58 protein-coding genes and 1 riboswitch (2 of these 59 running past the window's edge) are annotated in these 57671 nt (G+C 41.5%); of the genes, 11 read left to right on the top strand and 47 right to left on the bottom strand.

Annotated features, from left to right (window positions below; genetic code table 11):
* A protein-coding gene (locus LGO15_RS11680) for an ATP-binding protein (protein WP_226087881.1) crosses the window boundary here: on the top strand, positions 1–948 show its 3' portion. The gene continues 291 nt to the left of window position 1, outside the view; the window shows 948 of its 1239 coding nt (coding positions 292–1239); the start codon falls outside the window, past its left edge; the stop codon is at positions 946–948.
* A gap of 264 nt (positions 949–1212) precedes the next feature.
* The gene (locus LGO15_RS11675; protein ID WP_226087697.1) at positions 1213–2208 is read left to right on the top strand and encodes a DUF3231 family protein; all 996 of its coding nucleotides are present in this window, start codon (positions 1213–1215) and stop codon (positions 2206–2208) included.
* Between the two features lie 205 nt (positions 2209–2413).
* Here the strand turns inward: LGO15_RS11675 and LGO15_RS11670 are convergent, their stop codons facing one another.
* The 9 genes from LGO15_RS11670 to LGO15_RS11630 form a co-directional block, all read right to left on the bottom strand.
* The gene (locus LGO15_RS11670) at positions 2414–3553 is read right to left on the bottom strand and encodes a Ger(x)C family spore germination protein (protein ID WP_226087696.1); all 1140 of its coding nucleotides are present in this window, start codon (positions 3551–3553) and stop codon (positions 2414–2416) included.
* The gene (locus LGO15_RS11665; protein WP_226087695.1) at positions 3550–5010 is read right to left on the bottom strand and encodes a spore germination protein; all 1461 of its coding nucleotides are present in this window, start codon (positions 5008–5010) and stop codon (positions 3550–3552) included. The genes LGO15_RS11670 and LGO15_RS11665 overlap by 4 nt, the downstream gene beginning before the upstream one ends.
* The gene (locus LGO15_RS11660) at positions 5003–6085 is read right to left on the bottom strand and encodes a GerAB/ArcD/ProY family transporter (RefSeq protein ID WP_226087694.1); all 1083 of its coding nucleotides are present in this window, start codon (positions 6083–6085) and stop codon (positions 5003–5005) included. The genes LGO15_RS11665 and LGO15_RS11660 overlap by 8 nt, the downstream gene beginning before the upstream one ends.
* A 144-nt stretch (positions 6086–6229) precedes the next feature.
* Positions 6230–8422 carry a PAS domain-containing sensor histidine kinase gene (locus LGO15_RS11655; protein WP_226087693.1) on the bottom strand — a complete coding sequence of 731 codons (2193 nt, stop codon included), beginning with the start codon at positions 8420–8422 and terminating at the stop codon, positions 6230–6232.
* Between the two features lie 150 nt (positions 8423–8572).
* Positions 8573–9169 (bottom strand): class I SAM-dependent methyltransferase, encoded by a 597-nt coding sequence (locus tag LGO15_RS11650; protein ID WP_226087692.1) that lies wholly within the window; start codon positions 9167–9169, stop codon positions 8573–8575.
* 108 nt (positions 9170–9277) lie between these two features.
* On the bottom strand, positions 9278–11602 hold the full coding sequence (gene helD / locus LGO15_RS11645) for an RNA polymerase recycling motor HelD (RefSeq protein WP_226087691.1): 2325 nt from the start codon (positions 11600–11602) through the stop codon (positions 9278–9280).
* A 703-nt stretch (positions 11603–12305) separates the two neighbouring features.
* Positions 12306–12488 carry a hypothetical protein gene (locus LGO15_RS11640; protein ID WP_226087690.1) on the bottom strand — a complete coding sequence of 61 codons (183 nt, stop codon included), beginning with the start codon at positions 12486–12488 and terminating at the stop codon, positions 12306–12308.
* Between the two features lie 27 nt (positions 12489–12515).
* Complete coding sequence (locus LGO15_RS11635; RefSeq protein ID WP_226087689.1) at positions 12516–13703, bottom strand: DUF2812 domain-containing protein; 1188 nt, start codon at positions 13701–13703, stop codon at positions 12516–12518.
* On the bottom strand, positions 13696–14016 hold the full coding sequence (locus LGO15_RS11630; protein ID WP_226087688.1) for a PadR family transcriptional regulator: 321 nt from the start codon (positions 14014–14016) through the stop codon (positions 13696–13698). Before LGO15_RS11630 ends, LGO15_RS11635 begins: the two co-directional genes overlap by 8 nt.
* A gap of 389 nt (positions 14017–14405) precedes the next feature.
* On the opposite strand from LGO15_RS11630, the gene LGO15_RS11625 reads away from it, so the two are divergent.
* The gene (locus LGO15_RS11625; protein ID WP_226087687.1) at positions 14406–15254 is read left to right on the top strand and encodes an STAS domain-containing protein; all 849 of its coding nucleotides are present in this window, start codon (positions 14406–14408) and stop codon (positions 15252–15254) included.
* 257 nt (positions 15255–15511) lie between these two features.
* Here the strand turns inward: LGO15_RS11625 and LGO15_RS11620 are convergent, their stop codons facing one another.
* Positions 15512–15976, bottom strand: a complete 465-nt coding sequence (locus tag LGO15_RS11620) for a hypothetical protein (RefSeq protein ID WP_226087686.1) — start codon at positions 15974–15976, stop codon at positions 15512–15514.
* Positions 15973–16182, bottom strand: a complete 210-nt coding sequence (locus LGO15_RS11615) for a helix-turn-helix transcriptional regulator (protein ID WP_167830572.1) — start codon at positions 16180–16182, stop codon at positions 15973–15975. Before LGO15_RS11615 ends, LGO15_RS11620 begins: the two co-directional genes overlap by 4 nt.
* Positions 16183–16771: 589 nt before the next feature.
* On the opposite strand from LGO15_RS11615, the gene LGO15_RS11610 reads away from it, so the two are divergent.
* The gene (locus LGO15_RS11610; protein ID WP_226086611.1) at positions 16772–17998 is read left to right on the top strand and encodes an IS4 family transposase; all 1227 of its coding nucleotides are present in this window, start codon (positions 16772–16774) and stop codon (positions 17996–17998) included.
* A 300-nt stretch (positions 17999–18298) separates the two neighbouring features.
* Here the strand turns inward: LGO15_RS11610 and LGO15_RS11605 are convergent, their stop codons facing one another.
* The 7 genes from LGO15_RS11605 to LGO15_RS11580 all read right to left on the bottom strand — a co-directional run bounded on the left by LGO15_RS11605 (position 18299) and on the right by LGO15_RS11580 (position 21955).
* Entirely contained in the window at positions 18299–18697 is a 399-nt protein-coding gene (locus LGO15_RS11605; protein WP_167830571.1) for a cytidine deaminase, read from the bottom strand.
* Between the two features lie 277 nt (positions 18698–18974).
* The gene (locus tag LGO15_RS11600; RefSeq protein WP_226087685.1) at positions 18975–19541 is read right to left on the bottom strand and encodes a dihydrofolate reductase family protein; all 567 of its coding nucleotides are present in this window, start codon (positions 19539–19541) and stop codon (positions 18975–18977) included.
* Positions 19542–19608: 67 nt separating this feature from the next.
* Positions 19609–20049, bottom strand: a complete 441-nt coding sequence (locus LGO15_RS11595) for a MarR family winged helix-turn-helix transcriptional regulator (protein WP_226087684.1) — start codon at positions 20047–20049, stop codon at positions 19609–19611.
* Between the two features lie 21 nt (positions 20050–20070).
* Complete coding sequence (locus tag LGO15_RS11590) at positions 20071–20547, bottom strand: glutathione peroxidase (RefSeq protein ID WP_226087683.1); 477 nt, start codon at positions 20545–20547, stop codon at positions 20071–20073.
* A 155-nt stretch (positions 20548–20702) separates the two neighbouring features.
* The gene (locus LGO15_RS11585; RefSeq protein ID WP_318999838.1) at positions 20703–21239 is read right to left on the bottom strand and encodes a PP2C family serine/threonine-protein phosphatase; all 537 of its coding nucleotides are present in this window, start codon (positions 21237–21239) and stop codon (positions 20703–20705) included.
* A 19-nt stretch (positions 21240–21258) separates the two neighbouring features.
* Positions 21259–21510, bottom strand: coding sequence for a hypothetical protein (locus LGO15_RS24295; RefSeq protein WP_318999837.1), 252 nt, complete (start codon positions 21508–21510; stop codon positions 21259–21261).
* On the bottom strand, positions 21503–21955 hold the full coding sequence (locus tag LGO15_RS11580; protein ID WP_226087682.1) for an HIT family protein: 453 nt from the start codon (positions 21953–21955) through the stop codon (positions 21503–21505). Before LGO15_RS11580 ends, LGO15_RS24295 begins: the two co-directional genes overlap by 8 nt.
* A gap of 104 nt (positions 21956–22059) precedes the next feature.
* Here LGO15_RS11580 and LGO15_RS11575 point away from each other — a divergent pair, with 104 nt between their 5' ends.
* Entirely contained in the window at positions 22060–22599 is a 540-nt protein-coding gene (locus LGO15_RS11575) for an NUDIX hydrolase (RefSeq protein ID WP_226087681.1), read from the top strand.
* 64 nt (positions 22600–22663) lie between these two features.
* A complete protein-coding gene (locus tag LGO15_RS11570) occupies positions 22664–23536 on the top strand; it encodes an alpha/beta fold hydrolase (RefSeq protein WP_226087680.1) in 873 nt (290 codons plus the stop codon).
* A 51-nt stretch (positions 23537–23587) separates the two neighbouring features.
* On the opposite strand, the gene LGO15_RS11565 is transcribed toward LGO15_RS11570, so the two are convergent.
* From LGO15_RS11565 to LGO15_RS11495, 15 genes are all read right to left on the bottom strand, one after another.
* On the bottom strand, positions 23588–24121 hold the full coding sequence (locus tag LGO15_RS11565) for a GNAT family N-acetyltransferase (protein WP_226087679.1): 534 nt from the start codon (positions 24119–24121) through the stop codon (positions 23588–23590).
* 290 nt (positions 24122–24411) lie between these two features.
* Positions 24412–25026: a histidine phosphatase family protein gene (locus LGO15_RS11560; RefSeq protein ID WP_226087678.1), complete on the bottom strand. Its 615-nt coding sequence runs from the start codon at positions 25024–25026 to the stop codon at positions 24412–24414.
* Positions 25027–25029: 3 nt separating this feature from the next.
* Positions 25030–25749 carry an ATP-binding protein gene (locus tag LGO15_RS11555; protein ID WP_167830558.1) on the bottom strand — a complete coding sequence of 240 codons (720 nt, stop codon included), beginning with the start codon at positions 25747–25749 and terminating at the stop codon, positions 25030–25032.
* Between the two features lie 39 nt (positions 25750–25788).
* Positions 25789–26280: an ECF transporter S component gene (locus tag LGO15_RS11550; RefSeq protein WP_226087677.1), complete on the bottom strand. Its 492-nt coding sequence runs from the start codon at positions 26278–26280 to the stop codon at positions 25789–25791.
* Positions 26270–26866, bottom strand: a complete 597-nt coding sequence (locus LGO15_RS11545; protein WP_167830556.1) for a cob(I)yrinic acid a,c-diamide adenosyltransferase — start codon at positions 26864–26866, stop codon at positions 26270–26272. The genes LGO15_RS11550 and LGO15_RS11545 overlap by 11 nt, the downstream gene beginning before the upstream one ends.
* Before the next feature lie 12 nt (positions 26867–26878).
* Entirely contained in the window at positions 26879–27307 is a 429-nt protein-coding gene (locus LGO15_RS11540; RefSeq protein ID WP_226087676.1) for a bifunctional adenosylcobinamide kinase/adenosylcobinamide-phosphate guanylyltransferase, read from the bottom strand.
* Positions 27241–27870, bottom strand: a complete 630-nt coding sequence (locus tag LGO15_RS11535; RefSeq protein WP_226087675.1) for a histidine phosphatase family protein — start codon at positions 27868–27870, stop codon at positions 27241–27243. The genes LGO15_RS11540 and LGO15_RS11535 overlap by 67 nt, the downstream gene beginning before the upstream one ends.
* Entirely contained in the window at positions 27828–28613 is a 786-nt protein-coding gene (cobS, locus tag LGO15_RS11530) for an adenosylcobinamide-GDP ribazoletransferase (RefSeq protein WP_226087674.1), read from the bottom strand. The genes LGO15_RS11535 and cobS overlap by 43 nt, the downstream gene beginning before the upstream one ends.
* Positions 28600–30102, bottom strand: coding sequence for a cobyric acid synthase (locus LGO15_RS11525; protein WP_226087673.1), 1503 nt, complete (start codon positions 30100–30102; stop codon positions 28600–28602). Before LGO15_RS11525 ends, cobS begins: the two co-directional genes overlap by 14 nt.
* The gene (locus LGO15_RS11520) at positions 30099–30680 is read right to left on the bottom strand and encodes a bifunctional adenosylcobinamide kinase/adenosylcobinamide-phosphate guanylyltransferase (RefSeq protein WP_167830551.1); all 582 of its coding nucleotides are present in this window, start codon (positions 30678–30680) and stop codon (positions 30099–30101) included. Before LGO15_RS11520 ends, LGO15_RS11525 begins: the two co-directional genes overlap by 4 nt.
* Positions 30659–31735, bottom strand: coding sequence for a threonine-phosphate decarboxylase CobD (gene cobD, locus LGO15_RS11515; RefSeq protein ID WP_226087672.1), 1077 nt, complete (start codon positions 31733–31735; stop codon positions 30659–30661). The genes LGO15_RS11520 and cobD overlap by 22 nt, the downstream gene beginning before the upstream one ends.
* A complete protein-coding gene (gene cbiB, locus LGO15_RS11510) occupies positions 31692–32675 on the bottom strand; it encodes an adenosylcobinamide-phosphate synthase CbiB (protein ID WP_226087880.1) in 984 nt (327 codons plus the stop codon). The genes cobD and cbiB overlap by 44 nt, the downstream gene beginning before the upstream one ends.
* Positions 32672–33493, bottom strand: a complete 822-nt coding sequence (locus LGO15_RS11505) for an adenosylcobinamide amidohydrolase (RefSeq protein ID WP_226087671.1) — start codon at positions 33491–33493, stop codon at positions 32672–32674. The genes cbiB and LGO15_RS11505 overlap by 4 nt, the downstream gene beginning before the upstream one ends.
* Positions 33459–34430, bottom strand: a complete 972-nt coding sequence (locus LGO15_RS11500) for an ABC transporter substrate-binding protein (RefSeq protein WP_226087670.1) — start codon at positions 34428–34430, stop codon at positions 33459–33461. The genes LGO15_RS11505 and LGO15_RS11500 overlap by 35 nt, the downstream gene beginning before the upstream one ends.
* 194 nt (positions 34431–34624) lie before the next feature.
* A riboswitch (cobalamin riboswitch) is annotated at positions 34625–34822 on the bottom strand.
* 234 nt (positions 34823–35056) lie between these two features.
* Positions 35057–36193 carry a DUF2515 family protein gene (locus LGO15_RS11495; protein WP_226087879.1) on the bottom strand — a complete coding sequence of 379 codons (1137 nt, stop codon included), beginning with the start codon at positions 36191–36193 and terminating at the stop codon, positions 35057–35059.
* Positions 36194–36309: 116 nt separating this feature from the next.
* On the opposite strand from LGO15_RS11495, the gene shc reads away from it, so the two are divergent.
* On the top strand, positions 36310–38196 hold the full coding sequence (gene shc, locus LGO15_RS11490) for a squalene--hopene cyclase (RefSeq protein WP_226087669.1): 1887 nt from the start codon (positions 36310–36312) through the stop codon (positions 38194–38196).
* Positions 38197–38307: 111 nt separating this feature from the next.
* On the top strand, positions 38308–38853 hold the full coding sequence (locus tag LGO15_RS11485; RefSeq protein WP_226087668.1) for an HXXEE domain-containing protein: 546 nt from the start codon (positions 38308–38310) through the stop codon (positions 38851–38853).
* 164 nt (positions 38854–39017) lie between these two features.
* On the opposite strand, the gene LGO15_RS11480 is transcribed toward LGO15_RS11485, so the two are convergent.
* The 10 genes from LGO15_RS11480 to LGO15_RS11435 all read right to left on the bottom strand — a co-directional run bounded on the left by LGO15_RS11480 (position 39018) and on the right by LGO15_RS11435 (position 51506).
* Positions 39018–40124 (bottom strand): glycosyltransferase, encoded by a 1107-nt coding sequence (locus LGO15_RS11480; protein WP_226087667.1) that lies wholly within the window; start codon positions 40122–40124, stop codon positions 39018–39020.
* A gap of 213 nt (positions 40125–40337) precedes the next feature.
* Positions 40338–41867: a phytoene desaturase family protein gene (locus LGO15_RS11475; protein WP_226087666.1), complete on the bottom strand. Its 1530-nt coding sequence runs from the start codon at positions 41865–41867 to the stop codon at positions 40338–40340.
* A gap of 169 nt (positions 41868–42036) precedes the next feature.
* A complete protein-coding gene (locus LGO15_RS11470) occupies positions 42037–43434 on the bottom strand; it encodes an aldehyde dehydrogenase family protein (RefSeq protein ID WP_226087665.1) in 1398 nt (465 codons plus the stop codon).
* Positions 43427–44923: a phytoene desaturase family protein gene (locus tag LGO15_RS11465; protein WP_226087664.1), complete on the bottom strand. Its 1497-nt coding sequence runs from the start codon at positions 44921–44923 to the stop codon at positions 43427–43429. Before LGO15_RS11465 ends, LGO15_RS11470 begins: the two co-directional genes overlap by 8 nt.
* Positions 44924–45048: 125 nt before the next feature.
* The gene (locus LGO15_RS11460) at positions 45049–45936 is read right to left on the bottom strand and encodes an alpha/beta hydrolase (protein ID WP_226087663.1); all 888 of its coding nucleotides are present in this window, start codon (positions 45934–45936) and stop codon (positions 45049–45051) included.
* Between the two features lie 24 nt (positions 45937–45960).
* The gene (locus LGO15_RS11455) at positions 45961–46206 is read right to left on the bottom strand and encodes a MerR family transcriptional regulator (protein WP_226087662.1); all 246 of its coding nucleotides are present in this window, start codon (positions 46204–46206) and stop codon (positions 45961–45963) included.
* Positions 46207–46328: 122 nt separating this feature from the next.
* Positions 46329–47375, bottom strand: coding sequence for a type 2 isopentenyl-diphosphate Delta-isomerase (fni, locus tag LGO15_RS11450; protein WP_226087661.1), 1047 nt, complete (start codon positions 47373–47375; stop codon positions 46329–46331).
* A 278-nt stretch (positions 47376–47653) separates the two neighbouring features.
* On the bottom strand, positions 47654–48520 hold the full coding sequence (locus LGO15_RS11445; RefSeq protein ID WP_226087660.1) for a phytoene/squalene synthase family protein: 867 nt from the start codon (positions 48518–48520) through the stop codon (positions 47654–47656).
* Positions 48517–49962: a phytoene desaturase family protein gene (locus LGO15_RS11440; RefSeq protein ID WP_226087659.1), complete on the bottom strand. Its 1446-nt coding sequence runs from the start codon at positions 49960–49962 to the stop codon at positions 48517–48519. The genes LGO15_RS11445 and LGO15_RS11440 overlap by 4 nt, the downstream gene beginning before the upstream one ends.
* On the bottom strand, positions 49959–51506 hold the full coding sequence (locus LGO15_RS11435; RefSeq protein ID WP_318999836.1) for a phytoene desaturase family protein: 1548 nt from the start codon (positions 51504–51506) through the stop codon (positions 49959–49961). Before LGO15_RS11435 ends, LGO15_RS11440 begins: the two co-directional genes overlap by 4 nt.
* A 402-nt stretch (positions 51507–51908) precedes the next feature.
* Here LGO15_RS11435 and LGO15_RS11430 point away from each other — a divergent pair, with 402 nt between their 5' ends.
* The 3 genes from LGO15_RS11430 to LGO15_RS11420 all read left to right on the top strand — a co-directional run bounded on the left by LGO15_RS11430 (position 51909) and on the right by LGO15_RS11420 (position 54459).
* Entirely contained in the window at positions 51909–52499 is a 591-nt protein-coding gene (locus LGO15_RS11430) for a TetR/AcrR family transcriptional regulator (protein WP_226087658.1), read from the top strand.
* 13 nt (positions 52500–52512) lie between these two features.
* Positions 52513–53532, top strand: a complete 1020-nt coding sequence (locus LGO15_RS11425) for an STAS domain-containing protein (RefSeq protein WP_413231385.1) — start codon at positions 52513–52515, stop codon at positions 53530–53532.
* 84 nt (positions 53533–53616) lie between these two features.
* Positions 53617–54459, top strand: coding sequence for an STAS domain-containing protein (locus LGO15_RS11420; RefSeq protein WP_167830533.1), 843 nt, complete (start codon positions 53617–53619; stop codon positions 54457–54459).
* Positions 54460–54944: 485 nt separating this feature from the next.
* Here LGO15_RS11420 and LGO15_RS11415 read toward each other — a convergent pair whose 3' ends face one another.
* From LGO15_RS11415 to LGO15_RS11400, 4 genes are all read right to left on the bottom strand, one after another.
* Positions 54945–55553, bottom strand: a complete 609-nt coding sequence (locus tag LGO15_RS11415; RefSeq protein ID WP_226087657.1) for an FMN-binding negative transcriptional regulator — start codon at positions 55551–55553, stop codon at positions 54945–54947.
* A gap of 45 nt (positions 55554–55598) precedes the next feature.
* Positions 55599–56378 carry an SDR family oxidoreductase gene (locus LGO15_RS11410; protein WP_226087656.1) on the bottom strand — a complete coding sequence of 260 codons (780 nt, stop codon included), beginning with the start codon at positions 56376–56378 and terminating at the stop codon, positions 55599–55601.
* A gap of 188 nt (positions 56379–56566) precedes the next feature.
* Entirely contained in the window at positions 56567–57406 is an 840-nt protein-coding gene (locus LGO15_RS11405) for a DUF2268 domain-containing putative Zn-dependent protease (RefSeq protein ID WP_226087655.1), read from the bottom strand.
* Positions 57407–57514: 108 nt separating this feature from the next.
* Positions 57515–57671: the final stretch of a tetratricopeptide repeat protein gene (locus LGO15_RS11400; RefSeq protein ID WP_226087654.1), read on the bottom strand. The gene runs 803 nt beyond the window's last position; 157 of the gene's 960 nt are visible here — the last part of the coding sequence; its start codon lies beyond the right edge, outside the window; the stop codon is at positions 57515–57517.

Raw genomic sequence — 57671 nt, 5'->3', positions numbered from 1 at the left:
ATTACCACGATCATGATAACTCTTTTAAATTCCATGTTAATTCTAGCTGTTTATAAAAGATTTAACTTATTGGCGGCGAAAGACAAGTTAAAACTAGTAGTGGTCTTAGGGATCCTCTCAACTATAGTAGTATTTGTGTCACCCTATATCCTATTTGGTTTTACACTCCAGCCGGACTATTGGATAGGGTTTGGGTTTACTGTGATCCTGTCATTATTTATTTTAGTTTACTTAGTTGAGAGTATCCGGGAATTTTCTTTTTTGCGTGAGCAGTTTATTCGTTCTGAAAAGATGGAGGTTGTTTCTCAATTGGCCGCATCAATAAGTCATGAAGTAAGGAACCCAATGACAACCATAAAAGGGATGCTGCAAATGCTAAAGGAAACACCTGATATATCAGCTGATAAAAAAAATCAGTTCCTAACGATTTCCTTAGATGAGCTCAATCGTGCTGAGAAAATCATTTCGGATTATTTGACCTATGCCAAGCCTACAGTCCAAGCAGTACAGATATTTGAGGGTCATTTGGAAATAGAAAGAGCTATTAATGTCATCCAGCCGTTAGCAAACATGAATTGTATTGAAATAGAAACAGACTTGATACCGTTTCAATTAAATGCTAATCAAGAAAAATTCCAGCAATGTATTGTCAATTTAACCAAAAATGCTGTAGAGGCGATGCCCAATGGCGGAAAGCTTACTTTTCAAGCATTACATGTAAATAACTCCATGGTTGAGCTTATCATAAGCGATACAGGTGTAGGAATGGAGCAAGACCAAATGACTCGTTTAGGAATGCCCTATTATACAACGAAAGGAAAAAACGGCACAGGTCTCGGTTTAATGCTGGTATATAGAATCATAGAAAGTATGGGCGGCACTATTTCAGTTCAAAGTAAACTAGGAAAAGGTACTGCTTTTACCATTAAACTAAACACATTTCAGTGAACTGAGATTAGGAGGAAAAAGCTAACCCGCATACCTGGGTTAGCTTTTTCTATGAGGACTGATGAATACAGAGTTGTATCTTTGAGTTGGATCGCATGAAATAATTTCAAGATTGTTTATTTCACAACATCGCAGTAAGGACAATAACCACATACAGACAGTTCCGACCCGCCAAAAACCTAAAGGTCCTCGGCACTACAGAATCCAGAATAAAATGGACTATTTTGCACACCCTAAGAATAAAAACTTCCCGGAGGACCGCAAATGCCAGAAAAACCGCAGATCACTTCTTCTGAAATAGGGACACTTTGGCTCACTTATCAGGAGAAAACGATGATCTTAAGAATGTTAGAGTATTTTATCGAAAAAGCCGATGATGAGAAAGCTAAAGAAATCATGACAAATTTACATAGTGATCTTGAGATTTATGTTGGTAAAATCATTGCTATTTATGAACAGGAAGGTGCCGTCATTCCGGTTGGCTACACCGCACAGGATGTAAATAAAGATGTTCCAAAGCTTTATGACAACGGTTTTGATATTATGTTTGTCCGACTATTAAAGCAAATCAGCATGGGACTTCATGCCTTAAACCTGACTATGACGTTCAGGGAAGATATAAATATTCTTTTTGAAGACCTTACTGCCCTTACCCAGAAGTATTTCAGGATTTGCTCCCAATATCTGCTTGAGAAAGGGCTTCTTGTCAGGACTCCTTTCGTTTCAATGCCTAAGTCAGTGGAGTTTGTTAAGAATAAAGATTACTTAAGTGCAAGCACCCTTAACCCGCTGACACAGAAAAGGACATTAAACACAATCGAGGTGGCACATCTTCATAAAGGGATTGAATCAAACCTTACTGGACTCCAAATGATCTTGGGATTTGCTCAGTGCGCGCATGATAAAGAGGTCAAGAAGTTTTTCCATGAAGGTGCGGAACTGGCCAAAGGAATCATAAAAGAATTAAGTGAATTAATGATCCAGGATGAGCTCCCAGTCCCACAATCTCCTGGAGGAAATGCAACTCGATCCAAAGTCGCTCCATTCTCCGATAAGCTAATGATGTATTGTACAAGTCTGTTTTGCAGTTTTTCCCTGGGAAGCAACTCCCTTGGCACGGCTTTTAGTTTACGTAATGATCTGCCTATAAAAATGTCCATCTTCACTAAGGACGTTTTTGAATATGCCCATAAAGGGGCGAAAATCATGATCAGGAACGGATGGACAGAAGAGCCTCCACAAATGATCAACCACAAATAATAGTTTCGATAGAAATAAGTTGAATAGATAAGGATTGTTTAACTGATACCCAATTTTCAGCTTATTTCTCCTATATAAAAGAGCAGTAGTCTACGTTTAATTGCGTGAATACTGCTCTTTTATTTGATTTTTACATCAATTATTCACAGAAATCCCAAAAACGCCCCCATATCCTGCTTCGACACTTTGATGGGAACAGCACTCATCAATCCAAATCTTTCATCTCGATCATTCGGTTTGTCAACGCCCCTGAATGAATAATATCAACATTTACTTTCACCTTGTTCAAACTCGCTTGTTTCAAGTTGTCGGTTTTTCTCCAGCTTTCACGGTAAAGGACATGTTCTAAGTTTAAAAAGTCTGTTTCCTTTTCAATTCCTAACTCATATTGTCCCTGGATTTCTTTTTTAATGATTGTCTCACATAACCCCTTCATTTCAGCCAGTTTAAGATTCTTGTTTTTTTCCCGATTGGCAAGATTCCCTTTAACATTGACCACAATATCGACTTCCGGCCCATTACTGACATACTTCACTTTCGGGTCTTCAAAAACGGTTAAAAAGGATGGGCCCTCCTCATTTGGGATCATTACCTGGATTCTCTCCATCTCAGGGGTGGTCCATCTCAGTCCCTTTACTTCTTTTATTGTAAAAAAGCCCTTATACTCATCATTTTTAATAAAATAGGCACCATTCATATACAGCTTGGATTCTTGCTTTTCCCCTTCCTTCCATTGGCTTTTATTGATCGAAAGAGATGGAAGATGGGAAGTGTAGGCTGGTTCGTATACCTGCCTTGCCAATTCGAATAACTGTATTGGTTTAAGTTCAGAGCTTTGTTGGAAGATGGATTCCGGATGATGCAAGATTGTATTCAGAGACGTTTGACCAAAAAATCCCTTAGTTGACAGGATGTCCTCGATCGATTCGTTCGTACCATAGACCCAAGGAGTCAATCGGAACTCGTGGTAACGGGTCAGCCCATCAAAGATTTCCTGGAATCCTTGTTGTAAAGCAGCTTCAGATAGGACAATTGCTGTGACGTGGGCCCATACGAATCTTTCCTGAGCCGTCTTATAAATTTCAAAAAACGAATCAATAAAGATTTCGCCCTCCGCTTTCGATACCCACATTTTGGCTGGTGAACTATCACCACCTTCAGTTTTAGCAACCTTCATCAAATCCACCAATTGAATATAGGTATGATATTTCCCATCTTTATAATCCACCCCGATAGCCGTTGCATAGTTCAGATCCTGAGTTTCTTTGATATCCGTACAACCTGTTTGCAGAATAAGAATGATCATAACCGCAGCAAGTGAAAGGTTCCTTCCCAACGTAATCATCTCTTTCTCCCCTTGTTTAACATAGATGCAGAAAAGTTCTTTGTTTTATAAGGGTTAATCAGCAAGGCTGAAAGAATTTCCTTCGGTCTTAGTGACACAATGGGCTCCATATAGTTAAGTTTGAACGACTCTAACTGACACAAATAAACCAGGACGGCAAATGAACCGATATAAACACCAAATATACCCAAGAAGGTTGCCATGATTAAAATTAGGAAACGAAGGACTGTGACAGTTCCTGTTAAAGACTGATTGACGAGTGTGTATGTGGCTACTGCGGTCAAAGCAATGATGACAATGATGGTTGGCGAAGCGAGGCCCGCCCGGATGGCTGCATCCCCAATGATCAGACCGCCAACGATTGATATCGTTTGCCCTACTGCTATTGGCATCCTTATTCCTGCTTCCCTTAGTAATTCAAACAAGATAAGAATGAATAATGCCTCCAATGCGCTTGGTAAAGGCAATCCCTGTCTCGAGACCACAACAGTTGCCAGCAGCGGAAAAGGCAGCTGATCGACATTCACGCTCGCGATCGCAATCCAAAATCCCGGCAGATAAATCGCAATGAGGATCCCTACTATTCGTAAAACCCTCTGGAACAACACAAAGTAATAAGGGAAATGAAGATCCTCTGGCGACTTTGTTAATTCAGTGAAATTAGCCGGACCAATCAATACCATGGGTGAACCATCCACAGCAACGATGAATCTGCCCCTAAGCATTGATTCAATCGCAAAATCCGGCCGTGTTATATAATCCATTAAAGGAAAGATAGAAAGAGTCCGGTCTGAAACCCATTGCTCCAGCTGCCCCGCACTCAATATACTTTCTGTCTCAATCTTGTTCAATCGTTCTCTTACTTCATTCAACGCTTCATAATTCACCTTATCGGATAAATACAGAATCGATACCTTGGTTTTCGATATCGAGCCTATTGAGATGGTTTCATTAAAAAGCTGCGGACTTTTGATTCTTTTTCTGATCAGGGAAATATTCGTGTTCAATTCCTCGGTAAAAGAATCTTTTGGGCCTTTGATCGATGTTTCAGTTTTTGACTCCTCTGGTGTTCTTTTCGGTATATTCGCTATGGCGATTGCCCAGAAATGCTTTCTGCCATTCTGAAAAATAACAAGGAAACCCGAAAACACTTTGTCAAACAAGACAGAAACCTCATCAATACTGATCACAGGTGGCAAATCCTTTTGTGTATCCACAGCCTTTCCCCTTGTGTTAAGAAAGGCAATGACACCGTTATAATACTCATTCAATTGATTTCCATCCACCATGCCTTTACAGTAAATGACTGCAACAGACTCACCTGTCTGCTTATAGCTCGTAACCTTTACATCCGCATAACTCTTAAATAATTCTTGGAGCCCTTTTTTATTCATTTCACCTGATAATAATGCTTCCTGTGCCACGATGATTTTTTCAGAAAATGGCTGCTCAGACATTATTGTTCACCTTCTTTCTTCCAGGCAAGAACCCAACGATGAGCAGAATGGCTGAAAGAGAAAGACCACATATGAACATCACTGGATAATAAAAACTGCCGACAATTTTTTGCAGCAATAAATCACTTAATGGCAAAATGGAAATCGATGAAAATATACCTCCGCTTGCTATTAGCAAATTCCTTTTTAGTTTGAAGGATTTGATGTTGAATAACTCTATTAATAGAAATAAACTCAAAGAAACTTTAACGAATGACCCTGCTAAAAATTGAAAAACGGCTAAGAAGTCCATATGAGATACTTGTCTCCCCAATTGGACAAGCCTCCATTGTTCAAGTGCAGGAAACCGGAAATTAGCGGCAACATGGGGGCCGAATGAAGAAATGGAACCTGTTGTAGGACCTGCAACAAGCATTAACACAACAGACATCAGGATCACCCAATGTATGTATTTAAACGGCTTGTTGAACTTATCATGCACCAGGAATAATATGAACAAATCCATACTCCCGCCCAGCACAATCACAAAGCCCTCGAGCACCGGATGAAAACCATTCACGAACACAGGGAAAAGCATTGAATAGTCTTTTTTAAACATAGTCGAAAAGGCAACAAAATACCCAAATGACCAAACAATTGGCAACAAGATGACCGATGTATAAAGAATCACTCTAAACCCTTTAAAAGCCGCCCAGACGCACAGTGACGTGAAACACAATGTAACAATCCATGCCGGTGTATTTGGAAGGAAGTAAACCTTGATCATAAGAATGAAATCGTATGATGACAATGAACCGGAAACAAGGAAATAGACAGCAAAGAAAAGCATAAATCCCTTCCCCACTATACTGCCAGCCCGATTTTGCACCCAGCTTAAAAAACCTTCGCCATTCATCTTTTTAAAAATGAAAATGGTGAGAAATCCCCAAATCAGCAGGAATACATAGGCCAGCGCAACACTAGCCCAGGCATCCCGCTTTGCTACTCTCAATAAATGCGGAAGGATCATCACATGGTTTGATATTCCAGTAAATAAGATAATCAAAGCTGAGACTTGAAGCCGAGAGAATTTCATAGCAAACCCCATTTTATGACTAATAGAAATAATTTTTACCATTTAAAAGAAAATATGCAATCTGCGGCACTGTTTTCATATACAAGCCAATTAAAAAAAGCTTGGAGCACTAGTGCTCCAAGCCTTGCATTTGGGATATGTAAGTTACTGTTGTTGGTAGAATAGCTCTATCGTGACAACAGTCCCCTGCCCCACCTCACTGGAAAAGTCAATTTTGCCCTTATGGTCATTGATGATTTTTAAACTGCGCATCAAACCAAGACCTGTCCCTTTTTCTTTGGTGGAATAATACGGTTCACAAAGATGTTTTAAACGCTCAGGACTTATGCCTTTTCCATTATCAATGACCTTGATCATAACTTTCTCTTCCAGGCAATGCACTAGAATCTGAAGATTCCCGTGGATATCCATCGCTTCTATTGAATTTTCAAAGAGATTTATAAATAGCAGTTTTAGATCCGGTTCATTGCAAAATAATAAAATCGACTCACTATAGTCTGATTCTATGCTTATGTTTATTTGACGGTCGTCTATTTCCATTTTTAATCCATGAATAGCATCATTGATGATTTCTATGAGGTTTGCCTCAGCCCATTTACCTTCATTAGTATTGGAGAGTTCTATGAATTCATTGGCAAACTTATTGAGTTGCTCTAACTCTGCTTTTATGACTGGAAGGTAATCAAATAACTGGCTGTTCCGATCTCCTTCTTCGAACAATTTCAAGAAACCCATTAAACTCGTAAGCGGATTTCGAATCTCATGAACGACCCCTGAAGCAATTTTGCCTACCAGCGCATGCTTTTGCGCTTGCTGCATAACTTCATCCATTTCCTTCTTTTTCGTAATATCCAAAAAGGTAGACAGGACGTATTCCACTTTTTTATAGCTTCCTGCTTCGAAAATAGGCCGAGTGTCAACCAGGATCCACCGCTTTTCCTTCTTTTCAGGATTGTAGATAAACATTTCTACGTTGCTGTGTCCTTCCCCAGTCCGCAGCGTTTTCATAGCGGGATGTTCCTCACCTGGGAATGCTTCACCTGCCGAGTTCTCTGCTTCCCAGTCTTTGCTCATTGAAGTCATATTCTTAAGTTCATGTTCACTATAACCTAAAATTTCAGTTGAATTCTTGTTCACATAGATGATTTCACCGGAAGTATTTTGGACAATCACTCCACTTGTCAGTGCCTCATAAATCCTTTTATGGTGTTCTTCCAGGCTTTTTTTCTCAGTTATATCACGGGTAACACCAACAATCTCTCTTACGGTGTTGTCATGTAAAACAATCGGCGATAATACAGTATGAAAGCTGTAGATCTTATCGGCACATCCTAATTCCCATTCAAATTCCGAAACCTCTCCGCCAAGAGTCTTCTTGACCTTCTGATGCATGATGCAATCACTTAACAAATGGTCAATGGACTTCTCTTCAAAGGCTTCCTTCGTAAATCCGTTAGTTGCTAACCACTTTCCATATACACTGGTGATGGTGTATGAGCGGTCAATTGTAAAAACGAGGTCATTCATCGAAGAGACAAGTGTTTGGTATTTTCCCCTGCTCTTATCAAGCTCTTTATAGGAAAGAACTTCATCGGTAACATCCACTCCAGTGGCTAAGACAAAATCAGTATTGCCATCAGCATCAGTCACCGTTTGAGTCTTCCACTTGATATGTCGTTTCTTTCCATTTTTCATCAACCAGGAATTTTGATATTCAAGTGGGATATTACCCGACAGGTAACACTGCGAAATCCGACCCTTCTCCTCACTTTCAATAAAAATGTCCCAAAACTTCTGGTATTGCAATTCTTTAAGGCTGTAACCTGTCATCCTTTCAGTGTATTGATTGCAGCTATATATTCGGCCATCTTTATCAAGAATCAAAACAAATGATTGGGTTGTATCCAAAATCATCCGCAAGTATCTGTTTTCTTCTCTTACTGCATCATTTTCACAGGAGGAACTGGAATACTCTTTGAACATGCAAAAAATCAACGGTTTACTACCCTGGTTAATAAAGGATGCATTGATTTCTACCGTAAACACTTGGCCCGTTTTATCACGAAGCTCCAAGATCGTGGATAAACGATCATTTTTGAATAAAAGGGTTTTTAATGTTTTCAGGACCCTAGGAGATAAATGATTGAAGAGGGAAATTCCTTTCTTAGTTAAAAATTCTTCTCTGGAATATTTAAACAAGGAACAGGCGGTTTCATTGACTTCCAACACCCGAACCTCATTAGATGCTTCATGATCTATTTCGAAAATTACAACAGGAAAGGTTAAATGATTGAAGATATTCTCAAAAAGTAACGGACCGTTTACTGCTGTTTCCATAAGTCACCTCCTGTTTATAATACTATTATTGTAATAATTGCTACGGAAGCAGTCCATATACCAGGATAGAAATAGGTCAATTTTACCATTGCTAGATTTTTTTGTGTGTTATTTCAAATAGGCCATTCGTTAAGAACGGCAAAGGATTTCTTATTTGAAACTTCTTGCTATAAACATAGACGCATCCTGATTTATGAAAATCTTTTTACCATGATAAAAAGTCTTAATCTTGATTGAATCAAAGCCAACTTTTGATAATATATCCTTTAACCCTTCATGTGAAAATCCATTATGTACCTTCGGATGATCTATTTGATCATTTTTGTCAAAGTCCACAATGATCAGCTCGCCACCCTCATTCAGGATGCTGAACAATTGCTGAAGGATTTTCTCCGTATCTGGAATATGCAGAAGGACCATCGACATTAAGACGATGTCCGCTTTCAGTTCAGGAGTTTCCAGAGTAAAATCTGAATAAAGAACCTTCGCATTGCGGATTCCTCTGCGGGAAATCTTAGCTTCGGCAACATCCAACATTTGTTTGGAAGAATCCACTAGCAAAATAGAGTCGACTAAATCTGATAACTCTAGGCTGACGAGGCCAGTCCCGCTGCCATAATCGATTAACGATTTTGTTTTACTCTCCCTTATTCCCTTTTTCACTTCACTGACGATTACTTTTGCTAATTTAATTCGATCTTCGGTATCATAGCGTCTTGCCATTTGTTCGAAAACGTTGGTTTCCATTTTACACTCACCTTTTTTATAGTTCCTATTGCTAGTATAGCAATGTTCAAGCAGAAAAAGCTGCCTGAATGGCAGCTCGGTTTCTTTCATACTTTGTTTCCAACTCTATTACTTAGTCTTAACCAACCCTTCATCCAGCCCCTTTTGTAAAAAAGGACTCGGTTCTCCTATACAATAAATCTGTAAATGATGCATCGCTCGTGTGCAGGCGGTATAGAATACTCTGCGCAAGCTCTCATCAGAATAAACGTCCTCCGATGAGTCATAAATAATGACAGCATCGAATTCAATCCCCTTGGACAAGTAGGCAGGAATGACAACTACCCCTTGTTCGTATTCGATTGAGCTGCTTTTAATGAGTTTAATTCCTTCAATGTTTGAAAGGGCTTGGTGCGCGCACATGCTTTCCTCTGCAGACTGGCAAATAATCGCGATACTACGGTAACCATCATTCCGCAATCGTTCAACTTTGTCAGCAATCCTTCTGTGCAGTTCCTCTTGATTCTCCACCTGTGTCAGCACCGGTTGTTCGCCATCCCGTTCAAATGGGATGATTCTTTCCCCGTTCGGCACGAGTGAACGTGTAAATTCAATGATCGGTTTTGTGGATCGGTAACTCCGTGACATGTTGATCACTTCTGTTTTATCCTGCCCATATAGGCTGGTGAGTGTGTGAAAATCAATCATTTCACTGGCATGGGCGAAGATCGCCTGGTTAAAGTCGCCGAGCACAGTCATTTTTGCTGCAGGGAATAATCGCTTCAAAAACTCAAATTGAAAAGGCGAATAATCCTGTGCCTCATCCACCACGATGTGTTTAATTGAACTATTGATCTGAAAACCCAGTATCAGTTCTTTTAAAAGCAGAAACGGAGTGGCATCCTCATAATAAAGCTTCCTATCATCGAGCATCTTTACAGTGTCTAAACAAACTTCCTGCCATTCCTCTGGTACTCGCTCTAATTGATTGCTACCGGTAAAAAGCTGCTTGTAGATTCCCTTGATGTTAATGAAACGATAAGCTTTGATCATTTTACGCAAAGGATTAAACTTCCGTCTAACAATCAGGCGGGCCAATGAATCGGCCTCGATTTCATAATCATGTATCGATTCCCCTATATATCCCCGTTTTTTTGCTAAATAGGCATGCGCTTTATGGTACTCCTCATCACTAAGCAGTTCGATTTCTTCTTGGACCCATGCTTGATCTCGTTCAACCTTCTCAGCCTCATCCATTTCCTTTAAAAGCCAATCCTTTAATTTTTCAAGACGGCCATGAAAACGGAACGAAGGATCGCTGCTGTAAAAACTTTTTTCCATTTGCTGTGAAGTGACAATAGCCTTTCCTCTAAAAAGAATATTCTTAAAGACCATGCCAGACACTTCGAGTGACTTCCTGTAGGATAGAATCGCTTCAAAAAACGGAATGGATGCTTTGAATTGGATGCCTGCTACCCTGGCTTTATACGACTCATCATCCTTAGCTGTTAAAACATATTCCAGTTGTTCATATGGATTCTCAACGTCAAAGTCTTTGCCTAGCCGATGATCCAGATATTCCTGGAAGGTTGCCTGCTGCATATTCTCCTCACCAAGTTCCGGCAGGACATTTGATACATAGCTGCTGAACATTGTATTCGGAGAGAAAAGGATAATTTGATCTGCATTCAGTTGGTCTCTGTATTTATAGAGCAAATAGGCAATTCGCTGCATGGCAGCAGATGTCTTTCCACTTCCGGCCGCACCATGAACAATCAGCAGCCTGCCGGTGTCATGGCGGATGATCCGGTTCTGCTCCTCCTGGATCGTCGAAACGATATTATGCATATGTTTATCCGTGCCTTTGCCAAGCACCAGCTGCAAGATTTCGTCCCCAATCGTCAGGCTCGTATCGAACATCGACTGTAAAAAGCCGCCACGAATGAGATATTGCCACTTTTTCTCGAGATGGCCATCGATGGTCCCTCCCGGGGTTTGATATTTTGCCGGTCCAGGCTGGTAATCGTAATAAACACTTGAGATTGGAGCCCTCCAGTCATAGATCAAGAAATTTTCACCCTCAGCATCGGTAAGCGAGGAAATCCCAATATAGATTTGATCCGGAGCGGAAGAACCGTCTTCCGTAAAATCAATACGACCAAAATAAGGAATCTCCTTCATGCGGCGCAGCGTGGCCAGACGCTTGGAAGAGTGTCTATGTGTACTCTGGCTTACCGACAGAGCTTGCGCTTCCTGTCTCAAGCCAATAACCGTTTCAAGAAAATCATCAAAAGTATCCGTATTTACCTTCACTTCATCCCAAAAATGTTTCCGGATGTTGACGACTTCATTTTTACGCCTAGAAGTTTCTTCTTCCACTCTGAGGAGTTCGTCCGTAATGGCCTCCATCACACTGTCCAATCGCTTTTGCTCATCCTGAAGATTCAAATTCATAGCAACACCCCTAAACTTTTTTGATAAAAGAGTTGACTACCGATTCGATTGCATTGTATAATTAAAATAAGGATAATTATATTTATTTAATAAAAGAATGCGTATCTATATAAAGTTACCACAGGATTTTGTTCTTTTCAATATGAAAAAGAGCAGTATTTTTCGTTTCATACGAAAATACTGCTCTTTTTTTGATTATCATTCTTCTTCTTTAACAATCTTTTTCTCCAAAAGCTTAATGATTACTTCATTCTGTTTGGTACTCTTATGTAAATCCTTCGCAATGATCGGAAATAATACAGAATGAATACCCACACCGCAAAACCAAACATCAATAAGAATATTTGCAAAAATTCTACCCCCTAAAACTAATTGCAAATACCCACATTCATGTTCGTATTTAGAAGTGTTCCCAGTCTCTGATCAAGAGCAGAAAACCAGGAACATAAAAACTCGATATCTTCCCCGTTTCTTACGATGAGCACAGAACCGGGCACATAAAAGCCTGATATCTTCCCCGTTTCTTACAATGAGCACAGAACCGGGCACATAAAAGCCTGATATCTTCCCCGTTTCTGACCAAGAGCAGAAAACCGGGCACATAAAAGCCTGATATCTTCCTCGTTTCCGGCTAAAAAGGTAAAACCGGGCAAATATAACTCCCGGATCTATTCCTTCCAACCAGATCCCCCTCAAACCATTATCAAGCTCTCTTAATCAATCTCCAAATGAAACTTGCGATCAACAAAACCACTCCAATAGAAGTTCCAATAACCTGATCCATTAATACTTCACCCGTTTGGGAATAGACAATGACCAAAGTGCCTCCAAAGATTAAGATAATCAGCGCTGCCAATCGCATAAGGTAGGTCGCATTTACTTTCAACCATATCCCCTCCTATCAATCTAAAAATCAACGAATCTTCCCCACCACATTTTCGATCACCGTGCTGACATCCGCATCCCCATGATAACGCACATACATGACTGCATCACCATGAGCAGCAAATACCTCTTTCATTCCCTCTTCAGCATGCACAATCAATAAATCTAAATCAGCGTGTTTCTTTTCAACATATTCATCCAGGCTGTTGTCATAACGATATCGTTCCACTAAGTCAGAAACCAGGTTTTCCGCCATCCCAGGAAACCTGAGCTGGTAATATTCTGTATGGATGGCTGGTGAATATTCTCCGCTGAGATCTTCCCACAGCTTCCCGGGAACCACACCGCTTTCATCTGATTCATATTGAACGGGTGCTAAAGGACTCCATTCAGAAGAAAGTCGATTGCCCCAATCCACATTGTCACTCATATATTCGGCTTCTGCCCTTATCATGTCCGGGTCATTTTCTACATCTGCCAACCTGACAATCGGCAGGTCCACGCTTCCTTCTGGCAAGGTATTTGTCTCCATTTTCGCAAGCTGTGCAAACGGAATGATGGCACTCAGTCCCACCACCACTGTAAAAAGAAAAGCAGCTGCCGTATGGATTCGGTGATGTTTTTTCCATGAAGCATGATGGTCGATCGGTTTCCCTTCGACTAGTCTTTTGCGCAAATCCCGGATCGATAAGGCAGCACGTAATGAATGATAGGCAGTATATGCAATGAAAATCGTTAATATCGTCTGCGTGATCATCGAGCCATCTACCATGACGTATGTAGGTGTGCCATCAAGGAGCCAAATGGATGCCATCATCCCGAACATCAATACCATGCCAATAATCGCACTACCCGCATTCCACGCCAGCTTTTTATCCAATTCCTTTAGGGTATAAGCCTGTTCAGCTGGATCGGTATGAAGCTCCGATGCATCCTCCTCGGCCGGCGATGAAAACACGTGGAACTGACCATAACTGGTCACATAACCCCATCCACTTTCACCATACATCTCAATTTGCTCACCAGGAATCCTTTTCGTCGTGGATACATCAATTCTATACTTCATATCCCTAGGTTCTCCCTTTTCGAACCTGGCAAAATGGATGCCCATCTTTTTCAAATAAAGTCCCCTGGCCGCCATATCAGTAAACCAGCTTTCATGCTCTCCGATCCGCCAAAAATCACTGGGGCGAAGCTTATAGACCGATCTATTCATTTCGAGCATCCTCCTCTAAAACCCAACTGTCTTGGATCAGTGCTTTCAGCCGGTCATACTCAACCTGTAGAGCTTGTTTTCCTTCCAGCGTGATTTCATAAGTCTTCCTTCTGCCATCATTTTCGGCTAATGAAATTAAACCATCCTTTTGCATCCGTGAAAGGACTCCGTAAAGCGTACCGGGACCCATATTCAGCCGGCCATTCGAGACCTCTGTAATCGCGTGCATAAGCTGGTATCCATGATTCGGCCGCATCAACGCCAGCAGCACATAGTACATCGCTTCCGTCATCGGTCCACCAGAATACGCCATCAAAAACACCCCTTCATTCCTAAAACTCTTATTATGTCCCTCGTTATTATGTATGACGATATATCGTATAACATAATATTACAACAATACTTTCCTGCTGTATAGAAAAATGAGCAACGAAAAAGAACCCACGCTTAAAGACCTATCAAGGTTTTTGCTGGTCCCGCCTCAAAAAAACACCCATAAGTTTCTCTCGCAATAACTGGGTATTTATGTTAGTGTGTAGGGAGCATTCAGAATCTTCAAAATCCTCATGAGCTTGATTATTCATTCTTCACCTCTTCATCATTTGTTTGTTTTATCCGTTGCCAAATGATCAATAATCCCATTCTACAATCTGTAAAAATAACCAGAGGTACAAGAATTCCCTTGTGAGGAGATGGTTCCCAGTGTCAAAAGAAGAGTTCGAATTCATAGGCAAAAAAATCTACGATCACCGACATGAGCTTGCTAGATTATTCAGCGAAAATATTCCTAAATATACTTCAGAGCACTTTGAAAAATTTAAAATGCCAGAGGCGGAATATTTGAAATATAGATCTCAATTAATAGGTTATTTTGGGGAAGCATTATATAAAAATCAAGAAGAAGCATATAGATCTGTAGGTAATTGGGCAAGAGAAGTAGCAAACCAAACCGTTCGATATGGAGTTTCTTTAACGGTAGCATTACGGATCATTTCGCTTTTCCGCCTGGTCATTTGGGAAATATTCACCGATGAATTAGAGCAGAATAGGATTTCCTGTAACACGATGGTCAAAATAACGGAAATATTCGACAAGCTGATTGATTCCATCTTTAGAATTACTGGAGAGGTTCACGAGAAACATAACATCGAGCGTGTAAAGTCAGCATTTACAGAATTAAAGGAACTGTCTGTGCCTGTTGTTCCGATTTCTCCTGGAATTGCCGTATTGCCAGTAATCGGATCGATTGATAATGACCGCGCAAAAATGATAATGCAGGTTTCTATCAATGAATCGATTAGACTTAAGCTGAAATATTTCATTATGGACCTATCAGGCGTATCGATTATCGATAGTTTCGTTGCAAATTCTCTATTTCAGATTGTGAATACACTAAAACTAATCGGTGTAGAAATCATTATCACAGGGATCCGGCCTGCGATTGCACAAACCATAACCCGCATAGGATTAGATTTTAACATAACAAAAATCAGCAGTTCATTAGAAAAAGCTTTATCGGACCTGGGATTCAAGCAAGTGAGCACTTTTTAATATATAGAAAGAAAATGGAAGTATTTCTTATTTCTTTATCCCAGTTAATCACAGAATGAGAACTAAACATTGTCGAGACTTCCCTATTAAAACGAAAGGAGCATATTCTGAAAAACAATCAGATTATGCTCCACTTCTGTTACATATCAATTCCTCGCAACAAACTACGTCCACTCCAAACCGTTTATCTTTCAAAAACAATGCTGCTGCCATTGATTTACGAAACACCGCTTTACACCAACTGTTAAAACGCTTTATTAATAATATTTTTTCCATGACAAGAAATAGGCAGTGGATTGGACAAGCGGAAACAGCATGACGATAATGACTGGATAATAAGGAACAGATTCTGAAATGAAAGGATAGAGCAGCATGAGTGCTGTCAGGATTGGGAATGTATACCACATCGTGACATAGGATGCTCTGCAAGCTTTGGCCGTAATCTCTTGTTCTCTTTCGTCACTTTCTTCAAACTCAGGCGGCAGAAAGAAAGCCTTGGCAATAGATTTGTTCTTCTTTTTGCTCTTCATGAACAAAGTGGCTGACAAAATTCCACCGATCACTAAGGCGGCAAATATAGGAGTCGCATTGATCGTCACTTCCCAGGGTGGCTCTGGATTCTTTAACACTTCTGCAAAATCCATCTGGGCATAATAAAAAGCAATCATCCCCCATGCAAACAAGACAAATATTCCGACTGACATTAGAAATTTTTGATTCATTTTCCCTCATCCTCCATAAAAAAAATCTCTTCAATTGGCAGCTGAAACACACGGGCAATTTTCATCGCCAGTAACAAGGACGGTATATAGCTCCCCTTCTCTAGAGCAACAATCGTCTGTCTTGTCACGTCAACCCTCTCAGCCAAATCGTTCTGCGTAAAACGATGCTTCGCTCTCAATTCTTTAACACGATTGGTAAGTCCCATTAGCTTCAAACACCATACCTTTCACAATAAAAATGCATACTAGACTTTACATTTTGTAAAGCCAACTATACATATCAAGCTAAAAAAAAGCTCAACTCCAACATCCTCCAATTTATCTGATAATCCAATTGTATACTTCACTTTACATTTTGTAAAGCCTACTTTACAAATTACATAAAACATATTCGATACTAAGACACTACTTTGGTTAACAAGCTTGCGACCAATGGTAACTGGACCGCCAGCCTGTCTTGTTCATACAAAGAATTTTTAAAAGTTTTTGCTTTCTTACTATTTTGATTTTGTATAGAGAGGTTAATAATAAACGGAGAATTTCCGTCTAATATTTATTTACGATCCTTTTCAGCAGAAATAAGCGTATTAATTCCGGTTAGCTGCTCTAAAAATGCCAAAATTCAAGGTTTTCATTGAAATAACCGGAAAAACATCCCTTATTTTTCACTAGTCTTGCAAAGCTGTTCCAAATAATGGCATTTAACCAATAAAAGGTTTTAAACAGAAAAAATCCTCCTATGTAGAATGGTAACAACAAGTTGCTAAACACCTATTCTACAAGGGGAGGATTCCTATGAACTCAAAGAGTTCTATACCCAATCAAACTTTACCCGACTCAACTGTAGTTCAAAAGTGTTTGGCACTGTTAAATCTTGAGAATTATCGTGACCCCTTTATGGACCATAAAGCACACAAACTTTTTTCTGGCCATGTCATTACCATGACGGTAGAAGGAATGCTTATGAGACGTGAATCCCTATGGGATTTGAGTGAGAACCTTAAATCCAAGAAGGTGTTCAAGGAACTGCTGGAGCTTAAGAGTATACATGGATCTTCTATTAACAGAAAGCTTATGAAGCTGCCAACCGGTCTCCTGCAGGAGACTGCATTCCGAATCTTTAAGCAGATTGACCAACATCATAAACGCCTGCCTGGCTTTGAGAAGATAGGAAAGTTGGCCGCTGTAGACTCTTCTCAATTCTCGCTCCCTTCCAAGGCGGGTGAATGGGCTTATTCCACCAAGAAAAACAATGGAGTAAAGCTTCATCTCTGTTTGATTGTCGCGGATGAAAATACCTATTATCCTGGCAAATCGATTTTTTCTACTACCGGAGTAGATGACAAGGAAGTCGCGCTTGAACTGGTGGTCGACCAAGCTGTCACCTACATCTATGATCGAGGATACATCAGTTATGTTCTCTATTCAGATTTAATCCAAAAGAATCTAAAGTTTGTCGCCAGGGTAAAAATGAATTCAAAGCTGACAATCGTGAATAAGCATGACATTCATGGTGAACCTAACATTGTTTTAGACGCTGAGGTTCAGGTTAAGAAGCCCAAGACGGAAGAGATCATCTCATTGCGTCTTGTAGAATTCCTTGATGACGAAGGCAATAAATACAGGGTAGTCACGAACCGACGGGACATTACTGCAAGTGAAGTCGCAGAGATTTATCGCCAACGATGGAAAGTCGAGCTCTTTTTCAAATGGATCAAACAGCACCTTAAGTTGGTGAAGTTCTACAGCCATAAAAAGGAGGCTGTATGGAATCAGTTATGGCTCGCCATGATCGCTTATGGGCTTTGTGAATTGGTCAGGATTCAGACTTGTTCTAAAAAATCCACTTGGGAAATACTCAAGTACCTTCGTCAATACTGGTATGACTCATGGGATTATTTTATAGAAGCCTTATTCAGGGAGCCGAGCAGAAGATCCAAAGGAAGGCGAAAGAAAGGAAAACCCGGCCGGCCAAGAAAATATCCCAAGAAGTTGAAGACCGTCCAAATTGTCCAAAGATAAACGGATAATAAGATGCTAACTAACTTGCTTGGTAACTTGTTGTTTTAAACAGGTATGCCTTTTTTTGTTTCCAACGCTAACTAGCTAAGTAACTAAGTTTGAAAATAAACTAAAATTAACTAAATTTGGTGTCTCGTTGCAAAGCTAGTGCTTATTTTTATGAAAATAAGCGACTTGTGAGATTTAAACGGAATTTCTCCGTTTATTTTCAAACAGTGTGAAATCTTAAAGCATCTAAAAAAATAAAGAGCACGTCCTGATGGAATCATCAAAACATGCTCTCAAACTATCCAGTATACATTACATATCTAAGTCCGTGAACGCATATGGCAGTAATTCTTTCAATGCCAATTCCCGGATCTCTTTTTTATCATTCGTCAGGTACACCGGCATGTCTGGTGAAAAGAATTCGGCCATCACCTGCCTGCAGATGCTGCAAGGCGGCAGGAAGTCAGCTGTATCGCCAGAAACGGCGATCGCTGCGAAGTCACCCTTTTTGTAACCGTTCGCCACTGCTGTAAAAATAGCCGTTCTCTCAGCGCAGTTCGTCGCACCGAATGAAACATTCTCTACGTTCACTCCGTTGTAAACGGTACCATCTTTCAGCAGCAAAGCTGCCCCAACAGGAAATTTGGAATAAGGCGCATACGCATTCTTTTTTGTCTGGCGCGCGCTTTCCACTAATTGTTCTTTATTCATTTCATCATTCCCTTTCCCATAAGAATGAACTTTTCACAGTCCCCTTTACGCCAACGAAAAGTTGACAGGACTTCTAATATAATATCTTTGCTAATTTTTTGTCAATGAAAATTCGGTGAATTAATTGATTCTTGAATACAAAAAGCTTAAGGCGAAAGGGAACGGTTTCTTTTTCCTGTCAAAAATAAGAACTAGAATAGGGAAAGAAATATCATATAACAGTGCCGGTGCGTTTTTTTACTATTTACTTCATCCTTAACGATAGCGCCATTTTGTACTACTTATTAAGTTGATAGCATAGTTGAACCACACCAGAGGAAAACCTTTTTGTTTCAACTAAATTTAGATTCACTCTTTGCTTAATGTCAATAAAAAGGGGTTTTCCTTCTCCTAAAATAATTGGGTGAACAGATAATCTAATTTCATCTACAAGTCCTAAGTTTATAAACGTTGTTATAAGACTCGATCCACCATAAAGCCAAATATCTTTACCAGGCATATTCTTTAATTTGGTTATTTCATTCTCAATATTTTCACTAATAAATGTCACGTTATTTTCTGGCCTATTTTGAGTTCTTGAAAAAACATATTTCTCTTTACTATGGACCAATTCCCAAATTTCATTTTCTGTATCAGAAACGTCAGAATCAGGTTTATACTTACCCCATAAATCATAACTTTTTCTACCATACAGAATAGTATCTATTTGTTGTAAGAAGTTCTTGAAGTCCATATCCGGATCCATAATGCACCAGTCTACTTCCTCTTTAGGACCTTCGATAAATCCATCTAAAGTAACTGCTAAATCTAAAAGTATCCTTCTTGGTCTGTCGGAATTGACCATATATTTATCCTCCTTTAGTTCGAATAAAATCGGAGACGTTTTCTTGTTGCACTATTCTCCTTCGTTCTCAAGACCGGTTATACATGTTCAATTTTCCCCGCAATACACTTAATTGTTTCATCAACTGCTCATACTCTTCATATTCAATATTGCAGAGCTTCAATTCTGCGGCAATTTTTTGCACGATGGCTTTTTTTTGTTCGAATGCTTTTGAGAGGAGGCTTATGCAGACTTTCCGTTCATCCTCAGTTGACCGCTCCCTCTTTAGCCAGCCATTGGTTTCCATTCTCTTGATCATCGGCGTCAAGGTACCAGTTCCGAGGTTCAGTCTTTCACCGAGCTGTTTAGCAGAAAGCCCGTCCTTCTCCCACAATGCTAACAGGACCAAATATTGCGGATAGGTAAGCCCGAAGGAATCCAGCGCTTTTGTATAAAGTTTGGTAAACTGGCTTCCCGCGTCATAGACCGCAAAGCACAACTGATTTTCCAATGTTAAAAAGTCGTTCAAGTGACTCATCCTTCACAATGCTTAGAGTAATTTTTCAAGATCATTCTTGATTTTTTCCGGCTCAGTAGTTGGCGCATAACGTTTAACCACCTGGCCATTTCGGTCAACAAGGAATTTCGTGAAATTCCATTTGATATCCTTCGTCAGCAATCCGCCCTTTTGTTCTTTTAAAAAGGTAAATAGCGGATCAGCCTTCGCTCCGTTCACATCAATCTTCGCGAACATCGGGAATGACACCCCATAGTTCAACTGGCAAAACTCAGTTGTTTCCTCGATGTTATCAAACTCCTGGTCATTGAACTGGCCGCATGGGAAACCTAAAATCTCCAAACCTTGCTCGTGGTATTCGTCATACACTTCCTGAAGACCTTTAAACTGAGGTGTCAAGCCACATTTACTAGCAGTATTGACAATCAGCATTGGTTTTCCTTCATAATTTCTTAAACTTTGTTCCTGTCCATTTGGCTTTTTTACCGTAAACTCATAAACAGTTTTCATTTATAGTCACTCCTCCGAGAAAATTAAATCGTGTACGATTAAATCGTATCAAATATTTAGATTTCCTGCAAAGTTTAAGAATTGAGAAACCTACGAAAAAAAAACACAGGGCAGGACCTGTGTCAGTATGAAATATAAAGTGTGCTTCTAAGGAATTATTGATCACTTGGCATGGTGGTTTCCTTGGAAACTTCTATACTCCAGGTAATGATCGTCGTGCTGTCCCTGACATGGTGATTCTTGATACTCTCCAACATAGAAGTGACCACTCTTTCATCCACTTCAGGATCAGTAAAGGAATGATAAATGCTGGCAGGGTTTGCGTAGGGTTCATTTGGGCATTCAATCAACCCATCTGTCGTGAGAAAAAGACGATTTTTTCCTGTCCTAAGCTCCCTTATGCCAACGCTATAACAAGGAACGCCCAATTCGAATGTATTGACTTCGCCGATCCATTCATAAAATTGTCTTTGATTCAACTGATTCTGACCTAACAAAGCGAGTTCCTGATGGAATAAATAGAGCACACAGTCTCCTACCGAGAACCACCATACATACTGATCCTTCCGGGCAACAATTAAGCAAGCCGTTTCTCCTGTAACATTTCGGCAGGCGAGTAAGAAGTCTTCTGATTGAAAGAGGCTTATCATCTTTTCTTCTAGCTTTTTAAAAGCCTGTTGATTTGTCGGCATGGACAAAACTTGCTTTATTTCAACCTTCGATCTGCTGAATAATCAATTCTGCACTTTCCGCAGTTTTATGGGCATCCAGAATAATTGCAAACTCCCAGTCTTGCTGCTCATTGAACCATACCAGACATCCATCTTCATTTTTATACTGCCCGGCACTTGAATTGCCTCCATAACGCCCAACCACGATTTTACCAAGCTGTAAAACGTCTGGCGTGTCAACAAAGTGGGCCTGGCTCCCTACCCAGCTAAACTCTTCGCCCTGCTTAGCCATTGGGATGATTCTCTAAATAGGACTTGATGCGAGCGCAAAGGGCAATCACATTGTCATTGTCACCCATTGGCGCACCTTCCCAATCATACACAGCATTCGGACCCCAATATTCCTTAGGAGTGCCTGGATAACGAGGAACCAGGTGCATATGAAGATGTGGCACCGCATCCCCCGACACAAAAGAATAGATGTGTTCAGCACCCTCACTTTCCATAAGAGCCTTGCTCACTTTAGCCATCGTCATGCCGAATACTTTCGCTTCCTCCATATTCATCTCTCCAAGTGTCGGAACATGCCTTTTTAAATCAATCATAATATGACCTAAATAGATCGGGTTCCCATTTCGATCAATATGGCCAACATAGACAAATTCATCCTCGTAAATCGTCATACCGGAAGTCTGGATCATGCCCGCATGCTTCTTACAGATAAAACAATCGTTCACAGAAATCCCACCCTTTTTTGATATTTTTAAAAGTATAATATATTATATAGGTAAATTGGTATAATTTTCTATAGAAGTTAAACAATGAAAGGATGCTTAAGAATATGAACTTCGATACCACAATAGACGAACCCAATATGGATAACTATAAAACTACCATCGAGAGAGTAGCAGTCAGAGCGGTTATTAGGAAGAATAATCATATTTTACTGGTTCAATCGAATAGAGGGGATTTAAAATTTCCTGGTGGCGGAGTTGAAAAGAACGAAAACCATGAGGATTGTTTGTTACGTGAGGTTAGAGAAGAAACTGGCTACATCCATTGTGTTGTCAAAGATAAGGTTGGCACAATCATCGAACGGAAAAAGGATGTCTTCGAAGAGAATGCATTATTCCAAATGATATCACACTACTACCTATGTGATCTGGTAACGCAAGATAAAGAGGAACAGCAATTAGATGAGTACGAGGCCATCCTGGATTTTACGCCCAAGTGGGTTACACTTGAAGAAGCTATCACGCAAAATGAAAGTCTAATAGATAAATTTGAACAAAATAGCTGGTTGAAGCGGGAAACCTATGTATTAAAACAATTAAGAATTAATAAGTTAGAATGCACAGGATACGTTCAACCCCTTCAGTAAAATAGGAAATGAAGTCACTTTGTTGAATTCTTAAGGAAAGTTCAAATGAGAGGTTTTTAAAATCATGCAAAATTACTATGAATCGTCTATTTCTTTATCAAATAATATGAAATTATCCTATACCGGCTATGGAGATAGTAATCAAAACACGGTGATCTTTTTTCACGGATTCGGTTCTTCAGTACATGCCATACACCCTGATCCAACCATCTTGGATCAACATAATATTCGATTTTACGCTTTGAATCGTCCTGGTTATGGTGATTCAGATATTGGATTGGGCTATTCTATGGAGGATTATGCTGACTGGTTAAATGAATTCCTGATCGCTAAGAATATTCAAAAGGCGTCTCTTATCGGCTGGTCAGCTGGTGGATTATACAGCCAGGTTTTCACAGATAAATACGCAGAAAAAGTTGAATCACTGACCTTGGTCAGCAGCGCTATCCCCCTAAATAGTGAAGAGACCAAAAGCGTACTGCCATCTAACTGGAAAATGATCAGAAATATGAACAAGTATATCCCTTTTATGACGAAGTTTTACTTTAAAAGCCTCAGTAAAAAAGTAGCGAAAAATCTGGATGGTGTCATTCAGGAATCGGTCAAACAGATGGTGGAAGAGGACAAAAAAGTCATGAATAACCCAACCATACAGCCGGCCATTTTAAAAGGGACTGTAGAAGGTTATCGGAATAGCGGGATTGGGGTATATTACGATGCCCTTGCATTGTGCAATAAGATGAACGAATCCAAAAACCCTGGCTTTAATGGGAAGGTACATATTTGGCAAGGTAGCGCAGATACAATCTGGACTTCAGACACCTCTAATTTTCTTAAGGAAAAGTATACGAATTCCACTTATACATCCATTGATAACGGAGGACACCTACTCTATTTATCTCATTGGGATGAAATTCTTAGAAAATCAGTGAGTTAGAAATCGATTCATAAACGCCTGGAAATTCAGGCGTTTATGTTTGTTATTGGATTAAATTTCACTTCTCAACAGACTATAAACAATCAAATCTTCATAATGATCATAAAGATACTGTCCTGCCCGCTTGATTCCTTCCTTTTTAAATCCTAATCGCTCAGGAATCCCCTGGCTTTTCAGGTTATTGGCTGCACATTGGATTTCGATTCTATTGATAGAATACCTGCCAAATAGTTCATTAATAAGACTCTTTAAGCTGATCGTGATGATGCCCTTACCTTCACTGTCCTTAGAAATAAAATAGCCAATGCTCGCAGCTCGATTGCCCCAGTCAAACTGGACGCCAATCATTCCGATAAGGTCACCATTATATCTGATAGCAACATCGAACCCTTGATTATTAGCCAGGTTCTCCAACCAATACTTTATGACCGGCACCATATCTTCTGCCGATTTCCGTTTATCTACCCATAGAAGCCATTGTCTTAAATGATCCCGGTTGTGATCGATTAACATAAAGATTTCTTCCGCTTGATGCTGCTGCAACAATTCTAGGCTTATAGATTCATCAACCTTAAAACTAAACATTTTATAATCCCTCACAATTAACTCGTCTAGCGGCAAGGAATCCGCTCTTACAATAAATTCCACCAGCAAGGTTCTTTTTCCTTCTTCTAAAAATTCAACTGTCCATGAAGTGATATGTTGCAGATAGTCCAGCTGTCATCTATTAACAAATGGCTTTATGACTCTTTTTATACGAATTCGTATTCCCAAAGCTCTGTATAAGTAAGATGGATCAAGCCTGTATATTGAAAATGATCATACACAGATCACATCAGGACAGATGAAATGTTTACACCTTTTACTGGGCTTATTCATGATGAGGTACAATGAGAAATACAAGCTTCAAGCTGAAGTTCTTTTTTACCAACATCCAATTTTACGATCGTTAAGCTTGTACCAAAAATAAATGGTGGCTCCCATAAGTGTTTTATTGAAGAATTCCTGCACAGCAAGTATAAATTTTTAATGACAACTCCATGTGTCACAATGAGGACATTGCCATCTCTCACGTTTTTCTCCAGGTCCTCCAAAAACTCCACTAGTCTTTGTTGGACCTGTAAAAATGATTCCCCTCCAACGCTTTCATAGTCTTCAGGTTCGTTCCAGTATGCCTCGAATTCTTCTGGATAGAGAGATTTTATTTCGTTCTCGGTTTTTCCCTGCCATGCTCCTAAATGAATTTCCATCAGCCTTTCATCGGTCAGTAAGGGAATCATCCTATCCCCTTTTACCAGCCTGGCTGTTTCCAATGTCCTGCCGCTGGGAGAAGCGATGATCTGTCGGAACTCTATCTCCTGAAGGCTGGCTCCCAGTGAACGGGCATCTGCTTTCCCTTTATGCGTAAGGGAAGAATCCAGGCGGCCCTGGCTCCTTTTTTCTTTATTCCATTCTGTTTCACCATGTCTGATTACATATAAATGAAGCATGTTTTACCCCCAGTAGTTAATTTCATGAAGATAGCGGCCGCAGATCAACTCTAATTTCTGCTGGATGTCTTCCGGAAAAACTGCCACAAAGCAGGTCGATGGACCAGAGGATTTTAAAAGTGGAACAGTTGTATCCACATTTTCTTCAGTAAATTTTGTATGATCAAACAAAGTATTCAACTCATAAAGAATACCCCTCGAGCCAACAGGAATCGTCACCACTTCTTCCAAGCTGCTGACTTGCTTAAAAACATGCAGTGGCACAACCTGTTCTTCCTTTTCCATCACCTCTGACCCTACCAGAGGGAAGCCAATGACAACTATTCGTGTATGGGCGTCATAATTCAGGTTACTGATTTTCATATTTGCCTTTCTTTTACCCATAACAGTAATGCCAAAAGCCGATTGGTTTAACGCAAAATTGCTTTCTGTGCTCCCGGTGATCCTTATGTTTACCCTGCCGAGCTCACGAGTTCCTTGTTCAATACCTTGTACTAGCTCTTTCCAGGCTTCTTCGCCGCAAAAGTTCTGGACGACTGTCGCAAATGGTTCAGCACCGGCACTTATGCACTCCATCACAGCAACTCGGAAGGAATAGTATGCGACGGTTTTGTACGGAACCTGTACTGCGTCACCATCCTTCATTCCAATGCTGCCGCTATTGTCACTGGCTATCACAAGGTTTTCTTCTTCATTCAAAGGGATCATTAAAATATCTCTCACTTGCGGTTTTCCTCCCAGCTGCACATTATTTAGTTCTGCTCATGCCTGTTTCGAAAGTGGAAGTCTGTCACCAAGCACTCTGACGACCCTTGGCAAAACAATAAAAGCAAGCACGGTATTTAAAACGGAACCGACAAATAAAGATGGCACGACCGCTAAGTAAAATGACTTTCCCATTAACATCATAAACGGAAGCGGGGCGGCGAAGCTGTTGCCCAAGATAAATAGTACACCTGCTTGCCAGCGTTTACCGCTTCTATATAGCATCGTGAATAGATAAACAAGGAGGGCCATTTCACAAGCAACCAGGAAATGAAATGGGCCAAGCGGCATTCCCGCAACGATAGACGATAACAGATGGCCGATTCCCCCTACCGCTGCTCCTGCCGCCCCTCCCAGAAGTCCTGCTGCCATCAAGGCAGGCAAGGCATCCAAAGCTACACTTCCTATCACTGCTGGAATCTTGATAAATGCTCCTGCCGCTGAAAGGGCGATGAACATGGCCAACCAGGATCGTTTCTTATTCTTCACCCTGTTTCGCCTCCTTGCGTTTTCCCTCCCTGAACACCTTGGCACTTCGAACGTATTCAACATCCTGCATATTGAGCCTGGAGTTGATTACCCTTGCAAGAGCAAAGAAATAGTCCGACAATCTGTTCAAGAATTGTAAAGCTGTTTCGGAAACTTCCGGATCAGCTTTCAACAATGAAACAACTAATCTTTCAGCCCTTCTTGTAACCGTACGGGCAAGATGGATTGAAGCGGAAGCAGGTGCTCCTCCCGGCAATATGAATCTCTCAAGCTTTGGAGCTTCGGCAATTAGCTCATCAATTTTCTTTTCAAGGTAATCAACTGATTCCTTTGTCAGCTTAAGTTCCCGGCTCTTTGTTACATTCGCCAAATCCCCGCCGCAATCGAACAGTTCATGCTGGATTTTTTCGAGATCGTCCAGAATATCCGCAAAAATGGATGGATCAAGCTGGGTAACAGCCTGGCCAACAAAGCAGTTTACTTCATCGACGGTTCCGTACGCTTCGACCCGAATATCATCTTTTTCCACCCGGCCTCCGATAATGCTCGTTTTCCCTTTATCACCAGTTCTCGTATATAGTCTCATATCCATACCCCTTTATTTTAGTTTTTGACAGATTCCATACCAAATCACGTCAACCCGGTCAGCTCGTAAGACGAGGTCCTGGTATACCCATCCAGTGGTGTCTCGCCACACGCGATCTTCAGCCTCCATGGGGACGATTCCTTTCGAAATATCACTTCCAATCAACACTATCTTACGCTGTTGATCATCGCTTTCCCATTTCATCCACTTTTGGCTAATTGACAGCCATTCTTGGCGGCTCACATCTGCCTGGTTGTTCTTGGCCATTTGCCGAATCCACACTTCAATACCTTCCAATACAATGATTTGCTTGTCCGTCAGTTCAGGGATTTCATCCCCTTTATATGCTGAATACCAAGAATGCTCAAGATCATCTAAATGATATTGCTTCTTGACCCACTCTGATTTGCCATTAAAGGCACCTCCTGTAACGAAATGCACCGTTCCTTCCTCCTTAGACCCTCTCTGCTCCAGGTTAATTGATAGCCACGGCCATACGGAATTTTCCAATCCCAAAAATCTCTATCTTCGGGAGCATACTGCGTCAACAAATAGCGGATCACTCCCCCATGGGTCACCACTGCAGCTGATTGAGTTTGATGTTCAATGACATTCCGGCTGATTTTCTCCCAAGCATTCTTCACCCGGCAGGTAAAATCATCAAAAGATTCCCCATTTGGAGGGGATTCTTTGAAAGGCCGTGAAAGCCACTTTTTATAACTGTCCTCGTACTTCAGTTGTTCATACGTTTTGCCCTCCCAGTCGCCAAAGTGAATTTCTCGCAGATCAGGCAAAACTTCGGGCATCTTTTTAGGAAAGAGAACCTTCGCAGTTTCTCTGCACCTTCCAAGGTCACTAGTATAAATATGTTCAAAGCAGTCCTGAATCTTAGGTAGAAGCTGATCAGCCACTAAAGGTGAATCAGACCAGCCAAGATATGCTTGACGTTCATTATCAATTGTCATCCCATGGCGAAATAATGCAATAGCCACAATGTCATCCACAGCAATACCTCCGTCAACTCGACACTAGCTCCAAGCGTATCCCCTGTCATGCCTCCAAACCATTCGATGATTTTCTTTTTAAGGAAAAGAACTATGAAAAGGACTGCCAGGAGATAGCTGGCCATGCCAATATATAAGCCGGTAAAAAGAAGAACCAAGCCTAAACCAAAAAGATAAACAGGGTAAACCCACAAGGTCTTTTTTGTTGAAGCATGGTGAAACATTGCCCCGAGACCCTCGCTTTTTGCAGGCTTCACCATAACGAGCAAAATCCCCATCACTATTCTGCTGAGAAAAGGAATAGCGCTTGCTAGCAGGTAAGTAGCACTGTGCAACATGCCAACAATTTCGTAGAGAAGGAAGAACCTCGCACTCAATAGAACAATAACGGACAAGACACCAAACGCCCCTGTCCTTGGGTCTTTCATGATTTCCAAACGTTTATCTTGATCCCGGTAAGAAAAATAGGCATCACTTGAATCCATCCAACCGTCAAGATGGATGCCACCGGTAAATAAAATCGACACAAGCCATAGTGCAAAAGCAGCGGTCAGAGCAGAAAAAGGAGTCCACTCGCCAATGGCATAAAGGATGCTGGCGTAAATACCACCTTGCAAAAGCCCAAGTAAGGGAAATGTTTGGATGGCACTTTGTAGGTGCTTTCGGTCCATTGGAAGCTCCAAAGGAATCGGGATCGTGGAGAAGAACTGCAGATTGATTAGGAGACCCTTAAACCATTTCATGACGGCTTCCCCACTGTTCCGAGATTTCTTTCAGCTTGTTCCAGTCGAGATGCGCCTTCAGATGGTCGGCCAATTCATCGTACTTCTGGTCCTTAAGCCTGCTGACATAAACAGGACTTCTCTCTGGCTCTCCCTTCGCCTTGCGGATGGAGTTAAGCCAATGGTTCCTCCATTGGTCATTATGAAAAAGATGGTGCAGGTATGTACCGATGATGCGGCCATTTTTTCCATAAAATCCTTCTTCCAAATCTTCATTTAACAACAATAACGGCTGGCATGCTGCAGTCATTTGAGTTTCACCTAGATGGATTTCGTACCCTGCAGCTGTAAGTTCAATTCCAGTGGACGGATGAAGCTTTCCTTCTGCCCTGGCAGTTGTTTTTACGCTGGCAAAGGTAGTGACAGCTGGAATGATCCCGAGTCCATCTTCTTCGGCAGAAATTGTTCCAGTATCACTCCCAAACGGGTCGATGAGCTTATCGCCAAGCATTTGATAGCCTCCGCAAATCCCGGCGATGAAGCCGCCTTGATCAACATAATCGCGGAGCCAACTGTAAAGACCTGCCTTTTTAAAATATTGAAGATCCTTGATTGTGCTTTTTGTGCCAGGAAGGATGACGGCGTCTGGTTCTCCAATGTCGTCCAGCGAACTGACCCATCGAAGCGACACGTCAGGCTCACGATAGAAAGGCTCCAAGTCAGTGAAGTTTGAAATATATGACGGCTTGATCACTACAATATCAAGACCGGCCCTGTTCTTGGAATTTGGGATCGATAAAGAATCCTCGCTATCAATCATATGGTTTTCTAAATATGGCAGGACACCGAGAACGGGAATTCCCGTCCTTGATTCGAGCCACTTGATTCCATCTTCAAACAAGGATTGGTCTCCGCGGAATTTATTGATAATCAACCCTTTTACCCTGGCTTTTTCTTCGGGAGTCATCAGTTCCAAAGTGCCTACTATGCTGGCAAACACCCCGCCTCTGTCAATATCCGCGACCAATATAGCCGGAACATCTGCGATTTCCGCTACCTTCATGTTGACAAGTTCACGGTCCTTCAAGTTGATCTCTACAGGGCTCCCGGCACCCTCCATAACAAGCATGTCATACTCCTGTTCGAGTTTTTCAAAAGCGGAACGAATTGCTTCAAGTCCCTGTTTATAAAATACTTCTCTGTAGTCCTTACCTGATAAGGTAGTCGCCACTTCCCCAAATAAAATCACTTCGGCGATCTGATCAGACCTTGGTTTTAGCAGAATCGGATTCATCGAAACCGCAGCCTCGATCCTTGCTGCCTCTGCCTGAATTCCCTGGGCTCTGCCAATCTCTTTTCCATCAAAGGTAACATATGAGTTGTTGGACATATTTTGCGACTTGAACGGCGCTACCCGGACACCCTCATTTGCATAGGCCCGGCAGATGGCAGTGGCAATCAGACTTTTTCCTACATCAGAAGCTGTACCAAGTACCATGATCCCATTCATGGCGAACCCTCTCCTTTCATCACGATCGGCACCCCAGATTCAACTAAATAAGCATAATCCGCCTCTTTTACAAGAGCTTGATGAAGCAAACCCAGCACCTTAGCATAAGTAAAGACAAGCTCATCATCGTCTATTGCATCACCAAGGACTTCATTGCTGACAACAATAAATGCTTTTGCTTGTTGAGCCACTTGATTCAGTTGATTCAAAATCTTTGTTACGATCATTTCGGTAAAATCATCATTGACCCAATGACCATCTTCATGAAAAAACTCATTATTCAATAGCGTGGTCAGGCAATCCAAGAGGACGATATCATTTTTCGTCAGAACCGTTGAAAGCGGGGAAAGGTTTCTCGGGATTTCCCAGGTTCTCCATTTCAACCCGCTGAGTTCACGGTCCTGTTGGTGGCGCAAGATTCTCTCTTTCATTTCATGATCGCTTGGCTGCCCTGCAGCGACATAATGCAGCTGGCCGGAATATTCAGCTTCCAATTTACCCGCAAGAATTTCAGCAAACCGGCTCTTGCCGCTGCGGACACCACCGCTGATAAAAATTAAAGACGACTGTCCAGCCATTCTTCCACCGCCCCCATCAATTTGTCGTTGGCTTCAGGACCCTTGACGGCAAATCGCAGCCATCTTCCTTCAAGCCCAGGAAAGTTCACAGTATGTCTTGGAATGATTCCGCTCGTAAGGAGGTTCTGCATGAATGGATACTGGTCAATAAGGGATGGGTCCCTCAGAAGGTAAAAATTAATCCTGGATGGAGAAACAAGCAGGTTCCGTTTTTGATAAAAACGGAAAAGCCGTTGTCTTTCCTGTTGTATCAGCGCAATGGTTTCAATTATGTATGATTCACTTTCGATGCACCATTCACCTGCCTTCAGGGCAATCGCATTTGTGCTCCAATGAGGCTGGAAGGGTGCAATTTTTCTGATGACAGCGGGATCTGCGAGCAAATAGCCGAGCCTCAAGCCAGGTATGGCAAACATTTTCGTCATCGAACGGATGATCAATAAATTCGGATACTCATTTATGTATGGAGTGATCGATTCGTATTCTGCAAGGAAGTCGTAAAACGCCTCATCCACAATCAGCAAGCATTGATTCCTTCTGCACTCCTCCAGCAGATGAAGAATAATCGATTTTTGATAGTAGGAACCTGTTGGATTATTAGGATTACAAAGAAATAAAGCATCCGCTTGCTGGAGTTTGTCACTTAAATCCTCGCCCGTCCATGCCCAGTTGGCCGGCAGCTGATGATACTCCACCTGGCAACCATTTGCCTTGCATGCTTCTTCATATTCCGAAAAAGCGGGCTGGACAATCACCGACTGTTTTCCAGCAAGCAAACGCCCAATCAGTGAAATGATTTCAGCACCGCCATTCCCAAGGAGAACCTGGCTTTCGTGCAAACCTTCCCTTTTGGCAATCTTTCTTTTTAAATTTGTTCCATGAGGGTCTGGATACTCTATGACAGACTCAAAGAGCTGTCCCCAATTCTCTTTTAATAAAGGAGGCGGACCCAGTGGATTAATATTGGCACTGAAATCAAGCGTTTCTATCGGAACTGGCAAATTCATTGCTTCATATAAATAGTGTGGATTGGCACCATGAGTAGGCCATTTCAAATAGAATCCCCCCAAGCCACAGGATGGCTAAAAAAAGTGGAACAGTACCTGTGACAATTTTGTTAACTGCTAGAATATGATTTTTCTCAAGGAAAACTAGTGCTTCGCCCATCGTTGCCCGCTCCGAAATGATCCCTTTATAATGATTGATGCCTCCGAGCTGGACTCCGAGTATGATTGCCACAGCAGCTTCTCCCCATCCGCTGTTTGGGCTAGGGTGCTTTTTGGCATCGCGCCTGACCAACTTCCACGCGGCCATTCTTGTCGTATAAAACGGACGATTCGCAACGATCATACAAACTGATGTTATCCGGCTTGGCACCCAGTTGACCAGATCATCCAGCTTCGCTGATGCCCAGCCAAAATCTAAATATTGATCGTTTTTATAACCAACCATCGAGTCACAGGTATTGATGGCCCGATACAAGAGCGCCAGCGGAGCTCCGCCAATCATTGCCCAGAAAAGAGGAGCGGTAATGCCATCGCTCGTGTTTTCGGCTACCGTTTCGACAGCAGCACGGACAATTTCAGGTTCCTGGAGCTGCTCTGTGTCCCGTCCAACTATCCAGCTAAGCTTATGCCTCGCCTTTCCCAAATCATTTTCTGCAAGTGGATGATAGACTGATAACCCGGCTTCCTTCAGGCTTTTTTGCGCAATGGCAGCCGCAATCATCACGGCTTCCATGAGGATTCCCACTAATGGATGAAGGTAATAAGACAATGATGTGACCAGGACAGCGACGCCTCCGACTGTCAGCAGGACGGCAGCGACCATGGCAATTCCTTTAGCTTTTCTGCCGCTGCCTCTATTCAATCCCCTGTCTAACTTGAAGATGAGAGTTCCCATCCATTTCACCGGATGAGGCCAGTCTGGCGGATCCCCAACGAACCAATCAAAGATGACAGCAAGTGTCAGGGCGATAAGGTGGTTCAGAATCATTTCGTCACCCTTTTCTTGCTGTTCCTGATTGCTTCTACTGTACATTCATGGACTCCCTTGCCAATAGTCCGCCCAAGAGGAGTGATCGTACCGGCGTATTCCAGCTTTTGTCCCTGCTGGCTCGAGGCAACCATGATGCTGTCAGTAGATGTACCCGTTGCCACCGTACCAGAAAGTTTGTCCCTTATTTCGAGATCGTGCAGCGCCTTTGTCTTTGCTTCAGTAGCTGTCATCATACTCTGGATGAACGCTTCCTCCGTCAGTACTCCGTTGACGAAAAGCCAAATGTTGATGGTTCCAGGTGACATGTCATAGGAGTAATACTCGCTGCTTTTCGAGGCGTCCACCGCATTGCCGGTACCTGCCGTCACAACGATAAATACAGAGAACCCTTCTTCCTGATAGTGCTTAAAACAAACATCCTCCAGCATCACAGCAGTCATCATCCCGACCGTTCCTTCAGGCTTAAATCCCTTTTCCTTCAAATAATGAATCATTTCTTCCCGATGGTCACTGCAATCATAACTCTTGTCCACATGCCGGTTCACAAAGCTGCTGTGCCAGCCTGTTCCCGCCCCGACAACTCCCGAAGACATTGTTCTTAATGGAATTGGAGAATTCAAGGCGATGAATCCTTCTCTCATTTGGAGATGGCGTTCTCCTATTTCCACTGATATTGCATCATTTGGGCTAGCCGCAGGAAACAAACTCGTTTCCTGCAATGCTCCCTTAGTATGAGACTTAGTTTTAATGCTTGTCCGCAAGATATGAGAACCCATCGTATTATTTAAAAACATCCGGGTAAACCGCTTTTGCAAGCTCTTCTACTCCTTCTGTCAGCCTTGGGCCTGTTCTTGTCACCTTGTCGGAATGAACATCGAAAACACGGTTTTCCTTGACCGCCGTAATCTTGTCCCAGCCTTCACGGCTTGTAACATTTTTCACCGGCTCAGGTGTATAGTAACCATGGGTCGTGATGATCACCTCAGGATTGCTTTTTATGATTGCCTCGGAATCCAGCTTTGGCCATCCCTCTTCTGTAACGGTGTTTTCTGCATGAATGATCTGCAGCATTTCGTCAATGAAGGTATTTTTTCCAGCAGCATAAACTTCAGGTGCAGGCGAAACCTCTACGAATACCGACTTTCTGTCCTCTTCTTTTATTTCCTTTGCCTTTGTCTTGATCTCTTCTATTTTCTTCTTCATGTCTGCGATCATAGCATCGGCTTTTTCCTTTTCGCCTGACGCTGTACCAATCATGCTGATTGATTCATATACTTCATCGAACGTTTTCGCATCATTCACGATCAGCACTGTAATTCCAGTGTCTTTAAGCTGCTGAAGTCCAGCTTCAGACGAATGTGCACTAGAAGCATGGGCAAGAACCAAATCAGGCTTCATAGAAATGATTTTCTCGAGATTGAACTCCATGCCGCCAATCTTCTCTTTCTCCCCCACTTCTTCAGGGAAATTATCAAAATCAGAAACTCCGACAATCTGTTCTTCCAGACCCAATCCATAGGCGATTTCCGTATTGCTCGGAATCAGGGAAACTATTTTTTCCGGTTTCGATTCTATGGTCACTTCCTGCCCTGTTCCATCCGTAATAGTGACAGGGAACTTCACTTCTGCCTGCTGGACAGTTTCAGTGTTCTTTGTCTCCTTAGCATTTGACTGCTCAGCATTGCTGCCGCAACCTGCCAAAGCACCAATTAATAACATTAAAGCAAATAATAACGCATTTAACTTCTTCATCTTTTCATTCCTCCGATTTTTGATTGAATCGATCGTTTTTTAACAAGCAATCAAACTTGCCTGTTCGGTGTAAAACAAAATGAAATCTTTCTATGAAACTAAAAAAACACCTCCATTTTACTCATGGAGATGTTTGTGTCGGTTCTTCTAATAAACAGCCAGAATCGTTCCCAAACACCTCCTATCCTCGTAGGTTGTGGCGCGAAGAATCAGGCAGGTCTCCTGGCTTCTGGTCATCGCTATCAAGCGCCTTCCCATACAAAAAGTACAGTGGCATCAGGCTTGAAGCTCCCAGTTACAGTGGCGGGACCGCGTTGGAATTTCACCAACTTCCCTATTAAGTCTCTAAACTACTAACTCGTTTAGAAGACACCAGATTCTTTATGTATTCAATTTTCCGCTGTTTTTAATTATACACAAATAATGTCGGGGGGAGTAATAATTTGTATGAATTTGTTAAAATTTAATTCTCATTGATTCCCTTCTGCAAGTTTAATCACTTAAAATGCAATGATAGTATGTTAGTTTTATACATAAAAAAATCAAAAGTCTTTAAGCCTTTTGATTATAAGACTTTGAACATTGTAAAAGTATTTATCAATATCGGGACCACCGCTCATGAAGCATTAATCTTCTTCACGGAATAGAATGGCTTCCTTCGCCATTACCGCAAGTTCAATTGTTTCAATGGTTTTGCAATAATTATTTAGTATCTCTCCATCCAAACTGACATCATCATGAATATAATCCAGTACATGCAAATCCTCAAACCAATCTCCACTCTCTGCTTCCTCATGAGGGGTATTAGGCCACGCATATTTTAAAGCAGGACTGTATAGCCGCTCGGCACCCTTTCTCAACACACAATTTTTGACCTTTCGCTTATAAAGGGACCGGGGAAATGAGTCATTCACATCATTAAACAAATCCGGCCAATAATCCTTTCGCGAGCCCGTGTGAGGGTGTTCATGAGCCCATTTCAATACCCCTTCCAGCATCTCTTCCTGCTGAAAAAGAAGCGAGTACAATTTTTTTCCGAATATAATTCTTTCGTGGAGCGAAGTGAAATACCGTAAGGATGCGCCGGCAAGCGAAGCCTTCTCCCTTTTGTCCCCTATACCATAGGGAAAAATAGTGTTATTAAGGTTCAAAAAATCATACATTTTAAAGCTGACCGTACCTGTTACGACTTTTTTATAATGATGATTTTGAATCAATCTTTTTTCCAAATAGCTTTGTTCATTGATGACCATCGCAACAGCCAAAGTAGATTTATCCCCACTGTGCCAATAATAGCGCCACATCGTCTCCATGAAGGCGGAAGTTTGAAAATGAGGCAGAAGATGGAACATTTCCTTGCTGCTCATCACACTCAGCTCATAAATCATAAATTGAGGATACACATCTTGAAAAATCAGCCAGCTGCCGCGTTCCAAAAAGGCAAAAAAGTCGTTCTGTTCTCTTTCAGACAATAGTTTTGTCAGCAACTCCCCTTTTAAATCCGTCATGTTCCAGCCGACGTTACGCGATACCATATGTCCGAGAAATGCCCAATGTATTTCAGGGTGTTGAAGGTAAAACCGAAAATACGCTTGCGTCCGTGATACATTGTTCTGATTAAGTTGTCTCGTCTGTTCTTTTATAAGCTGAATCCATCGTTTATCATATTTTGACAAACTGGGCAGATGGCCGGAAGATTTCTTTTTCATCTTTTTCTTTAAATCTTTTTTCACGTCTGCGAAAGAGTTCAGCAAAAACGGCATCATCCTTCATAATAGTTCATTTTTAGCGGATCAGTCATTCCCATCAATGGAATGCATATTCATTTTGTTCATGGAATATGAATACAAAGATGAATATTTGGGAGAGGATGGGTTAAATGAGGCATCGTGTAATGAAGGAAATGGACAGAATCGCTGCTCAGTTAATTCAGGACCAATCAGACGACGGTGCCTGGCGTTATCCTTTCGAGACCGGGATCGCAACGGACTGCAGTATGATTATCTTATTGCGGACATTGGAGATAAATGACGAGGAGTTCATTGAAGAATTGGTAAAACGAATCGCCGGACAACAGCAGGAAGATGGCTCATGGAAACTGTTTCATGACCAGGAAAAAGGAAATCTGACCTCCACTGTGGAAGCGTATTATGCTCTTCTCTATTCTGGTTACCGCGATCGAACAGACAAGGATATGCAGGCTGCCAGGAGGTTTATCATGGCGAACGGCGGGGCCTCGGAAGTCCATATGTTTTTGAAAATCTTGTTGGCCTTAACTGGACAATGTGAGTGGCCGCACCTCCCCATTAATATTGAAGTGATGCTTATACCCGACTCCTTCCCTATCAATCTTTTTGACCTCTCCGTTTACGGCAGAGCCAACATTATCCCTTTTTTGATTCTCGCCAATACGAATTTTCGTAAGAGAACGCCCCGGTCGCCCGATCTCTCCGATTTGTTTCAAAACAAAGAAGTTCGTTTCTTTACAGAGGATCAAGAAGAAGAGACCCGCTCGCTGATCAAATGGATCAAACAAGGCATCCAGGGGATGAAATACCATGGAAACCTTCGCGAATTGGCATTATATCGTGCCGAAAAATACATGCTGGACAGAATCGAACCGGACGGCACGTATTTAAATTATTTCAGCACAACTTCCCTTATGATTTTTGCCTTACTGGCGAGAGGCTATCATACTACCCATCCAGTGATTACCCGTGCAGTGCAAGGGTTAAAAGCAATGACCTGCCGTATTGACGGAGAACTCCACTGCCAGTACACGACGGCTACAGTCTGGAATACGACATTGATTAGTTATGCTCTGCAAGAATCCGGTATTCCCTATTCATCCAGCACTGTCCAAAAGGCAAATCAATACATTCTCTCTCGCCAGCATCTCAAATACGGAGATTGGGCGATTCATGAGCCTGACGTATTACCAGGAGGCTGGGGATTTGCAGACTTGAACACTTTCCACCCAGATATTGACGACACTACCGCTGCACTGAGGGCGATCCGTACTTTGGCCACAGAACAAGTGGATTGCCGGCAGGCTTGGGATCGAGGAGTAAATTGGCTCATTTCCATGCAAAACAAGGACGGAGGCTGGGCCGCATTCGAAAAGAATGTGGATAAGAAAGTGTTGAACTTGTTACCGATAGAGGGCGGAAAGGATTTATTGATTGATCCATCCACGGTTGATTTAACAGGGAGGACTTTAGAGTTCTTCGGCAACTATACAAACTTGGATGAACACCATCCGATGATAAAAGATGGAGTTCGCTGGCTGTTGCGGCATCAGAACTCAGATGGTTCCTGGGTGGGGCGTTGGGGCGTGTATATATATGGCACATGGGCGGCTGTATCGGGAATGATTGCCGTTGGGGTTTCCCCGAAACATCCAGCTATTCAAAAAGCGCTAACTTGGCTGCGGAAAATCCAGAATCCTGACGGCGGCTGGGGAGAATCATGTAAAAGTGATATCAAAAATCTTTATGTGCCGTTGGGCGAAAGTACCCGGACTCATACTGCCTGGGCTCTTGACACACTCATCTCAGCGGCCACCGGTGTTACGCCGGAAATCGAAAACGGTGCAGCATTTTTAGCGGAGCGGAAGGAAAAAGATTGGACGTCAGCCTACCCAAAAGGAAGAGGAATGGCAGGCTCCTTTTATATCAATTACCATTGTTATGAATATGTTTTTCCATTGCTTGCCCTGGCCCATTATCAAAAATTAGCTGGTGGAGAGCTCCTGACTGATAAATAACACAACATGACCTCCCTTGCTTGGTGATTAGCATATTATTCTAACCCGTCCCATAAAATGAACAAACCACAATAGACGGCAGTCTCGGAACTACAAGGAGGTAGGCAAAAGATGTTAGCGGAGCTCCACCAATTTTTAGATCTGAAAACATTAATCTGGCTGTTTCCCATCATTTTCATTTTTCATGACTTAGAAGAAATCATCACCATTGAATCTTCCATGGCGGCAAACAAAGACAAATATCCGAAAACTCACTTCGTCGAGATGACCATAAGAATGAGGAAAAAGCTAGGTTCGACTGCTGCCCAGCTTGCTGTTTCCGCTACCTGGATTTTACTATTCATTTCATTTACAACAGTAACCACCGCCCTTTTTTCATCTGACGGAGGGAGCTTCCTTCTATTTACAGCCATTCTAAATTTATTTGTTTTACAGGCAACGATGCATATTGTTCAAAGCATTATGTTCAGGGGCTATTCGCCTGGTATCATAACGGCCCTGTTCCTGCTGATCCCTTACTGTCTCATTACGTATTATTTTTTAGTATACTATGGAAAAATGGACTGGCCTTTCTTTTTCACCAGTCTTCCGGTGAGTTTAATGATGATTCCAGTTTTCCTGGTTGGCAATCTTTTAGGTCGTTATTTCATTCGTTAACAGGCACCTCTACTTTTTATCAAGTGACTTGAGATCACCTATTCCCAGTCTCTATTTACCCTATATGTAAAGAAGCCCGGGTTTCATCATCCCCGCGCTTCTCTTAGGTATTTTATCTCCCTGTGCAAAATCCACGGTTGCCTCCACAGAAAAACTCAGAATATTCAGACCTTAATTTTACGACCCTTCCAACTCACAGAATGGAAAATATTCACCCTGATGAAGGAGTACAGATAGATCCCTACGAAAAACAAAAACAATATCGGATAAAAAGGGAAAACTCCCCATCTGAAATTACCGACCCTGCTGGCAAACCATGCACTTTGAAAACTATACAAGGTATACAATATGGCACTGAACAGCATTCCGGCAGGGTTCCCATCTATTATGGAAGAGATCAATGCTCCTGCTGCAATGAAACTGCCTGAAATCCACAAGATAACCATCAGCATGACAACGGGATGAGTTGACTTGGAACCGACGGCAAAACTTTTGCACCAGCCCTCGATCAGGCTTCCGATGCCTTCAGGGTACATTCGCAAGGACATAATTCCTTTTCCGCCAAGGCAGCGGACCGGGAGATCATGTTCAAGAAATGCCTCACCCAGTGCCAGGTCATCCATGATGGCTCCTTCGATTTTTTTATGCCCTCCTGACAAAAAGTAATCATCTCGATTACATAGGATGCAAGGACCGAACGAACCAGCGGTTTTAAACCGCGATCCCCAAATTGTAAATAAATTCATCCCGATCACGACAATGATGTTGAATACAACGGAGATGTGCTCATACAAGCGCTCCACTGTATGAAATGGCTGTAATGCAGTAATGCCCTTGGCTCCCTTTCCCTGATAGAAATGCAGCAAATTGCTTAAACCCTCCACACTGGTGAATCTCGTATCTGCATCTAAAAATAATAACCAGCTCCCTTCGGCCTGCCCGGCACCATGCCAGCAGGCTGATGATTTACCTGCCCCTGGATTCTGCAGAACCTTTGCACCATAGCTTTCCGCGACAGCCGCAGTATTGTCGGATGAATCGTCATCAACCACCAGAATTTCAAATTGTCTGAAGCGCTGCTCCTGCAATGATTGCAATAACGGTGAGATTCTGCCCTCTTCATTCCTAGCTGGAATAATGATGGAAAGAAACGGAAGACCACCCGTAGGTCTTGAGGAGATACCTGGAACCGGCAAAGACCAGAACACGATGAAGCCAATCACAACTGCCACAAATCCAACCGCGAGATTAATCACTTCTAAAGCAGTCATAAAACCTGCCTCCTTCCGCTGCGAGTAAGTAAATGATTCCTGAAAAGTACTTATTTCTGACTAAATGAGTATAAATTTTTCCACCTGGATTAGTGTCTAGCACCAGCGCCTAGCCCCTCGAGACGTTTCGGTCCTGCCAATGAAGTCAAAGAGCGACTTCACTGTCAGGCCCTCCAACGCTTGTCGGGGCTGACCAAGGCGCTTACGCTTTTCTTATACCGAGTAATCAAACAATTCGCCTGTATCGTCTTGGATCAGTTCCTGTGCTGTAATCTTGGCTGATAATAGCACAATTGGGACCCCCGCCCCTGGATGTGTACTGCTGCCGGTAAAGTACAAATTTTCACAATGGCTCGCCTTGCTTTGCGGACGATAGTGGTTGCTTTGTTTCAGAATTGGCTGCAAACCAAACGTGGCTCCATTATAAGCATTGAACTTCGACTTAAAGTCCAATGGTGTTGTATGCGTTTCGGTGACAATCTCATTTTCAATGTTTTCGAAACCATGGATTTTCTTTAATTCATTTAAAATGTAGCTTCGGTAATAAGAAATAGTTTCTTCGTCCCATTCATAGTTTGCTGTAGATACATCTGATACGGGCATCAGGATATACAATCCATCCTTTCCCTCAGGCGCAAGGGAAGGATCCATTTTTGAAGCTATATAGACATAAAAAGAGGCATTCGTCAGTTTCTTCCCATCAAAAATGTCTTTAAGATTCTGATCAAGGTTTTCGTTGAAAATAAAATTATGCACAGGTTCAATTTCTTCATATTTCCGGTCCATACCGAGATATAACAGAAAACATGAACAAGAGTATTTCATGCTGTCGATTTTCTTATCGGTATATTTTCCTTTGGCCATTTGATCTTTTACAAGGTGCTTCATCGCATATGGAAAGTCTGCATTACAAACAACATAATCTGAAGAGATTTTCTGCCCATCCACAACGATTCCTTCGGCTTTACGATTATGAATAAATATCTCCTGAACATCCTTGCCATAGTGAATAGTTCCTCCAAGCTCCCTGAAAAGCCTTTCCATAGCCAAAGCCATCGTATACATACCACCTTTTATAAACCATACTCCATATAAAAATTGAATCATGGGAATCATGGTGTAAAAAGAAGGACTCTTAAGAGGGGAAATACCGATATATAACGTTTGAAAACTGATCAACTGTTTCAGCCGTTCATTCTTAATATATTTTCCTATAAACTGATCTGCAGTGTCATATGGTTTCAGTTTCAATGCTTTCTTCAGCATCGGGAGGTTATAAAAATCACTCCTTTTGCGAAAAGGTCTTTGAAGGATGTGATGCTTTGCAATGTGAAATCGTTTGTAAATTTCATTCATATATTGAAAAAAACCTGCCGTGTCCTCTTCGCTAATTGATTCAATTGTCTTTGTCAATTGTGTAAGATCAGAAGATATATCGTAAGGCTTGTCAGGAATATCACTGAAATAAGCCCGATAAATTGGATCCAATTTTTCCATTGGAATGTAATCATCTGGGTCGCGGCCGCATAGTTCAAAAAGTTCACGGTATATTTCAGGCATCATGACGATGCTGGGCCCCAAATCAAATTTGTAGCCGCCATCCAGTTCAATACGATTCATTTTGCCTCCGGGTGTTAAACCCTTTTCATATATTTCTACCTGATAGCCCTCATGCTGGAGCCTTATCGCACTGGCAAGCCCTGCTACTCCGGCTCCAACGACAATCACCTTCTTCTTTTTCATGTGAATTCCCTCGCTTTTAAAAGTATTCTGCTTCATTTCATCACAAGTCCTAGAAGTAATGGCAGTCCTACATCCCACCTGTAGAGAAAGTGAAACAATCATGATCTCTCCTGAAGAGAAAGGGAATCGATCATGCTTGCTTATGGAATAGGCGTGTTCAATAATCTTACTACAGCAGCCACCTTCTTAACTTTTTCAATGCTTTCATATTTCGGTCGGAATACGGCGGGAATTTACCTTGAAAACGCAGGTAATGGTACGTTCTGTAATCTATTTTTTCATAACTAAAAGCAAGAAAACCAGCTTTGCCGTGATAAGCACCGTATCCGCTTCTACCAACCCCTCCAAATGCGATAAAGGGACTCGCAGCATGCTGGATCACTTGATTGACACTGATGGTGGGTGAACGCATATGCTCCTTGAACAGTTGAATTTGCTCCTTGTTGCTACTGAATATATAACCCGTAAGTGCATCGCGCTGAAGGCTGCCACTGGCTAATAATGATTTCAAGTCTGTATAGGGAATGACAGGAAGAACCGGACCGAAGATTTCCTCCTCCAGAATCGGACTTCCTGGTTTGATATCCGTTACCACGGTCGGAGCGATGTAGCGATCATTTCGATCATGCGTCCCTCCCTCCCGGACAATTCCCTGCCCGATAAAATCAACCATCTTATGAAAATGTGCATGTGTACAGATTCTGCCATAATCCCCGCTTGCCTGAGGCCGCTCTCCGTAGAAAGCGGAAACACAAGCAGAAATTTCAGTAAGCGTTTTTTCATAAATAGAGTGATGGACAAAAAGGGTATCCGGTGCAATACAGGTTTGACCAGCATTAAGGAATTTACCCCAGACAATGTCCCTGATGGCGGCTTTGGAAAAGCCTGTTTCATCCATGATACATGGGTTCTTCCCGCCGAGTTCCAGGATTACCGGTGTGAGCTGTTTAGCTGCCTGCTCTGCCACAGCTTTCCCTGTCTTTCCGCTGCCTGTAAAAAAAATCAGGTCAAAAGGGGATGAAGTCAACAGGCTCGCGGTTTGTGCATCTCCTGTCACAACATGTAATTGTTCGGGAGGAAATGCATGGTTGATGATTTCTTTAAGCAGTTCAGCGGTTGCTGGTGCATGTTCAGATGGTTTGATTACACAGCGGTTACCGGCGGCTATTGCACCAATGGCGGGCATCAAGGTAAGTTGGACCGGATAATTCCACGAACCGATGATAAGGACGCTTCCATATGGATGCCTCATTCTTTTGAGAGATTCCACATATCCCAATTTAAGGTGTCGGGACCGGACAGGCCGGTTCCATTGTGCTACATGCTTGCAGACATACTCGATTTCATTCAATAAAACGGCGATTTCAGAGGAAAAGGATTCGAATGCCGGTTTTCCTAAATCCGAGTGAAGGGCCTCGATAAAGGCTGCTTCGTGCTCCAAGAGAATGGTTTTCAGCTTCAAAAGCTGTTTTTTTACCACTTCAGGTGAAGGCCTTCCCGTGGACAACAGTTCCTCCCTCTGCCTTTCGGGTAATGTCTTCAGGAAATGAATATCATGGTCAGGCATGGGATGAATCCCTCTGGACTATTTTCTCGCTTACAAGCTGGCCGCTTAAGGTCACCATCGGCATTCCGCCGCCGGGGTTTACGGTTCCACCGACAAAATAAAGATTGTCATAGCGTTCACTTTGTTTCGGATGTTTGAATCCCTTATTTTTTTTGCGGTCTGACACCGTTCCATAAATGGCGCCTCGGTCAGAGCCATACATTGTTCTGATATCCTCCGGTGTCCATAAATCCTTTGTCACGATATTTTCCCGCAAATCGTGTAAGCCCATCTTTTCTAATTTGATCAAGACCCGCTCAGCGAATTGTTCATAGTCCTGCTGCGTGAAAGGTTTCTGATCCCGAATATAAGGAATATGGGGCAGGACTTTTATATTTTCATGTCCTGCAGGAGCTTGCGTCGGATCTGTTTTATTGACGTTGACCAAATAAATGACCGGATCGTCTGGCAGTTCATGACGATGAAAGATGGATTGCATTTGCTGCTTCATATTTTCTGCGAAAAAGAAATTATGATGGCGCAGCTGCGGATAGCTCTTTTTCACGCCCAAATGCATGACAAGACCGGAGCTTGCCGGTTCAAATTTCTTCTTTAATTTATTCACATACCGGCTGTCTTCCTCTAGTAATCGTTCGTAAACAGGGATGACTTCCATATTGGAAACATAATAATCCGCTGTTACCTTTGTACCGTCCTCCAAAATGGCTCCTGTGATTTCACCGTTGTTTTTTTCAAGTTTGATAATCTTCCTGCCCAGGTGGAAGTGAACACCCACTTCGTTAGCCAGCTTCACTAGGCCTTCCCCAAGTTTATGCAAACCGCCGGGTACATACCATACACCTTGGTCATGCTGCATGTAAATCATCATGTTCAAGACCGCCGGTGCATCGTATGGGGACGAACCAACATATTTGATAAAATACGAAAGCATATCGCGGAACTGATCATTACTTATTCGTTTATCAATGGCTCCATGGACTGTAGAAAACAGATCAAAATTCTTTATAGCAGTGAACAGGCTCGTATGTTTCATGATTTCTCTCGTCTTATCAACGCCATGCTTATAGTAGGTCTTATCCGTCATATCATAAAGTCTTTTTGAATAGTGAAGAAGATCCTGATATTCCCTTATATCGTTTTCACTCAGGGATGCGTTCTTTTCTTGCATTTCCTTCAAATCTTCATATAAATCTATGACATTTCCATCTGGGAAAAAGGAGCGCCATTGATGTTCCAGTTTTTCAATCGGCACGTAGTCCTTCATGTATTTCCCACTGGCAGAAAACAATTTTTCAAAGACCTGTGGCATCGTAAGGATGGATGGGCCCAAATCAAACCCGAAACCATCCTGCTCAAGCCGGTTCAGCTTTCCTCCAATATGGTCATTTTTTTCATATAAAGAGACATCGTATCCGGCCTGAGCAAGTGAAATCGCAGCCGACAGTCCACCAAGACCGCCTCCGATCACTAGTACGTTTTTATTTTTCATCTGTTATTCCCTCTCCTTCTCGCAAATTAAATTGGTGTTGACAGCAGTGTTGATTTGGACCATTTATATTTTGTAAAATAGTTCTGTTTGGTAAGAGATCGCTAGCGTATAACGGAGGAAATCCTTCAATTTTCATAGGATTCGGCACTTGCCCTGATTTTCCTTGCGACAAGCTTCCAAGCCTCTTCTGCTTTTTCTTTTGGGCCTAGATGGGTAAAAGCATGCTTACAATCTATAAAGATCTCTTTTTGGACGCTTACCCCAGATGCTTTTAATTTCTCATAATAGCTTTCGGCTTCAGGTCTGAAAGCATCGTACTCCGCTATGAGAATAAGGGCAGAAGCCAAGCGGCCGTTGACCACAGCACGAACAGGGGAAGCGAGATGATGCTCCGCTTGTCCTTTGTCCGGTACGTAGCACATGTTTAAAAAATGGGCAACTTGAGGATATCTTGCACGCCACTTATCTGGTTCCGGTTTTTCTGCATGCGGGGTGGCAAAATCCAGCATCGGGCAGGACAGAACTTGGAGCAACGGCTGATTTTCCCCTTTCTCTTCCAAGTAAAGACAGAGGGCTGCTGCTATATTTGCTCCTGAACTCTGTCCGCCAACCATTATTTTTTCTGCATCAATATTCAAATCATGGGCTCTTCTCTTTAACCATTGAAGGATTTCATAACCCTGTTCAATCGGCTTTGGATAGGGGTACTCTGGTGCTTTCGCATAATCGACATTAACAACGACGCATTCTGCCTGATTAGCAAGGAACCGGCAATAAGGATCATCCATCTCCTTTTCATGCATAATGAACGCTCCACCATGAAAATTAATATAGACAGGTAACTTTTTCCGGCTTGCTTCCAACGGATAGTACAAGGAAACGTTAGCAGGTTTTACAGATGTCCCAACGATCACATCTTTTTTCATCTTCACTTGCTGAAAGGGAATCATAGGTGTCTTCTTTGATTGATTAGGCAGGAGACGAAGTAATTTTGCCATTATGACAGTGAACATAAGGATAACCTCACTTTTTTACCATTAGCTTGGATTACGATCATTCTTCTGAAGGAAAAATGCAGCCTGCTTCACCGAGTACCCTTGGTGTGTTAAATTTTTTACTGAAAGAATCTTGTTTACATCAGCTTCTGTATAGACTCTGTATCCATTGTCCAGCCTTTTAGGAATGACGATTTGATAACGTTCCTCCCATTTCCGAATGACAAGTTTGGACAAACCTGTTATTTCAGAAACTTGCTGAATGAAATATAAAGGTTTTTCTATCATGGTTAACATACCTTTCTATAGAGCATGGGAAAGGTTTTTCTATTTGTATAAACCATCCCTTTCGTTGCACCGGACATCTATCTTCCCCTCTATACACCCTCAAACTTCTCGAAAGAGTTATTTTAATACGAGGATCCCACCCGCTTTATGGATGAAGTGTTCTTCAACTCGTTTAAGCTAGCAGCTCCAATGCTAAACATCGCAGCCTTTAATTCGTACTCTGTTTGAGTAAAACGATCCATTAACGCCTTTTCCGATGTTACCGCTTCTGCAAGAATGGATCGGCCAAAGCCAGCAAGATCGGCACCTAGCGCAATAGCCTTTGCTGCTTCTACTCCATTGTTGAGTCCGCCACTAGCAATGAGCGTTCCGGTTCCTCCATTTTGTTTTATATCAAGAATACACTCTGCTGTTGGAATGCCTAAGCCACTAATCGCATCAGCTACTGCTACTTTCAACGGATCAGTGGAGCGAAGTTTTTCGACCTGACTCCAGTTCGTTCCTCCTGCACCAGCCACATCTATAAATGAAATACCCACATCAACTAACGCTTTCGCCAATTGACTATTTATTCCCCATCCTACTTCTTTCACACCGATTGGAAGAGAGAATGACTTACATAGATCTTCAATTTTTTGAAATAACCCTCGGAAGTTTGTATTTCCTTCAGGCTGAATTAATTCCTGCAGACTGTTTAAATGTAGAACTAAGGCATCAGCTTCCACTAAATCGACAATTTTTTTACATTCATCAACACCGAAGCCGTAATTTAGTTGTACAGCCCCCACATTCGCAATAATCGGAATGCTTGGTGCGTACTTTCGAACTCGAAAGGTATAGGCTCTTTCAGGGTCTTCGACTGCAGCTCTTCCAGATCCTACGCCAAATGACCACCCTTTTTCTTCTGCAGCGATGGCGAGGTTTCGGTTAATGGTCATCGCCTTTTCGGTTCCTCCGGTCATCGAGCTAATGAGAAAGGGAGTAGCCACTTTCTTTTTAAGAAAAAAGGTCTCCACGTTAATTTCTGTAAAATCCACCTCAGGAAGTGCCTGATGGATAAATGAAAATTCCTCGAAGCCTGTTGTCACTCCTCTACCTTTCACATCGTCATTAAGACATATTTGGATATGATCTGCCTTTCTCTTGTTCACATCCTTAAATTGATTCATAATCTCCCTCCTTTAAAAAAGGCTCTGTTAAACACGGCTGTTGATTTTCGTTCCAGGCGCTTCGCTTTCCGCGGGAAGTCGGGGAGCCTCCTCGGCGCTTTGTACGCCTGCGGGGTCTCCCCATGACTTTCACATCCCGCAGGACATTGATTGTGCTTCCTCGAACCTGCCCACGCACGATGGAAATGCGTTAGCATTTTCGGAGGAGTCTACGCGCCTTCCACTACAATCAACAGGATGTAAAAATCAACATTTAGCATTAACAGAGCCATTAAAAATTAAGCTTCAATCGATTGGTGGTCAACATCCTCTAAAGCACTTTGTAACGTTGTTAAGTAGATTGCTTTTTTCTTCTTATCACTCACAACGGCTCGTTTTGTATAAACTTGATATTCATTACTTTTGACAGCTTCCATAATGGCAGCATAATAGTTGGATGCCAGTTTAACTGAAAACGCACTTTCAGTTGGGTAGGATTCAATATCTGCCAATCCTTCTTCAAACCAATCCCACGCAAGGTCCATCAGTCCATTGATCATTTTCTTGAACTTAAAATTGACGTTCATCTCTTCAAATTCAGTATGAGTATATTGATAGGAAGCCATCCATTCATCTGGAATATACCGTCGGCCTCTGTTTAAATCCTCTCCTACATCCCTAATGATGTTGACAATCTGCATGGCTTTCCCGAGCTGAATTCCTGCCTTCTGTACATCCGGGGTAGGCGAATCATGAAGAACGGGCAGAAGCATTTCTCCAACAGATCCGGCTACTTTTTCACAATAAACTTCTAGTTGCTTCATTGATTGATAGTGTGTTAATGATAAATCCATTCGTTGACCTGATATTTGCTTTAAAAATGGCTCTTTATCTATCGGAAAGTTGTCAAACAGCCACCTTAATGAAGGCCAAATAAAGTGTCCCTCTGCTTCTTCAATATGGTTGAAATGATCTTCTAGTTCTTCGAGTGTAAAAGGTGAATTTTCAGGCTCGTCAACTGAATCATCTATTAATCTGCAAAATGCGTAAATGACAAACACTGCTTCTTTCCTCGGGGAAGGAAGAAAACGGAATGCCTCATAAAAGCTTGCAGAGCCTTTCTTCATCATTTTTTCACACTCTAGAATCAGGTTAGAATCAATCATGCTCCCAGCTCCTCTTTTATTAACTCGCTTAAAATGCGTGCTCCTTGCAGCACAATTGGAACCCCGCCTCCTGGGTGAACAGAGGCACCTACACTATACAGACGTTCAATGTTGTATGGAGATAGTTGGGGTCTGAATCCTCCTGACTGGAATAGAGTCGGCGCAATCCCAAAGCTTCCGCCTTGAAATAGACCATCTTTTATCGCATCTTTTGGCGTACGGATTTCCATCCACCTGATGGATTCTCGCAACCCGCTAAAATGTCTCTTTTCAGCCTTTTGCAATACCTTTTCGACAAGAACAGGTGCTTCCGTTTCCCAATCAATGTCATCGCCAGAAGGTACCGGAATGAGCATGTAAAGGACACTTTCTCCAGGAGGTGCTGCCTGATCATCTAAGGCGACAGGATTAAAGATATAAAAGGAAGGATCATCAGGCAGCTGTTTTGTCTTAAATACTTGGTTCATATTCTTTTCAAAGTGTTCTGGCAAGTAAAATTGATGAGTTTTCATCTCTGAAAACCTTTTCTCCACTCCTAGATAAACCAGGACACAACCTGATGAAGGTTTGTAGCTTCGCTTCCGTTCACGGGTATGAATCATAGGATGCAAATTGGGGAAATCACCATTGAAAACGACTGCGTCAAAAGTGTAATTTTCATTGTTCGCAACTAACCCTTTGCACACATTCTGTTCAATCTGAAGCCGATCGACCTTTGCTTCGACATGAATCTCGATTCCCATTCGTCTGCAGGCTTTCTCTAACACAGGTATTAGACTGTAATAACCGCCCTTTAAATACCAAATACCAAAAGCATGCTCACTATAGGCGACCAACCCATACAGTCCGGGCACCTCTAACGGTGAACCGCCAATGTATAGAGATTGTAAGGAATATGCTTCTTGAAGCTTTGAATGTGAGAAGTAGGAAGCATTAAAGCTTTTCAAATCTTTGTATGCTTTTGAATCAACTAATAGTTTCATATTCTCAAAGGTAAGAAAATCTCGTTTTCTTTTAAAAGTCTTGCTTAGAAAGGCTTTCATTCCTAGACGATAGACACGAGACATGTCAGAGAGATAACGAAGAAATTGATCGGACTCCCCTGGGAACAATCGCTCTATTTCGGATAGCTGGGTAGGCAGATCCCTATACTTCGTATAAGTACTTCCATCATTAAAATGAATATCGTAAAGTGGATCACACGGAATGAGCTCCAATTCTTCTTCTGGTATCCCAGCCTCCTGAAGGATTTCCTTCAATAAATTTGGCAAAAGAACAATGGTTGGTCCTTGATCAATTCGATACCGCTCATTACCTTGAGACGTTAGTCTCCCTCCTATGAAAGCTTCCTTTTCAAAAATGGTGACAGAGTTCCCTTGTTTAGCCAGTAATAGTGCCGTTACAAGTCCACCCACTCCTGCTCCTACAATCCCTATTTTCATAATGGCATCTCCTCTTTGATTAACCCCTTATCTTGTGTGAAGTAGACTTCATTTTTTCCATATTGTTTGTTTACAAGGTTTGCGCTAATTCGCGCTGATTCAAAAATGGTCGGCAGTCCGCTGCCAGGGTGGGTTCCTCCACCAACTAAAAAACAATGACCTACATCTTCAAATTGATTATGGGGCCGGAAATACATCATTTGATCAAGAGTGTGGGCCAAATTGAACGTCGCTCCTTTGTATACATACACTTCGTTTTGCCATTCAAGAGGAGAGATTACTTTTTCAACTTCAATATGAGAACGAATGTCTTGCAGCTCTGGCTCTTGCTCCAAGATGGATAGCATTTGCTCTCGTACCCTCCCTTTTTCAACGTTCCAGTCAATTTCAGCATTTAAATTCGGTACTGGCATTAATACGTAGAGAGAGGATTTCCCTTTTGGAGCCAGGGTTGGATCCGCTTTAGATGGATTGTGAACATAAATGGATGGATTCTCCGATAATTTCATCGTTTTCGTCATTTCCTCCACATTTTTCTTATAATCATCTGCAAAAATAATCATATGATGTGGAAGATTGAGCGGTTTGTTCACACCTAAGTACAGCATGAAGGTAGAACAAGACAGCTTCTTCTTTTCAACATTTTCCTTTCGGTACTTCTTCAAATCTGATTGATCAAAAAGGGTCGTAACGGCATGACCAAAATCGGCATTTATGATAACGTCATCGCTGGTCACGGTTTCTCCATTTTCTAACCTAACGCCTACTGCTTTTCCTCTTTCGACGAGCACCTTTTGTACACCGGTTCCTGTATAGATTTTCCCTCCATTTTCTTCGATCACGGCAGCCATTGCCTTACACAGCTGATTGACTCCGCCAATTGGGTGGAAAAGGCCGTGTCGATGCTCAAGATAGGAAAGAATCGTAAAAGTGCCAGGACATTCCCACGGGGACATCCCCAAATATTTGGCTTGGAAGGAAAATGCCCATTTAAGCCGTTCGTCTTCAAAATATGTAGATAAACGGTTATACACGGTATCAAGCGCATTTAACTTAGGTAACGCTTTAACCATGTTTCTTGTCATAAAATCAGTCAGTTTTGTAAACGGCTGCTGAAGCAATGGGGTGACGCGGTCAAACTTCTCCCCTTCTACCTTCATAAATTTCTCATAACCAGAGAAGCTGCCTGGAAACTTTTCTTCCATTTCTGCTTTCATCTTTTCCTTGTTTCTAGAAGGAGAAAAGGTCAAGTCTCCAAATTTCAATGTATATAAAGGATCCAGTTCGTGCAGTTCCATATAATCCTGTAAACGACGTCCACTCATCTGAAATAACTCCTCAAGGATAGAAGGCATCATAAAGAAAGTGGGACCTAAATCAAAGGTGTAATCGCCTAGCGTAAGTTTTGACGTCCTGCCGCCAATGATGGGCTGCTTTTCATACACATTCACCTCATAGCCCTGTGCAGAAAGAAGCATAGAAACAGCTAGCCCACCGGGACCTGCACCAATAACTGCGACCTTTTTCTTCTTCGACATTTTCATCAATCCTCCACCAGCTTTATAAACTCATTATACAAACGTTATACAAACATTATACATACAGTATACGAATTTGTATAATATTTGTATAATATTTTGTTCTAAAAGTTCAATAAATATTTTTTACGGCAATCATCATCTTCTTACAACAGCCTATTTCTACAAATTTTGATTTGAACTTAGGACTTTCTCCAACAACTGTCTCACCTGTAACAACTACTGAAAACCTTCGATACAAGAGCTACCTTAGGGAGATCATATCTGTGTCACAAAAACAAAAGGGACATAGAGTTGGGATCGCCTCAAGATTAGAATTAAAATTTATTGAGAGAGTTCAAAATGGTGTTTTTATTTCGAATCCAATATAATGAATTTGCGACCGACTAGTCGGAAGGTGAGTGTAAAATGAACACAAAAGATAAATTGCTTAAAAAAGGTCTGGAACACTTTTCAGAAAAAGGATATGAAGGAACTTCGCTAATTGAAATTGCAAAGGATGTAGGGATTAGGAAGTCAACCATATACTCTCACTTCTCAAATAAAGATGAGTTGTTTTTTGAAGTCCTTCATCGTGTAAATCAAGAATTCTTAGAGTTTTGCACGAACTGTCTTGAGAATGATAAAGACTCATCGATTGACGAGAAATTGTATATTCTTTTGGTGGAATCCATCAAAGTGAACAAAGAAAAATATCAAAATGCACTATTTTGGAAACGGTTAAGGTTATTCCCTCCAGTTCATTTAAAAGAGTCACTGGCAGAAAAATTCCAAGTACAAATGTCCCCTTTACTAGGGATGATCGAGCGGTTGTTTGCTGAAGCAATACAATCTGGTGAAGTGGTGAAAAGTGATCATAACAGCATAGAGTTAGCCATGGCTTACTATACTTTGATGGATGGCCTGGTCATCTCTATCCTCTATGATCGGGAACAAAATTTAGAGAACCGAATAGAAATTTTATGGTCTGCTTTCAAAGATGATTTATTTAGAAGATAAAGGATGATTGATATTGAATTTGGATGCAAAAATAAATGTAGAAGGCATTGACTTTAAATGGAATATGGAGAATGGCAAGTTCTTATTTGAGGAGCAAGATGCTGTATTATTTTGGATTACTTCAGCAATGAAGTCATTTTTTGACACCATTGAGGAAGTATCTGGAGAGGAAGCAGCTAACCTTGTTCTGGAAACAACCGGTTACCGACAGGGATTAGTAGTCGGGGAATATTTTAGCAACATAAAAGACTTAAATGTGAAAGACGCTGCCAGAATGATCACCCACACCTATGCGTCTGCTGGCTGGGGAAGGTCTGAGATAGTAAAACTGGATATAGACTCTTACACTTTCTCAGCACAGATCAGGGACAGCTGGGAATATAAAATTAATTTGGCTCAGGGAAAAAGAAGCGGAACATCCTTCCTTGCAGCCCATTTTGCAGGGGTTTTTAGCGGACTTTTTGGCACTCATATATGGTATGAGCTTGTACAGGATCAGTTGCAAGGTCATGAATATAGTATTGTTTCCTACTTTCCATCCAACATCACCGCTGCTGCTAATATTCATGAACTGGCACGTAAGAAAGAGTCTGAAGAGATTAAACGTTTAGAAGAGATGGTAGAGCTAAAAACAGAAGAATTGAAAATTCTCGTTAAGAAACTGTCATCCCCTATCATTCCCGTTTTGGATGGGATAGTGGTCGTGCCTTTAATCGGAAAATATGATGAAGGCAGATCAGAAGACTTATTTATCAATACCTTACATAATCTGCCAAAGTATAAGGCTAATTATCTGATTCTAGATTTAACTGGCATTGATAATGACATAAATGATCTAACCATCGATTTGATAAAAAAAATCGGGACTTCTGCTTCCTTAATTGGGATCAAATCTATATTAGTCGGTATTTCTGCAGGACTGGCGATGAAAATAACGACATCAGGGATTAGTCTTTCAAAATATGAAGTTTTCCAGACATTGCAGCATGGAATATACCATGCTCTAGGCCAGGCAGGTAAAACGATTATTTAATAGACTCCTTGAACTCAATTAATTTCTTTTTCTATATATATCTTTAAAAATATGACCGGTGAATAAGTTAAGGGGAAATGGTATATGAAATCGTATTCAGATGCAAAGATCAGAACAAAGCTGCATGAATTTTTTCAGGAAAAAACATGGGCCTTAACAGAAGAGTGGTACGACTCCTTAAATAAAACAGACCCTTCTGGTGTCTACTCGTCAACAGACCCGGAAGTGATTACTACTGTTAAACAGCAGAATCATGCATTTCATCTTCATTTCTGCCATGTCTTTATTACTGACCACTCTGATTTTGTTAAGAGCATGGAAAAGTGGGTTCATGAGATTGCGCAGGATTCGGAACATTTAAATACACCAATCCATTATATTTTACGTGAGTTTTTTAACACTCAAGAGCAATATTTAAAATTGTTTGACCAATTCTCAGCTGAAAATATGGAGGAATTTGCGGACAAGGATTTAAATGAATGGAGAATGACCATTATCCGTACTTTTAAAAATATCATTACCTGGTTTGCCGAAGAATACCATCGATATTCATCGATAAAATTACAGGCTCAGCAGGAAACGATCAAAGAACTGAGTTCGCCCATTATTACGGTGGGAAGAAAGACTGCAATACTCCCGCTCATAGGAGTTATTGATACAGAAAGAGCGAGAGTAATATTAGAAAACACACTATCTCAATGCAGTAATAAAGACATAGATATACTTTATATCGATTTGTCAGGGGTGATGATTGTCGATACGATGGTGGCTCAGCAAATTTTCCATCTAATAAATGCTTTGAACTTAATAGGAGTAACTTCTATCCTTTCAGGTATCCGGCCGGAAGTAGCGCAAACCGCAGTTCAACTGGGCATCGATTTTAAAGATATTATCATTAAATCCAACCTTAAACTGCTAAATGATTAATGGTGTTAAAAAAGTGAGGAGAAAACGAATCATCCTTTCTGAATACTTTTCGCGTGCTTGTCCTTGTTAGTCTAAATTTCAATTATTCATTTACAATTAATTTTTAATTCAATAAGTCTGCTCCCATCAATCAGTTTATATGCGAAGGTGGACAGCAGTCTGTCATTCACGGAACTATTTCACATCAAAAAGACTTAGAGAATTTTCAACTCTAAGTCTTTTTTCATTTGGATATAAGCCCCTCTTTACATTTACATTCGGAGGGTTAACGATAAATTGTACTTTATTTTGGAGATTTTTTCTATCCATTGTTTGAGGAGGTTTTTCCACCACTTATTTTTAATAGCAATAGTTCCGTTTCTACACCAAATTTCCCAACTCGTGTAATGAACTGAGCGTATTTGGTGACCAAATCACTTCTAACACTCGCTCTAAGCCCTAGCCCTAAGCTGCCAATTGATATGTGTCCATAGTTAAGAATAGATTTATGACAAATTTTCCTTCATAAAGGAGGCAACTTTCAATTCATTTTGAACAGTAGATTTTTCTAACTGCTCGATAATTAACTCTTGCCGTTCAGCTGGATGATTCTGACTTAATTTAGCCTTGGCTTCGATTTTAGTAATGTTGATCTTAAATGCAACAATGCCTTTACTCAGCCCTTCAATATATCCAGAATCGACGTTTTTCAAATTGTAGGGACTATCTGGCTTTTCATATTTATTGATCATCTCATTTAAGGAATCAAAGATTACTTTGTCATCTTCAATCATGTCCACCTTGCCGTATAAATGGATGGACACGTAATTCCAGGTAGGTACAGCGTCCGTTATTTCATACCAGGAAGGTGAAATATAACTGTGAGGACCCTGGAAAACCACAAGAACTGTTTGATCTTTTATATCCTTCCACTGTCCATTAGCGCGAGCAAAATGACCATATAATGCCTGTTCATCCTTCTTTAAAATCAATGGCAGATGAGTAGCATACGGTTCTCCCCTATGCGTCGAGTAAAGAGTGGCAAAACTATACTTTTCAATAAACTCATAAATCTTCTCTTCATCCTCGATCTTAAAATGTTTGGGTATATACATCACAAGTTCTCCCCTCTCTGAGGAAACAGGCAAATCATTGCATTCTTATTTGCCCAAAAATCCACCCTCAGACTTTATCGTTTGTCCAGTAATCCAGCCAGAATCATCGCTTGCTAAGAACGTGATTAAACGTGCAGCATCTTCAGGTACACCTATCCGTCCTGATGGAAATAGTGGCAGCAGCTGCTCTCTCAATTCATCATTGATCCAACCGGAATCTGTGGGACCAGGATCGACAGAATTTACTGTAATACCGATTGGCGCTAACCCGACTGATAAAGGTTCCGTTATGGCAATCATCATCCCTTTAGTTGCTATATAAGCCAGATTGTTAGGATCAGGACCTTTAGACACCATATTGATGATTCGCCCATCTTTTCCTTCTGGATATGACTTTTCATACCTTTTCGCAAATTCCAGCGACAGCATAAGTGTCCCACTATTATTCACTTCGTAATGCTTGTCCAGAATCTCTCTATTCAAAGTCCGAAAATCCGCTGGTGATCCATAGGTAGCATTGTTCACTAATATAGTAGGTGTCCCCAACGTTTCTTCAACCCGATCCATAATAAGAGTGGATGATTCACTCCTGCTCAAGTCAGCCTCCATATGAGCAGCATTAACTCCCATTTGTCTTAACTCTTCACATAACATACTAGGAAAATCCTGATCTAATCCATTACCGCTCATCTCATCAAACGGAGACCAATGTGTAAAAAACACATCTGCCCCAGCATTCGCAAGTGAGCGGCAAATCGCCGCCCCAATTCCCTTAGAACGGCTTGCGCCTGTTACGATTGCACGTTTTCCTTTTAGATTGGTCATTATTGCACCTCCTGATTTTCCATATTGCTTAACTTAATCCGCCGACTCTATTACACTCTTAATACTTCTGGGCAGAAATGATAAAAATACTAAACTGGCTCATTCCCATAGGTCCAGAGCTGCCTTCCTAAACCCTACAGAATAAACCAAACTCAAGTTATGTAATGCCCTTTCCTTAAGATCATTCCCTACTTCAAAAGATTCGGTAAAATGTCTCTTAAATAATCCGGGATATCCTTTTCTTGCACACTAGCCATTTCTTTAAAACTGACTCCATCATTCAAAAGGAAATGAACCAATTCCCACCCAACATAGTATGCTTCCCTTTCGTGGTTCGTTGTTCCATTCCCAAATGTGAACCTTGTTACAGCTTCTGAAGAGTCATGATCTAAAAAAGGACATATTTGGCTAATGATGTCTGTTCTACTTTCTTTACAAGATTGCAGCCACCCTTTTTTATGCTCAATATATAGCTCATCCGGATGCCCTGGTACTAAGCATTTGCTAACCTGGGTCGCTAACCCTTCCTGCAAAATGGTAGATCCTATCGTTCGTTCCCACTCACCTGTCAGGTTTGCCGTTTGTGTATGAACGATATGGGTCAGTTCATGTGCAAGGTGGATATTGGAATCTCCGTTCTCAATAGGCAAACAAAGCGCCATACGGTTTTGATCATAGGGAGCAACAAATGGATTATTCTCAAATCCCCCAACGAAATAAACGACGACTAAATCAATTGGGTGATCATAACCAAGCAAAGATTTTACTTTTGTAAGATACTCTTTAACTTTTTCTTCATTCGGTTCCCATTTCTCAATAAATGATAAATGCTCAGCATAATGATCCCAAGCTGTATCCAGGAGCTTTCTGGCCATCTTTTGACCATCGTCTCCCGGAGGAACGGCTGCAAAGTTATAATGTTCCTTCCAGAGAGCCCATCTTTCTTCTTCATCAATATCAGGTTTTTTTGCCATATGGAAAAAGGATAAAAACTTGGGCACTAAGTTCAGTATTTCAATTTGATCCAATTGATCTAACCTCCTAAATAGCGTATGTCTTCGTGTTGAATATAATTGAGTCCTGTATATCGAGTATCTAGTAACCACTATGTATACTGCAATTTTGATCCTTCCACATTAAAGCTCCCCGGGAAGGACCTCATCTCCCCTGCATAAAATACATGAACTAAACCCTTCAGCCAACATAAATCCAGCGACTCGCCTATTAGATTCTGGATTAACAACACTAGTGGAAGGAAAGAAAACATTCCACATTGGAATATTCCTGGAGTAT

The sequence above is a fragment of the Mesobacillus sp. S13 genome (genome assembly GCF_020422885.1).
GTDB classification, from domain to species: Bacteria; Bacillota; Bacilli; order Bacillales; family Cytobacillaceae; genus Mesobacillus; species Mesobacillus selenatarsenatis_A.
The sequence above is the reverse complement of the archived record's forward strand: the minus strand, read 5'-3'. Positions and strand labels throughout refer to the sequence as shown.

What these genes read in the sequence shown, in the direction of transcription:
- LGO15_RS11670 (WP_226087696.1), bottom strand. Translation starts at nt 3,553, where the DNA reads ATGATTACGTTGGGAAGGAACCTTTCACTTGCTGCGGTTATGATCATT.
- LGO15_RS11560 (WP_226087678.1), bottom strand. Translation starts at nt 25,026, where the DNA reads ATGCTTCATTTATATGTAATCAGACATGGTGAAACAGAATGGAATAAA.
- LGO15_RS11600 (WP_226087685.1), bottom strand. Translation starts at nt 19,541, where the DNA reads ATGGTCAATTCCGACAGACCAAGAAGGATACTTTTAGATTTAGCAGTT.
- LGO15_RS11565 (WP_226087679.1), bottom strand. Translation starts at nt 24,121, where the DNA reads ATGTTTAGTTTTAAGGTTGATGAATCTATAAGCCTAGAATTGTTGCAG.
- LGO15_RS11660 (WP_226087694.1), bottom strand. Translation starts at nt 6,085, where the DNA reads ATGAAATTCTCTCGGCTTCAAGTCTCAGCTTTGATTATCTTATTTACT.
- LGO15_RS11630 (WP_226087688.1), bottom strand. Translation starts at nt 14,016, where the DNA reads ATGGCGTATTCTGGTGGACCGATGACGGAAGCGATGTACTATGTGCTG.
- LGO15_RS11675 (WP_226087697.1), top strand. Translation starts at nt 1,213, where the DNA reads ATGCCAGAAAAACCGCAGATCACTTCTTCTGAAATAGGGACACTTTGG.
- LGO15_RS11610 (WP_226086611.1), top strand. Translation starts at nt 16,772, where the DNA reads ATGAACTCAAAGAGTTCTATACCCAATCAAACTTTACCCGACTCAACT.
- shc (WP_226087669.1), top strand. Translation starts at nt 36,310, where the DNA reads ATGAGGCATCGTGTAATGAAGGAAATGGACAGAATCGCTGCTCAGTTA.
- LGO15_RS11500 (WP_226087670.1), bottom strand. Translation starts at nt 34,430, where the DNA reads ATGAAGAAGTTAAATGCGTTATTATTTGCTTTAATGTTATTAATTGGT.
- LGO15_RS11475 (WP_226087666.1), bottom strand. Translation starts at nt 41,867, where the DNA reads ATGAAAAAGAAGAAGGTGATTGTCGTTGGAGCCGGAGTAGCAGGGCTT.
- LGO15_RS11495 (WP_226087879.1), bottom strand. Translation starts at nt 36,193, where the DNA reads ATGCCGTTTTTGCTGAACTCTTTCGCAGACGTGAAAAAAGATTTAAAG.
- LGO15_RS11470 (WP_226087665.1), bottom strand. Translation starts at nt 43,434, where the DNA reads ATGCCTGACCATGATATTCATTTCCTGAAGACATTACCCGAAAGGCAG.
- LGO15_RS11415 (WP_226087657.1), bottom strand. Translation starts at nt 55,553, where the DNA reads ATGTATATACCCAAACATTTTAAGATCGAGGATGAAGAGAAGATTTAT.
- LGO15_RS11655 (WP_226087693.1), bottom strand. Translation starts at nt 8,422, where the DNA reads ATGGAAACAGCAGTAAACGGTCCGTTACTTTTTGAGAATATCTTCAAT.
- LGO15_RS11650 (WP_226087692.1), bottom strand. Translation starts at nt 9,169, where the DNA reads ATGGAAACCAACGTTTTCGAACAAATGGCAAGACGCTATGATACCGAA.
- LGO15_RS11410 (WP_226087656.1), bottom strand. Translation starts at nt 56,378, where the DNA reads ATGACCAATCTAAAAGGAAAACGTGCAATCGTAACAGGCGCAAGCCGT.
- LGO15_RS11460 (WP_226087663.1), bottom strand. Translation starts at nt 45,936, where the DNA reads ATGTTCACTGTCATAATGGCAAAATTACTTCGTCTCCTGCCTAATCAA.
- LGO15_RS11585 (WP_318999838.1), bottom strand. Translation starts at nt 21,239, where the DNA reads ATGCCGACAAATCAACAGGCTTTTAAAAAGCTAGAAGAAAAGATGATA.
- LGO15_RS11430 (WP_226087658.1), top strand. Translation starts at nt 51,909, where the DNA reads ATGAACACAAAAGATAAATTGCTTAAAAAAGGTCTGGAACACTTTTCA.
- LGO15_RS11480 (WP_226087667.1), bottom strand. Translation starts at nt 40,124, where the DNA reads ATGACTGCTTTAGAAGTGATTAATCTCGCGGTTGGATTTGTGGCAGTT.
- LGO15_RS11545 (WP_167830556.1), bottom strand. Translation starts at nt 26,866, where the DNA reads ATGAGACTATATACGAGAACTGGTGATAAAGGGAAAACGAGCATTATC.
- LGO15_RS11605 (WP_167830571.1), bottom strand. Translation starts at nt 18,697, where the DNA reads ATGAATAAAGAACAATTAGTGGAAAGCGCGCGCCAGACAAAAAAGAAT.
- cobS (WP_226087674.1), bottom strand. Translation starts at nt 28,613, where the DNA reads ATGAAATGGTTTAAGGGTCTCCTAATCAATCTGCAGTTCTTCTCCACG.
- LGO15_RS11455 (WP_226087662.1), bottom strand. Translation starts at nt 46,206, where the DNA reads ATGATAGAAAAACCTTTATATTTCATTCAGCAAGTTTCTGAAATAACA.
- cbiB (WP_226087880.1), bottom strand. Translation starts at nt 32,675, where the DNA reads ATGATTCTGAACCACCTTATCGCCCTGACACTTGCTGTCATCTTTGAT.
- LGO15_RS11525 (WP_226087673.1), bottom strand. Translation starts at nt 30,102, where the DNA reads ATGAATGGGATCATGGTACTTGGTACAGCTTCTGATGTAGGAAAAAGT.
- LGO15_RS11445 (WP_226087660.1), bottom strand. Translation starts at nt 48,520, where the DNA reads ATGATTGATTCTAACCTGATTCTAGAGTGTGAAAAAATGATGAAGAAA.
- LGO15_RS11620 (WP_226087686.1), bottom strand. Translation starts at nt 15,976, where the DNA reads ATGAATCAAAAATTTCTAATGTCAGTCGGAATATTTGTCTTGTTTGCA.
- LGO15_RS11520 (WP_167830551.1), bottom strand. Translation starts at nt 30,680, where the DNA reads ATGGCTGGACAGTCGTCTTTAATTTTTATCAGCGGTGGTGTCCGCAGC.
- LGO15_RS11570 (WP_226087680.1), top strand. Translation starts at nt 22,664, where the DNA reads ATGCAAAATTACTATGAATCGTCTATTTCTTTATCAAATAATATGAAA.
- LGO15_RS11440 (WP_226087659.1), bottom strand. Translation starts at nt 49,962, where the DNA reads ATGAAAATAGGGATTGTAGGAGCAGGAGTGGGTGGACTTGTAACGGCA.
- LGO15_RS24295 (WP_318999837.1), bottom strand. Translation starts at nt 21,510, where the DNA reads ATGGCTAAGCAGGGCGAAGAGTTTAGCTGGGTAGGGAGCCAGGCCCAC.
- LGO15_RS11635 (WP_226087689.1), bottom strand. Translation starts at nt 13,703, where the DNA reads ATGAATAGATCGGTCTATAAGCTTCGCCCCAGTGATTTTTGGCGGATC.
- LGO15_RS11665 (WP_226087695.1), bottom strand. Translation starts at nt 5,010, where the DNA reads ATGTCTGAGCAGCCATTTTCTGAAAAAATCATCGTGGCACAGGAAGCA.
- LGO15_RS11590 (WP_226087683.1), bottom strand. Translation starts at nt 20,547, where the DNA reads ATGAAAACTGTTTATGAGTTTACGGTAAAAAAGCCAAATGGACAGGAA.
- LGO15_RS11485 (WP_226087668.1), top strand. Translation starts at nt 38,308, where the DNA reads ATGTTAGCGGAGCTCCACCAATTTTTAGATCTGAAAACATTAATCTGG.
- fni (WP_226087661.1), bottom strand. Translation starts at nt 47,375, where the DNA reads ATGAATCAATTTAAGGATGTGAACAAGAGAAAGGCAGATCATATCCAA.
- LGO15_RS11465 (WP_226087664.1), bottom strand. Translation starts at nt 44,923, where the DNA reads ATGAAAAATAAAAACGTACTAGTGATCGGAGGCGGTCTTGGTGGACTG.
- LGO15_RS11575 (WP_226087681.1), top strand. Translation starts at nt 22,060, where the DNA reads ATGAACTTCGATACCACAATAGACGAACCCAATATGGATAACTATAAA.
- LGO15_RS11435 (WP_318999836.1), bottom strand. Translation starts at nt 51,506, where the DNA reads ATGAAAATGTCGAAGAAGAAAAAGGTCGCAGTTATTGGTGCAGGTCCC.
- LGO15_RS11615 (WP_167830572.1), bottom strand. Translation starts at nt 16,182, where the DNA reads ATGGGACTTACCAATCGTGTTAAAGAATTGAGAGCGAAGCATCGTTTT.
- LGO15_RS11420 (WP_167830533.1), top strand. Translation starts at nt 53,617, where the DNA reads ATGAAATCGTATTCAGATGCAAAGATCAGAACAAAGCTGCATGAATTT.
- helD (WP_226087691.1), bottom strand. Translation starts at nt 11,602, where the DNA reads ATGAATTTGAATCTTCAGGATGAGCAAAAGCGATTGGACAGTGTGATG.